Source organism: Eubacterium sp. BL-380-WT-2B, assembly GCF_009696115.1.
Taxonomy (GTDB): Bacteria; Bacillota; Clostridia; order Eubacteriales; family Eubacteriaceae; genus Eubacterium; species Eubacterium callanderi.
The window spans coordinates 1-45,791 of sequence record NZ_VUMP01000013.1 but is presented as its reverse complement, the minus strand read 5'-3'; the positions used below and the strand labels follow the sequence as shown (position 1 = coordinate 45,791).

The window sequence follows — 45,791 nt, the reverse complement described above, 5'->3', positions numbered from 1 at the left end:
CCTTGACTACTACAATAACCGTCGTATCAAAGCCAAGCTAAAGGGCTTACCTCCTGCTGTTCACAGGAAGCAAGCCCTCGAAGCTGCTTGATTTAATTCTTTTGTCTAACTTTTGGGGTTCAGATCAAAAAGCCGGCTTTTTAAATACGAAAATAATAGTATAAATAAATATTTAAGAGCTTAAAGAAAGGGATTCCGGATCCAGAAGCGTAATTTCTCCTCGGGAGAGGAGAACGAGCCCTTCGGATTGAAACTGGTTGAGCAGACGAGTTACAACCTCACGGGCCGTCCCTAAATCCCGCGCCAAGGCATCATGCGTTAAATGGAGCGTCCTGCTTTTTTCCAGACGGTAGTGCTCTAAAAGAGCGTTGGATAAGCGGTTTCGCATGCTGGAGAAGGCAAACTGATTAAAGCGATCCATAATGATGGAAAAGTTGTTGGCGACCATACCGAGGGTAAAATCCTTCACACTCGGGTTTGTATCGCTGACGGCTTTAAAGACATCCTTTGGGATGATACAGCTTTCAGTGTCTTCCTCATAGGCGATATCAATATCAAAATTTAGATTATGGATCATGCAGGCAGCGCTGAGGATGCAGACCTCGCCTTCGAGCAGGCGGCATAAAGTAATTTCATCCCCTTCGGGCGAGGTAATGAAAATGCGCGCGCGTCCCTTTTGAAGAATATTGAGACCGATACAATTGCCGCTGTATTGATGGATTACAGTTCCTTTTTCATATTTCTGGATAAAAACGCTATGATTGATGGCGGCCTTTTCTGAATCGGTCAGGGCATCCCAAAATGGGAGAAAGGAAATAGATTCAGACATGATGAACCTCCGATTGTTAATTTTATTAAATTCATTATAACAGTTTATTCTAAATTTAGCCATAAAGCGCTTCAGTGACTTTGTCACCGACACGCAGCCTTTAGTAGGATATAATAGAAAAAAATGAGGAGGTTTGCAATGAATACAATATTTAAGGCAACAGCAAAAAAGTTACCAGAAGGTTTGCAGGTTGAGACAACCGCACGGAATTTCAAAATTTTATTGGACGAACCAGAAGATCTGGGTGGGACCAACAAAGGATTAAATCCTGTGGAAGCAGTATTGAGCGCTCTGGGAGCCTGCCAGACCATCTGCGCATATGCTTTTGCGGGAGCCATGCACATTGATTTAAAGGACTTTTACGTCGAGCTGGAGGGTGACCTCGATCCAGATGGTTTTATGGGGCTGAACAAAGAGGTGCGAAATGGGTTTTCTGAAGTTCGTTTTACCATGCATATGACAACCGACGCATCACAGAAAAAAGCGGAAAAACTGGCGGATTTCATTGAATCGCGCTGCCCGGTAGGCGATTGTCTGGAAAATCCGGTAAAATTAATAAGGACTGGTGTGGTAATACATCAGGAATAATGGAAGGCCAGTGAAAGCTGGCTTTTTTATTTTGGTAAAAAAACGTTTGATTTGGTAAAAAGATCGATAATGACAATGGTTTGTTTTATAATAAGAATTGCGTGTTTTCTATTTGCCAAGAGTTTTTTTGAAAAATGTATTTGCATTTTAATTTCTTTATAGTATAATAGACCAGTAGCAAATGCGCCCGTAGCTCAGGTGGATAGAGCAATGGTCTCCGAAGCCATGTGCCGTTGGTTCGAATCCAATCGGGCGCACCATATAATATGTGTTTTTCAAAGTCTGGTCTCTCACAAAAAGAAACCAGGCTTTTTTTATTATACTATGAATTTTATTAATAGCTTAACTTTATTTTAAGCTGGCTAATTTGTCTGTTATGGTATATAATCATTATAATATACTTAAATGAAAAGGGGGAAGAGTATGAAAAAGAAAATTGGCATTTTATCATTTGCCGTTCTGCTTGTTTTATCGGTTACATTGACGGGGTGCAGTTCCTCGCCGGCGACTAAGGTTAAGCTGAGTCCTGATGATCCGGTATCGCTAGAAGTATGGCATTATTACAACGGTCCACAGAAAGAGTCCTTTGACGAAATGGTAGCAGAGTTTAATGATACCGTCGGTATGGAAAAGGGTATTACCGTCGAAGCTTTTAATAAAGGAAACGTTAACGAGCTGACCGACGCGGTGCTGGCTTCAGCCAACAAAAAGGTTGGTGCGGATGAGGTGCCGGATATTTTTGCCGGTTATGCCGATACGGCCTATCAGGTTGACAAGCTTGGAATGGTTGCTTCTCTGGACAACTATCTGACTAAAAAGGAAATTGAGGAGTACATTCCGAGCTATATCGAAGAGGGCCGTTTTGACAGTGAAGAAAATTTAAAAATTTTCCCATTTGCCAAGTCAATGGAAGTCATGATGATCAACAAGACTGACTGGGATAAATTTGCTTCTGCCACTGGAGCATCACTGGACAGCTTAAATACCATTGAGGGATTGACAGAAACAGCCAAAAAGTATTATGACTGGTCTGGTGGTAAAGCCTTCTTTAACCGTGACGCCATGGCAAATTATATGATCATCGGTTCTAAGCAGCTGGGTGTTGAAATTTTTGAGGTTAAAAACGGAGAGGTAACCTTTAACCTGGATAAGAATGTTATGCGTAAGCTTTGGGACAACTATTATGTACCTTTTATTAACGGGTATTTTGCCTCTTACGGACGTTTTGCTTCTGATGATGCCAAGACCGGCGATATTGTTGCGCTGGTTGGCTCATCCTCAGGCGCAACCTATTATCCTTCCAAGGTAACAGTCAGCGATACGGATAGCTACCCGATCGAAACAGTAGTAATGCAGGCGCCGGAATTTAAAGACGGCGAAAAGGTAGCGGTACAGCAAGGAGCCGGTATGGTCGTCGTTAAATCGGATGAACGCAAAGAATATGCATCGACTGTTTTCCTGAAATGGCTGACCGAGGCGAAAAGAAACATTGACTTTTCAATTACTTCTGGCTATCTGCCTGTAAAGAAAGAGGCGAATACCCGTGAAATGCTGGAGACCGCAATGAAAGAAGCGGGCGGCAATGCCATTTCTGATAATCTTGCTAAAACCCTTCCGGTGGCTGTGGACATCACTAACAATAATGAGCTTTACACCAATAAGGCCTTTGAAGGCGGCACGAATGCCCGTAATATTCTCGAGGCTTCAATGAAAAAGAAAGCCATAGCTGATGCAGAAGCTGTAAAAGCCGCCGTTGCTTCCGGCACTGCTAAGGAAGCCGCTGTTGCAGCCTATAATACCGATGAAAACTTCAATCAATGGTATGAAAAACTGAAAAAAGAACTGGAAGAAACTCAAAAATAATGCTCAACGAGGTGTTCAATGGCAAAGCATAAATTTTTGGATTGGGGTAACCGGTCCATTATCCGAAAAATTTTCACTCCAATGATTATTGTCATGGTGATACAGGCAATCCTGTTTTCCTTTGTCATCCTGTGGGGTGGAACAATTGAACAATTAAATAACAACGCTTTGGACATCCTCAACGAAAGAGTCATTAACCGGAAAAATTACCTTGAGAACGAAATGATTCAACGCTGGTCCAATGTGGATGAGTCGGTTAAGAGCATCAACAGCACTGTCGAAAGTGTGCTGAAGGAAAAAAATGCTTCGGTGCAGGATATCGCTACAAACCCGGCACTGCCCGAAGCCATCATTTCTTCAAATACCCGAAATCTGATTTATCTGCTCCGAAAAAATTTTGTGACAGGTGCTTTTATTGTTTTGACAGGCAATGACACAAATTATGAGCTAGAGCCGGGGCAGTCTGTACAGAAGACCTCCCTGTACATCCGGGATTCAGACCCGGGGAATGACGTTGTGGACAATTCAGACCTTTCACTGGAGCGGGCACCAGTCGATGTCACAAAGGCCACGAATGTGACCATGGCAACTGGCTGGGCGCCGCTGCTGAACTTCTCGGGAGATGACCCTGACGCGTCGGCTTTTTATTACAAGCCGCTTAAGGCCGCTGCGGAGAACCCTGATCTCGCCTATTCGGACCTTGCCTACTGGAGCCGTCCTTTTAAACTGAATTCAGACGAAAGCGATGTGATTACCTATTCGGTGCCGCTGAGAACAGATAACGGGACGATCTACGGTGTGCTGGGTGTTGAAGTCTCAACAGACTATCTCCAGAAGATCCTCCCAAACACCGAGCTGGATTCCAATAAGAACGCCTCCTACCTGCTGGCGGTGGATGCTAATCAGGATGGAAGCTTCCAAAATGTGGTAACTACGGGGACAGCCTATAAACGCCTTGCCGGAAATGCCGACCACACAACCTTTGAAGATGATCCCTATTATAAAAATATCTATGGGATAAAAAAGAATGAGCGAATCACAGAGGACGCGCTCGGCGCGGTTCAATACCTGAACCTGTACAACAGCAATACGCCTTTTTCGGGAGATAAGTGGGCCCTTGTCGGTGTGACCACCAATAAAAACCTGTTTGCCTTTTCGGATATGGTTATGCGGATGGTTATGATCGCATTGGTTATTTCACTTGCCATTGGGCTGATTGGCATTCTGCTCGCTGGTATCCATTTTACCAAGCCCATTACAACTTTGGTGCAGCAGGTTAAAAAGAGTAATCCCAGAATGCCGGTAAACCTCGATAAAACAAATATTACAGAGATTGATGAGCTGGCCGGCGCCATTGAGACCCTGAGTCAGGATGTGGCCAGCTCCGCCTCCAAGCTCTCGCGCATCATCGCCATTGCAGGCATACCGATCGCCGCTTTTGAAATTAATAAGGTGACAGATGAGGTCTACTGCACGGACAGCTTCTTTAAGATGCTGAATTTAAGCCATGTGAAAGAAGTGGCTGACGGTTTGAATAAAGAAAATTTTGAAACCATCATGCTTAGCCTTAAGATACTGAGCCAGGATTTTGATTCTCAGACAAATGTGACGGTTATTGAAATTATGGATCAGAACAAGCAGAGCAAATGGATTGAAATTAAGCTGGTAGAGGACGATATGAACATTCTCGGCGTTATCCGGGATGTGACCATTGAGACCCTGGAACGGCTGAAAATAGAGCATGAACGCGACTATGACATTCTGACCAACCTGCTGAACCGGAGAGCTTTCTACGCCGCGCTGAACGAGCGTTTTGGGGCGCCTGAGACGCTTAAAACGGCAGCGGTTCTCATGCTTGACCTGGATAACCTGAAGTACATTAATGATACCTATGGTCATGATTTTGGGGATGAGTATATACGCAGCACAGCGAATATACTTAAGCAGTTTGCTTCTCCCAACGCGATTTTTGCAAGAATATCCGGCGATGAGTTTTATGCTCTGATTTATGGCTATGACAGCAAGGATCAGATACGTCCCATTATATCGGAGATACGGCAGAGGCTTTTGAACACGGCCTTCCCGCTGTTAAATGACCCTGAGCTTAAAATACGGGCCTCCGGTGGTGTGGCCTGGTATCCGGATGATTCATGCTCTTATGAGGCGCTTTTAAAATACGCTGATTTTGCCATGTATCAGATTAAGAATTCTGTGAAGGGTGAGTTCTGCGAGTTTGATTCCAAGAGCTACAGCGAAAACGCCTATCTTCTCGAAAACAAAGAGGAACTGAATAAATTTATTGACGGAAATCTGGTCGATTACCACTTCCAGCCCATTGTTGATATACGTGATGGGCAGATCATCGGCTATGAGGCGCTTATGCGCTCCAGGCTTTCGACGCTGAAGACCCCGATGGAAATTCTGGCGCTTGCCAAGTCACAGTCTAAGCTTCATCAGATTGAGTGGCTGACCTGGTTTAACAGCCTCAAGGCACTCAAAGAAAATCAGGAAGCCTTTGGCGGTGCTCGGATGTTCATCAACTCCATTTCAAATCAGCTGCTCTCCAGCGATGAGATGGAAGAGCTGGAACAGCTTTACCAGCCCATTCTGGGGCAGGTTGTTGTCGAGCTGACAGAGGAGGAGCGGACAAACGAAAGCTTTACACGTAAAAAACAGCGTTACATCCGGAACTGGGGAGCGGGCTTAGCCCTGGATGACTTTGGAACAGGCTACAACAGTGACGCAAACCTGCTTTTTATGACGCCGGATTATGTAAAAATTGATATGTCGATTGTTCAGAATATTGATGAGGATGTTAACCGGCAAAAGCTGCTGCAAAATCTGGTGACCTATTTCAAGGAAAGAAAAATCAAGATTATTGCCGAAGGGGTGGAAACCATCAGTGAGCTGAGCGCGCTGATCCGCTTTGGCGTGGACTATGTCCAGGGCTTCTATCTGGGCAGGCCAAATCTGCATCCACAGAAGCTGACAGATGAACAGGTTGCAGAAATCTTACAGTTAAATGAAGAAGCCAGAAACGAAGTATAAAAAGAAAACCCGGAATGGATATCCGGGTTTTCTTAATGGTTGCAGTAGTTATAGACCGAACCGACGCTCAGACCAAAATTTTCCGCAATTTCTGCGTAGGTACAGCCCTTTGCGCGGTAGTTCTTAATCAATTCAATATCCTTGCTGTTCAGCTTGCGCTTTCTTCCGGCGCCGCGGCTGTTCTGCGCCTCAAGCTGAGCCTCGAGTTTGGAGATATAATCTTTTTTTGTCTGGAGCTGATCCTCCAGTAGCCGAATCTGTTCATATGGGTCCATGAGAATGACTCCTTTCAAAAATTAATTTATGAACATATTATAACGGATATTTCTTAAAAATTCAATAATTAATTTTTGAAAAACACAGATATTTGTGAAAAGCGTTTCTTTTCGCTTTAAAAAATGTCTGGAATAGTATAGAATAGAGGAAATAAAAAATGAAAGAGAGAAAATGTTGTGAAAAAAATTCTGAGCGGCAGCATCGAAGAATTATTCAGCAGACTTGAGGAAAACCGCATACTGACCGCTGTACGTGACGGAATGATCCTGGCAATACCGTGGATTATGGCCGGGTCCTTTGCGCTGCTGCTTAAAAGCCTGCCGATACCGGCTTACAAGGCTTTTTTAGAAACCTTTTTGAATGGCTTTTTCTTAAATATGCTGCTGCTGATTAACGACGCGACCCTTGGTATTATCTCACTGATTCTGCTGCTGACGATCAGCCTCAGTTTTGAAAAGCAGACAAGTACCGAAAATTTAGGGCTTCTTCCCCTCATCAGCCTCTGCGCTTATATCGCCTTTGCCTATAATATTGAGAGTGGATTTACCTTTGAGATCTTTCAGAGCACCTGGCTTTTTAACGCGGTGGTGGTCTCGATTGTGACCTGTCTGCTCTACGATAAATTATCCATGCTTTTTTTAAACACCTTTAAATCTTATTCTGAGGGGGCGGACAATCATTTTAACCAGGCTCTGGCAGCGCTGGTGCCGGGTGGGATGATTATTTTCCTGTTTGCCCTTTTAAATAATCTGATGGTGATGGTTTTTGGCATCCCCAATTTCCAGATGCTGGTATCCAATTATCTTTTTGGGCTTTTTCAGCATTTGGGGAGGGGGCTGGGCAGCGCGCTTTTCTTTGTGTTTATTATGCACTTTTTGTGGTTCTTTGGCGTGCACGGGGCCAATATGCTGGATGACGTCGCCAAAACCTTTTTCAGCCAAGGCCCGTGGATTGCGACCAAGACCTTTTTTGACACGTTTATCTTTTTTGGCGGCTGCGGGGCGTTGCTGTGCCTAGTGGTTGCCATCTTTATCGGAGAACGGCGTAAAAGCGTGCGTGAGCTCTCGGCCATAGCGACCTTTCCGGTTCTGTTTAATATGAATGAGCTGATCCTTTTTGGCATCCCTGTGGTCTTTAATCCTGTTTATTTTATTCCCTTTATCATTACGCCGCTGGTACTGACGCTTATCAGCTATGGTGCTTTTTATTTTGATCTGGTACCGATGATCACAAGCACAGTAGAGTGGACAAGCCCGATTTTTCTGAGCGGCTACGCGGCCACTGGCTCCATTGCCGGGAGTCTGCTCCAGCTTTTGAACCTGACGGTGGGCACTTTGATATACCTGCCTTTTGTGTACCTGTCCCAGAAGCAGCAGCTCAAAACCCTGACCCGACAGATTGAGGAGCTCAGCGATGTGGTCAGAAGGGCAGAGGAGAGCGGTGAAAAGCCGGTTTTACTGAGACGCACAGGCAGACTGTCGACAGTGGCCAAGGGCCTTGTCAGTGAACTGCGGCGGGATATCCGAAGCCGCAGCATCAACCTTTATTATCAGCCCCAGGTTAACGCGGAGGGCAGGGTGATCGGTGCGGAGGCGCTGCTCAGGTGGAAGCATCCTGTGGCAGGATTTCTTTACCCGCCGCTGGTCATTGCCCTGGCTGAGGAAGCAGGCTTGCTTGAAGAGCTTGGCCGGATTATTACAGAGACGGCCTGTGACGATTTGGAAGGGCTCCGGCCCCTGGTCGATGACCGGTTTATGATTTCCGTCAACCTGACCGCAAGCCAGCTTGATAATCCCCAAATTTACGAGCAGATGAAAGCCCTGCTGGATCGTTACAGCTTTGGGCCCTGGCAGCTGGGCCTTGAACTGACAGAGCAGATGGCGCTGTCCAGCTCACAGGCGATGACAGACCGGCTGATGGCGCTTCACGAGATGGGCATGCCATTGATTATGGATGACTTCGGAATGGGGCACAGCTCACTGATGTATCTGCAGAATAACCAGTTTGATATTGTCAAGCTTGATGGCTCGCTTGTAAAGCAGCTGATGAGCAATAAGCGCAGCAGTGATATTATCTCCTCGATCATCTACCTGTCGCACTCGCTTAAATTTGAGGTGCTGGCTGAGTTCGTGGAGACCGCCGGGCAGCGAGACGCGCTGCTGGCGCTGGGGTGCAGAAATTATCAGGGCTACCTGTACAGCCCGGCCATCCCCATTGACGCGCTGAGGCTTTTTATACAGAAAACCGATTGAAATGCCGCCGGCAGTTGAGACGTTACCAGTCTTTTAAAATGGGTACAATTGTTGTAACAGCAAGGAGAAATAATCAATGAAACTGAGCAGTATTAAAGCACCAGATTACAGACAATTGAAAAACTGGGCGGCTTCTCCCCATAAGCCCTCTCCCAGTGACCTTGTCCCCTCGTTTTTATCCGAGGAAGACTTTAATAAAACAGCGGATGTTTTTTTTATCCATCCGACCACTTATCTATGCCAGCGGCATGGGCGCTGCAGCATTATGCTGGACCGAACCGAGGTGAACCGGATGAGGGCCCGGGCCAATGATGAGCCCTGGAACAGTGACACTGACGATACGGCCCTTAACGCTTTTACGGATCAGGGGACGATCCGGATGCAGGCCAGTGCGTTTAACCGCTGCGCCAGAGTTTTTGCGCCGAGGTACCGGCAGGCCCATGTAAAGACTTTTTTTCTAAAGCCCTCAGACGCGGTTCAGGCCGCCTTTGATATGGCCTATTCCGATATTCGCAATGCCTTCAGCTATTATCTTGAGCATGAAAACAACGGCCGGCCAGTGATCATCGCAGGACACAGTCAGGGAAGCTTTCACGGGCTTCGGCTGCTGAGAGAATTTTTTGACGGCACCAGCCTCCAGAGGCAGCTGGTGTGCGCTTATCTGCCGGGCTTTCAGATCCCTCATAACCATTTCAGGCAGCTTCCCTTTGCCAATACACCGGAGATGACCGGCGGCTATCTGGGCTGGAGAAGCTATCAGCGCGGCACTGTGCCGGAGGACCTGCCTGCCGAGAGAGGGGACTCCCTGTGTGTTAATCCCTTTATCTGGAACGATACCATCTTTAAAATATCACTGGGGAAAAAGGAATATGGGATTGAAGACTGTACTCATTTGATGCCTCAGGGCATGGCAGCCACCATTGAGCCCAGAACCGGGGTGCTGCTGGTGGATTTGCCGGATACAGTGCCGGAGAAAATGAAAAGGCATCAAAACCTCCATTTATATGATTATAGTCTTTTTTGGCTCTGTATTCGGGAGAATGCCGCGTTAAGAATCCAGAGCTTTATTGATAAACAATAAAAAGGTCTTGCCTCTCAATAAAAAATATGGTATCTTAAGGATAAAGAGGAGGTTCTGCTATGTGGAATGAAACAAAGAGCCTGACTTTATCCAAGCTGTGCGTAAAGCTTTTTATGGCTTTGCTTATAGGCCTTGGCGTCAGCGCGCCCTTTTGGTTAAAAAGCCTTCTGGCCTTTTACTCAGAGCTGGGGCTGGAGGCTTTTTATGCCTATTTTTTAATGACAATTTACGCCTGCTGCGTACCGGCGGCGCTGCTTTTGTACCATTTGTACCGGCTTTTGAACAACATTGGCAGGGATCAGATTTTTAACGCTGAAAATGTCCGTCACCTCCGGGTGATTTCCTGGTGCTGTATTGCGGCTGGATTGGTTTGTCTGATTTCCGGGCTTTACTATCTTCCATGGCTTTTACTCGCTGTGGCGGCAGCCTTTATCGGGTTAATCCTGCGGGTGGTAAAAAACGTGGTTCGGCTGGCAGTGGTCTTAAAAGATGAGAATGACTACACGATTTAGGGGGGACAGAGATGCCCATTGTTGTTAATATTGATGTCATGATGGCAAAGCGTAAAATATCAGCTGGTACACTGGCAGAAAAAATTGGAATTACCCCTGCTAACCTGTCGATTCTTAAAAACAATAAAGCCAAGGCTGTACGCTTTACAACGCTTTATGCCCTGTGCAGGGCGCTGGACTGTCAGCCGGGTGATCTTCTGGAATATATACCGGATGAAGACCCGGATAGCAGTGCATAAAAAGGACGACCGTCCGAAATAGACGGTCGTCCTTTTTGGCGTTTATCAATTGATAATTATCGAAAAACAATAAAAATAACTTGAAAAACAGAAAATAACGTGTTATACTGTCCTCAATGTAAGAAGTGTTTTGAGAAATTAAGAGCTCAAAACGTGCATGCAGCTTCTGCACAGGAGGACTTACAGTGAAAGAAAATACAATTTATCTGAAAAGCCAGGAAACTCAGCAGGTGTCTGTCGAAGAAAAACTTTTGGCGGCAATGTCGCTGTTCATGGCCTATGTTTTTGTGCGCTGCTTTATTCCCGGTTACTACGGATTTCTGGGAATGACTGTAACACTGTTCACAGCGGTGTTTGCCTTGGGAGGCGGCTTTTATTTTCATAAAAAGGGCTTCGCCTTTACAGGGGAAAGCCTTTATTGGCTTGTAATGGCACTGGCACTGGGAGGGAGCTATACGCTTTTTGTGAACCAGCGCCTGAACGTGCTGATGCTCCCTGTCCTTTTCGCCGCGCTGGCCTATTGGGTGCTGTGCGCCGCGGGTGTAAGAATCGGCAGGGGAAGCTTTTTCCTTTCGGATCTTTTTAATGGGTTTCTGGCATTGCCGCTCTTTAACTATACAAGGGAATGGCATACCTTTAAAAAAATGGGTAGCGGAAGCAGCACAGGCCACGCCCTGAAGGCTGTTTTGCTGGGGCTTGTCCTTGGCATGCCGATTTTCCTGGTGGTGCTTTATCTGCTGGTTGAGGCCGACGCGGCCTTCCAGGCGATGATTGGGCGTTTGTTTTTTAATGTGCCCCAAATGTTTTTGGAGATTTTGAGGATTGCGTTGGCGTTTGTTCTTTCAGCTTATTTCTTTGGTTTATTTTATGGCGCGTGCAAAAAAGAAAAGACAGTGTTTGACGCTGTGAGTCTGGAAGCGCAGAAGCAAAAGCTGAAAAAGCTGCCAGCGGTTACGGGCTGTACGGTTTTTGGCCTTTTATGCCTGGTCTATTTTATGTTCTATGCCGCCCAGGGCGGCTACTACTTTTCGGCTTTTTGGGGAAGCCTGCCGGGCGGCGGCATCACCGCAGCCGAGTATGCCAGACGCGGTTTCTTTGAGCTGTGCCAGGTTTCAGTCATCAACCTCTTTGTAATGGGGGCAGGACAGCTCTTTTTGCGAGAAGCTCAAAAAACGATCCGCATACTGCTCAAGTGCCTGAATGTGACGCTTTCAGTCCTCACCCTGTTGCTCATCGCGACTGCGCTCAGCAAAATGTTTTTGTACATTGGGCGCTTTGGCATGACACAGCTCCGGGTTTTTACCAGCTGGTTCATGCTCCTGCTGGCCCTGTTCTTTATCCTGCTGATCATCCGCCAGTTCAGGGCCTTTGCGGTTATGAAGACCTGCGCGGCGGTGGCGGTGGCCATGGTGGTGGTGCTCAGCTATGCGAATATGGACCGGATGACCGCTGTTTACAATCTTTCGGCTTACGGTAAGGGTCAGCTGGAGGAGCTGGACATGGATACTCTGGCGGCCTGCGGCCCCGCGGCGGTTGAGCCGATGAAGGCCTTCTATGAGCAGACAGAGGATGCCGGAGCCAGAGAACGCATTGAGGCCTATCATCACGCTCAGTACGCCTCCTATCTGGCTGAAACGCGTTTTTACGGCTATAACCTGGAGTATGACAGGGCATCTGCGCTTTGGAAAATGGATTGGAAAGCCGCGGAATAAAGGACTGATTGAAAAGATTATTGACATATGCCCATAATAACGGTATAATAAGGACAGATGAACCACTGAGGGAGGAATAGATATGCCAAGGCCAACGAAACGCAGGCGGATATGCGGAATGCCTGAGGGAAAAATATTTGTCTGTGCAGACGCGTGCGAAAAGCAGTCTGAGCCGGTGGTGATGACGCTGGAGGAATACGAGACTGTCCGGCTCATTGACCATGTTGGCCTTAACCAGGAAGCGTGCGCAGAACAGATGGCAGTGGCCCGCACAACGGCCCAGCGCATTTATAACAGCGCCCGGTCAAAGCTGGCAGAGCACCTGATTACGGGCGCGACGCTCAAAATTGAGGGCGGAAGCTATGATATCTGTACCGACCGGGAATGTGGCTGCAGAATGCGGCAATGCGGCAAAAGACAATGTGGCTGTCATCAGGAAAAGGGACCCTGTCCTAAAAAAACCGAAAAAGAGGAATGAGGTATAACAATTGAGAATTGCAGTTACTTACGAAGATGGACATGTATTTCAGCATTTTGGGCATACCAGCCAGTTTAAGATTTATGATATTAACGCAGACCAGATTCTGGCCTCGCAGGTCGTGGACACCAATGGCGTTGGACACGGGAGCCTGGCAGGCTTTTTAAAGGATGAATCCGTTGACCTGTTAATCTGTGGCGGTATTGGCGGCGGAGCTCAGAATGCCCTGATGGACGCGGGCATCCTGTTTAAGGGCGGCGTAGCCGGCAGCGCAGATCAGGCTGTTCTGGCTTATATGAACGGCACCCTGGACTACAACCCCAATGTCCACTGCGATCACCATGACCACGCCCACGGCGAGAGCTGTGGCCACCATCATGAAAACGGCGGCTGCGGCCAGCATGGCCATAGCTGCGGACATCATCACTAATCAAATAAAAAAGGCGGTGGACATTAATCCATCGTCTTTTTATTTTGGCCGAAGGCCAGGATGCCGCCCTCAATAAACTGGTTCAGAGCCTGATTGACAGTTTCGGGTGAATAGAATTCCCGGTGCTGCATACAGTTTTGGAGGACACCGGCGCAGCCGTAGGTGATAAAAGTGGTGCAGATCTCCTGGGACAGGGGATCGCCCTCAAATATTTTTGTATAGCCTTCATTGGATAAAAGCTTTTCCTTAAAGACTTTGTGAAGCTTTTTAAAGAACATCTCAGATTCTCTGGAGTTGAGAAGCCTCTGGCTGAGCTTGATGTCTTTGTTCAGATAGCAGTCGATGGGGTGCATCATATCTCCGATGTTTTCAACCGAATTGTTGAGATTGTCGAGGAAATGACTGAGGTTCTCGATGGCCTCGTCTTCAATCTGCTCGAGGACATCGTAAACGTCGCGGTAATGGGCGTAAAAGGTGCCCCGGTTGATGTCGGCCCTGTCGGCAATGTCCTTTACTGTAATTTTTGAAATTTCTTTTTCAGCAGCCAGCTCCATAAAAGCTGTTTTTATGAGCTTGCGCGAACGAATGGCGCTGCGGTATTCCGCTTTACTTCCCATGGATTAAGCTCCTTTTAAGTTGAATTTTATAAAATCAAACAAATTTACGTAATATGTTCAATTTTGTACAAAAGTCGATGTATTGTTTATTGAAAGAAGTGGTTTCCTTTATTATAATACAACCAACGTACAAAAATCAACATTTGTTTAATTTTATTGGAGTGTTTAAAAATAATTAAAGGAGAAAAAATGGAACAGAAAAACCCCCCTAGAAAACCCCTCATATTTTATTATCTGATCGGACTGGTGATCATCATGCTTCTCAACGTGCTGGTATTCCCGTCGCTGATGAAGGAGCAGGTAACCGAGGTTGATTACGGAACCTTTTTATCCGCCATCGACAGTGGAACCATTGATGCGGTTGAAATAAATAACGATGAAATTGTGTATAAGACAAAGGACGGCAGCGGTAAAGAGACGATTTACAGCACCGGTAAAATGGACGATCCCGACCTGGTCAACCGTTTGTCTGCCGCCAAGGGCAGCAATGACCAGGGCAAAATTTCCTTTACCCAGATTGCACAGCAGAGGACATCCCCCATTATCAGCTTCCTGCTCACCTGGATTCTTCCCTTCCTGCTGATCTTTGGAATCGGGCAGCTCATGGGCAACAGGCTTCAGAAGAAAATGGGCGGCAATGCCATGACCTTTGGCAAGAGCAACGCGAAAATATACGTGGAGGCGGAAACCGGCAAAACCTTTAAGGATGTGGCTGGCCAGGATGAGGCCAAGGAGGCCCTGACAGAGATTGTCGATTTTCTGCATAATCCTAAAAAATATGCCGACATCGGCGCGAACCTGCCAAAGGGCGCTCTGCTTGTGGGCCCTCCGGGAACCGGTAAAACCCTTCTGGCAAGAGCCGTGGCGGGTGAGGCGAAGGTCCCGTTCTTTTCGATCTCGGGCTCTGAATTTGTGGAGATGTTTGTTGGTATGGGCGCGGCCAAGGTTCGGGACCTGTTTAAGCAGGCCACCGACAAGGCGCCGTGTATTGTCTTTATTGACGAGATTGACACCATAGGCAAGAAGCGTGACAGCAAGGGCTTTACCGGAAACGACGAGCGTGAGCAGACCCTTAACCAGCTGTTGTCAGAGATGGATGGCTTTGATGGCAAAAAAGGCGTTGTTATCCTGGCTGCGACGAACCGTCCGGAAACCCTTGACCAGGCGTTGCTGCGCCCGGGCCGTTTTGACCGGCGTATCCCGGTTGAGCTGCCTGATCTCAATGGCCGTGAAGCGATTCTGAAGGTTCATTCTCAGGATGTCAAGATGGATGGGAACATTGACTATAACGCCATTGCCCGGGCCACTGCCGGTGCCTCTGGCGCGGATCTGGCCAATATCATCAACGAGGCCGCCCTGCGTGCTGTGCGCTGTGGCCGCAATAGGGTTAAGCAGAACGACCTCGAGGAAAGTGTTGAGGTTGTCATTGCGGGCTACCAGCGCAAGAATGCAGCCATATCCCCCAAAGAAAAGGAAATCGTGGCTTACCACGAGGTGGGGCATGCCCTGGTGGCGGCAAAGCAGACCGATTCGGCGCCGGTACACAAGATTACCATTATCCCGCGTACTTCTGGAGCCCTGGGCTACACCATGCAGGTGGATGAGGGTGAACACAACCTGATGAGCCGGGATGAGATCTACAATAAAATTACGACCTTTACTGGCGGCAGAGCCGCTGAGGAAATTATCTTTAACTCGGTGACCTCCGGTGCGTCCAATGATATTGAGCAGGCTACGCGGCTGGCCAGGGCCATGGTTACCCGCTTTGGTATGAGTAAGGATTTTGGAATGGTGGCCCTGGAAACAGTGGACAACCCTTATCTCGGCGGCGATACCTCGCTGGCCTGCTCTGCCGAGACGGCCGCCCGGGTAGACCGGGAGGTCATGGATATTATCGGCAGTGCCCATGAGAAGGCCATTGGTATCCTGAAGGATAATCAGGAAAAGCTCCACGAGCTGGCCCGTTATCTGCTCGAAAAAGAAACCATCACAGGAGAGGAATTTATGGAGATTCTGAACCGTTAAGACAAAAGAGGACGGCCGCCCGTTTCGGACGGTCGTCCTTTTGTCATTTTTTGAAATAGTAAAAGGGCCCCTGTCAGACGCTTGTGGGATTTTACCGAAAAGACCTCTTTAATACGGTTATTGTAATCGAAGATTACACGGTATTGTGATATAGTAGAATAAAGAAGAATAATTAAGTTTTCAGGAGGAATCAGATGAGTATTCAGGAAAAATTCAGCGATGCGATGGAACGCATTAAGTCAGATCCGGATCTGGCTAACGAGTTTAAGGAAGATCCCGTTAAAACAGCCGAATCCGTTTTGGGTGTAGATCTGCCGGATGAACAGATTGCAGGCTTCATCAACCATATCAAGGATAATGTGGATCTGGGTGAAATTAAAAGCCCGTCAGACCTTTTTAACTCTATCAAACATTTATTCTAAACTAAAAAACCAACGGCGTACAGCGCCGTTGGTTTTGTTTTTTATCAGCGTTTAAGGACGTCGAAGAGCCCGCGTACCAGGCTTTTTCCAACCTCGCGCCCAATGGTGGACAGCGCGCTGTCAGCGGCCTTTTCAAAAGAGGACTTCTGGTGTCTTTGCGCGGCTTCTCTGGCCGGCTTTTTTTCTGCCTCGGCCGGGGCGGCCTCCTGGGCGGCTGCGGCCGAGGCCTGCTGCTGGAGGTCCTCATAGGCGGATTCGCGGTCGATGGTGTCCCTGTATTTGGCATTAAAGGGGCTCTGCTCAATCAGGCTGTTCCGGGTATCCTGGGCGGCGGGGCCCATGTGGCTCTGCGGCGGAAGGATAAAGCAGCGCTCAACCACGGCGGGACGGCCCTCCTCATCCAGACAGGAGATCAGGGCTTCGCCGGTGCCCAGGTCGGTGATGGCCTCCTCGGTTTTAAAAGCCGGGTTGGGCCTGAAGGTTTCGGCCGCGGTTTTGATGGCTTTTTGCTCGGAAGGGGAGTAGGCCCGGAGTGCGTGCTGGATGCGGTTGCCAAGCTGTGAGAGGATGCTGTCCGGCATGTCTGTGGGGCTTTGTGAGATGAAGTAGATGCCAACGCCCTTTGAGCGGATCAGGCGGACGACCTGTTCGATTTTCTCGAGGAGTACCTTGGGCGCGCCGTTGAAAAGCAGATGGGCTTCATCAAAGAAAAAGACCATCTTAGGCGCATCCAGGTCGCCTGCTTCGGGCAGCACCTCAAAGAGGTCGGACATGAGCCAGAGCAGGAAGGTGGAGTAGAGGGCAGGGGTCTGGATGAGCTCGACGCAGTCCAGGATATTGATGGTACCCCGGCCGTTTTCGTCGGTTTGAATCCAGTCCATGATGTCAAGGGCCGGCTCGCCGAAAAACTGGTCGGCGCCCTGGTCCTCCAGTGACAGGATAGCGCGCAGAATGGCGCCGACACTCTGGGATGAGATGTTGCCGTATTCCATTTTTAGATCTTTGGCGTTGTTGCCCACATACTGCAGCATGGCCTTGAGATCCTTAATGTCAATGAGCAGCAGGTTTTTTGCGTCGGCTACCCGGAACACAATGTTCAGAATGCCGGACTGGGTATCGTTAAGGCTGAGGAGACGCGAGAGCAGCAGAGGGCCCATCTGGGAAATGGTGGTGCGGATGGGGTGTCCCTGTTTGCCGAGCAGGTCCCAGAAACGGACCGGGTACGGCTTATAGCCAAACTGCTCCCCCAGCCCAAATTTTTCAATGCGTTTTTGCATATCCTCACTGTCGGTTCCGGGCTCGCAGGTGCCGGAGAGGTCGCCCTTTACGTCTGCCAGAAAGACCGGGACACCGAGATCGCTGAAGGATTCGGCCAGCACCTTCAGGGTAATGGTTTTGCCAGTACCGGTGGCGCCGGCCACCAGGCCGTGCCGGTTGGCCATTTTGGGCAGGAGATAAACAGGCTGTTCGCCCTTTGCAATCCAGATTTTATTGTCAGTATACATGTGCTTTCCTCCGTAAATAATCTATCTTAATTATACTAGAGACAGAAAGTACAGCGGTGTTGAAAGTGGTAAAAACAGGACGAATTTGGAAAAAAATAAAAAAACAGCCCCGTAGGGCTGTTAAAAGGCCAGAAGCATATCATACCAGACAGCGCCGCCATGAGTCGAGGCTGAAACGCCGAGATTCTGATACCCGAAGCTTTCGTAAAAGGGGATCAGCCTTTCCTTGCAGGTTAGGATCAGGCCCTCTCTGCCGGAATCCATGGCTTTATGAATTAAATAGGTCATTAAGATGGTCGCGATGCCCTTGTGCTGCCAGCCGGGCAGGACGTCAAGGCCAAAAATGCTCTGGTAACGGCCATGAGGATTGTGGCGGGAGCTGTCCTCGAAAAGGATGTCTGAAATGGTTTCGTCATCGGTGACGCAGCCGTTAATCATGCCGATGATCTGTCCTTCGACCTCCGCAACAAAAAAGCTTTCGGGAAAGGTTTTGATGCGTTGTTCAAAGGCGGCGGAGTCCGCTGCTTCGGCAGCCGGAAAACAGGCCGCTTCCAGGGCAGCGATTGAGGACAGATCCTCAGGCCTGGCTTGCCGGATACGTATGTTCATACAAAATTTACCTCACTTAATCAATGCTGAGATAAGTATACACCTTTGTTAATAAGAGAGCAAGGGGCTGGGCCAAAGTAGATTTATTTGTTATAATTTATCATAGCAAATAAAGATATGGTGAGGAAATGATGACCGAAAAAGAAAAAATGCTGTCCGGTCAGCTCTACTGCGCCGAGACGCCAGAGCTGACCGCAGAGCGGACGAGGGCCCACGAGCTCTGCCGCCAATTTAATTTAACCACAGAATACGAACCGCTGCACCGCCAGATGATTATTGAGCAGCTCTTTGGCCGCCTTGGCAAAAACGCCTTGATTGAGCCAAGTTTTAAGTGTGATTACGGCTATAACATCACCGCCGGGGATAACCTGTACGTGAATTTTGACGCTGTTTTCCTGGATGTCTGCCCGATCACCATTGGAGATAACTGTTTTATGGCGCCCCGCGTCTGTATCTTTACGGCCTGGCATCCGTTGGTCAGTGATGAGCGCAATACCCTTCAGGAGGGCGGAAGCCCTGTGGCCATCGGGGACAATGTGTGGATTGGCGGCAATACCACCATCAACCCGGGAGTAACCATTGGCAGCAATGTCGTGATTGGCTCCGGCTCTGTGGTGACAAGGGATATACCGGATAATGTGGTGGCAGCCGGCAACCCGGCAAGAGTGCTCCGTGAGATAACCGATGCGGACAGGATGATGGCAGAACGCTAAAAAAAGCGCGCTCCTGTATGGAACGCGCTTTTTTAATGCCTGCATTACGACGTTTTGGGCGCCAGCTTCTGTATCTTTCTGACCAGGGGCAGTAAAAGCCGTTTGCCTGGCAGCAGCTCCAGCTCATCCTCGCTGAGGATACCGAAGAAAATGATCAAAAAGAAATAGATGACCGCGGCCGCAGCAATGGCGGCCAGAACCGAGACGGTATTGCCAGTATGGGGCAGCAGAAAATTGTAGCAGCCAAGAGCCGACATGCCCATGATGGCCGAGGCGATAAAAGGCTTGACCAGGGTGTTTATATAGCTCAGGCGAACACGGGTGTAGCGGCGGATAAACAGAAAATTGACAACCATTAAAAAGATAAAGGTCAGCATTGTGCTCAGGACAACCCCGTAGATATTGAGCGCGGGGATGGCCATGAACACATAGCTGCATCCAATGCGCACCACAGAGGCTCCCAACAGTGCAATGAGCGGGATGATAAAGCGGTCAATGGACTGTAAAATACTCTGGAAGGTATTGGACAGCATGATAAAAATGGTCGCGAAGGCATAGACCTCCATGATGGCCGCGCCGTGCTCAGAGCCGGGGAAGATCAGCGTGAAGATACCGTCTGAGAGCACAGACAGGCCGATACAGCAGGGCAGGGCCACCAGCACAACCAGGCGGATAGCAGTGTTGATGCGCTCGTTGATCCCGGCCTGGTCTTTGAGGGCAAAGGATTCCGAGATGGCGGGGATCATGGCCGCGGCGAAGGTGGCGCTGATGCTTAAAGGAATGTTGACAAAGGTATCGGCATAGGAGAAATCCCCCATGAGGGCAGTGGCTGCGTAGGAATCAAACCCGGCCAGCGCCAGCCGGCCGACATACATCATGGCGTCGGCAAAGGAGAAAAAGGTGATCATGGCAGAGGTCAGGGTAACCGGAACAGCGATGAGCACCAGGCGTTTCAGAATCCTTTTGCGGGACAGGGGAGTCCTGCGGCTGGTTTTGAGCAGCAGTGCTTTGTGCTTTCGGGTAAAATAAAAATGCCAGACGATTAAAAGCAGGCAGGCCGCCAGACTGCTGATGGTGGTTCCAAGGTAAGCACCGCCAACGCCAAGGCTGACGTTTTGCAGCATGACCACACAGTACCAGCATAAAAAGACCCCCAGCACAATGCGGACAACCTGCTCGATTACCTGGGAGATGGCTGTGGGCAGCATATTCTGAAAGCCCTGAAAGTAGCCCCGGTAGACAGAACAGACCGCCACGATCAGCGGGGAGAAGGCAATGCCCTGAATGGCATAGATACTTTCAGGCGGCCAGTTGGTTACCCTGATGAGCCAGCTGGCCCCCAAAAAAAGGAAAAGGCTGGAAAGCCCGCCCAGCACAAAGAGGGTGAGCAGAGAGACCTTGAAAACATTGGTGACAGCCCTGAAGTCTCCGATGGCCACATTTTCTGAAATCATTTTGGAGACAGCCACCGGAAAGCCGACTGTGGATACCATCAGCAGGAGGCTGTAAATACTGAAGACATTTGAGAAAATGCCATTGCCGTAGCTGCCCACCAGGTTGCTGATGGGAATACGGAAAAGGATGCCGATCAGTCTTACAAAGATACCGGCAGCGGCGAGAATGGCCGCACCCTTAACCCAGCTTTTTTCTGTTTTACGCATATATTATATTCTCCTTGGTTAGTGTGTGTCACGACCGTACGAAACGGACGGTCGTCTAAAACGAGAGCAGCATTCCATAAAGCATTTCCAGCGCTGGGCCAAAGATGCCCTCGTTAAAGTCAAACCTGGGGTGGTGGATAGGATAATTGGGCGCAGTGTCCTGGGCGGCAAAAAAAACAATGCGCAGGCCCGGAATATCCTTAAAATACCAGCCCGCATTGTCGCCGACCAGAAAAGGTGAGCTGGAGAGGACACAGCGGCTGCCAAAGACCGCTCTGCCCGCAGCACAGCCCTTTTGGATAAGCCGGGGATCGTTGATGACAGCAGGTGTCCTGTGGGACAGGCTGACACGGATCTGGGTGCCGGTCCGCTTTTCGGTGCGTTCAGCCATGCGCCGGATGGCTGAGAAAAGGAGATCGAAGTCCGATTCTGTAAAAGCGCGCAAGGTCCCCTCCATGGCGCAGGTGTCAGGAATAACGTTGGATTTGACGCCGCCGCTGATGGTTCCAAAGCCGATAATGAAAGGTTTCTGAGTGACGGCTGTGGTGTTGAGCCCCTCAATATCACATAACAATGAGGCAGCCGCGCTGACAGCGCTGTTGCCCAGAGAGGATTCTGCCCAGTGGCCTGAGGAGCCTGTAACCTCAATTTTGAGGCCCGCGACCGTGGCCGTCGAAGCCTCCTGCTGTATTTCCATGCCAAAGGGCTCAGAGTTGGCGAAATGAAAGATGATGAGCTGGTCAGGCTTTGGCGATTCCAGCGCCCCGCCATCAATCAGCAGTCTGGCGCCGCGGCCGGTTTCCTCGGCTGGCTCAAAAAGAAAACGGATATTGGTGGACAGCGCGTCCCTGTGCGCGCTTAAAAGCCGGGCCAGCCCCAGGGTAAGGGCAGTGATCCCGTCATGGCCGCAGGCGTGGGATACACCTGGCGTCCGGGAGGCGTAAGGCACTGCCTTTTCATCAGCGATGGGCAGCGCATCGATTTCGGCCCGGATGGCAGTGGTGGGATAATCTGGATTGACGATGAGGTCAGCGACCACACCGGTGGGCGCGACACGGCGGTGTGGGATGGACAGGGCGTCCAGGTGGGCCTCGATGCAGTCCGCGGTCTGGTATTCCTCAAGGCTCAGCTCAGGGTTCTGGTGGAGCTGCCGCCTCAGCAGGATGATTTCCGGCAGCAGCGCGTGGATTTCAGTTTTAATTTGAGTCATCAAAATCCTCCGGTGATGGGTTAAAAAGATGTTTTTTCAATTATACCATAAAATTTTCAAAATCCTTATAAAATCCTGAAAATTGCATTATATACTAGAGCCATCAAAAGAAGTAAGGAGCGATAACATGACTGAATATTTGTTGGAAACACGGGCTCTGAGCAAGAGCTTTAAGAAAACAGAGGCTGTCAGAAAGCTAAACCTCAGGGTAAGAAAAAATACGATTTACGGCCTTCTGGGCCCCAATGGGGCGGGCAAGTCCACCACACTTAAAATGATGACCGGTATGCTGCGCCCCACTGCTGGAGAGATCATTTTTAACGGGCACAGCTGGTCCAGAAAGGATCTTGAAAACATGGGTGTCCTGATCGAGTTGCCGCCTCTTTATGACAATCTGACGGCTGAGGAGAACCTGAAAGTCCGCACAACTCTGCTGGGTCTTCCTGAAAAGCGGATCGGGCAGGTGCTGAAAATTGTCGACCTTAAGAACACTGGCAGCAAGCGCGCCGGGCAGTTTTCCATGGGGATGAAACAGCGGCTGGGGATCGCCCTGGCGCTGCTGGGAAACCCGAAGCTGCTGATTCTGGATGAGCCGACTAATGGCCTGGACCCTATCGGAATCCAGGAGCTGCGTGAGCTGATCCGTTCCTTTCCAAAGCATGGGATCACGGTGATACTGTCGAGCCATATCCTTTCAGAGGTTGAGCTCATGGCTGATGATATCGGCATTATCAGCGACGGCGTGCTGGGCTACCAGTCAAAAATTCATAAAGGCGAGAACCTGGAGGCTCTGTTTATGCAGGTCGTTAAAAACAGCCGCGCGCAGGAGGGGGGAGACATATCATGCTAAATCTGATGAAGGCAGAAAATTTGAAATTCAAACGCACTTTTAGCCGCAAGCTGATTTTTCTGGGGCCCCTGGGGCTCATACTTTTGAGTTTTACCTTTGGTTTTGGCTACTATCAGATCAATGCCTTTAACTGGTGGTATACGCTGATCTACCCGGGTTGTATTGCGCTGTTCGCGGCGCTCTCCAACCAGAAGGACGGGAATAAAAAGCTTAAATACCAGAACCTGTACACCGTACCTGTTGATCTCAGGGCTTCCTGGCTGGCTAAAATGGGCGTCGCCGCTTTTTATGCTCTGATGTCCTGCGGCGTGGTGCTTCTGGGGATTATTTTGGGCACAGGCATCAAAGGTTTTGTCTGGCAGGGGACAACCCTGCCGCTTTCAGATACTATTTTACCCATGATATTGGGGATGGCGGTGGTCTTTCTGACCAGTGTGTGGGAAATTCCCCTTTGCTTTATACTCGCTAAAAAGCTTGGCTTTTTGGGGGCAGTGCTGCTCAATGTCGGTGTGGGGACCGTCGGCGGTGTCCTGCTGGCGGAGCAGGGCTTTTGGTTTATGATGCCATACTCCTGGACCTCCAGGGCGATGTGTCCGGTACTGGGCATCAGGCCGAATAACCTGCTGGTGGAGCCCGGAAGTCCTCTGCTTGACATGAGCGTGGTCCCAGTGGCGGTCGTGCTGTCTCTGGCGCTGTGCGCAGCCCTGACACTTCTCTGCGTGCGCTGGTTCAGCAAAAAGGAGGCTGCATAAATGAAAAGCTTTTTCAGGTCTCTAAAGGCCGAAACCCTTAAAATAAAACACACGCCCCTGTTGTGGCTGCACCTGATCATCCCCCTTGTGGGGGTAGGCCTGTTTCTTTTTTACAGCGCCCTGTCGGCATGGAGCACTGAGGTTTTGGTGACCTTCTATTTCGAGGCGCTGGCCCTGGCTTTTCCGATGCTTATCGGGATTGTCTGCGGCATGGCCGCCTCTCAGGAGGAGCAGGCCGGTGGTTTCCAGAACATGCTCGGCGTGCTGCCGTCCAGGCTGGTGCCGTTTTTGAGCAAGTTTGCTTTCCTCTCTGTTCTGGGACTTGGCGCGCTGGTGGCGTCTGTCGGCCTTTACGGAGCAGGCTTTGCCCTGCTGCCGGGCCAGCAGGCTGTGCCGGCACTGCTCTATCTGAAGCTGGCAGGCGCTCTGTTTGCTTCCAATTTATTTTTATATTTACTCCACCTCTGGATCAGCCTTCGCTTTGGCAAAGGCGCGTCGATTTCTGTGGGAGTTGCCGGTTCGCTGGCAGCGGCACTGATGCTGACAGGTCTCGGGGAAGGAATCTGGTATTTTATTCCCTGGGGCTGGGGCGTGCGCTTCTGCGACATGGCGGTTATAAAAGCCCTGACAGCCCCGGCGGTGGAAGGACTCGCGTTTATCCAGAACGAAACCACCTTGGGCTGGCGGGCTGCCGGCTGCGCCACATTGTTTCTTTTTGTGCTCTGCCTGCTCTGGTTTAAGCGTTGGGAGGGGAGAAGCGCCAGCGAATAATTAATCCTTGTGCGCCGGGGCACAAAAGGCTATACTGGTGGTAGAAATATGGAAAAAACAGGAGGGATACCATGGCAAGAATATTGGCAGTCGATGATGAAAAAGGCATTTTAAATCTGGTGAAGCGTGTGCTGGAAAAGGATGGTCATCAGGTGAGAACCCTGTCGGACCCGGCGGCGCTTTCCATGAACGGACTGGAAGCCTTTGATCTCATCCTTTTGGATGTGATGATGCCTGGAACCGATGGCTTTACCCTCTGCCGGAAGATTCGGGAAAATGTGGACTGCCCCATCCTTTTTCTGACAGCCAAAACCATGGAAAAGGATATTATGTACGGTCTGGGGATCGGCGGTGATGATTACATCACAAAGCCCTTTGGCAACGGCGAGCTGAGGGCCAGGGTGGCCGCCCATCTGCGGCGTGAAAAGCGTGAGAAGCGAAGCGTACTGAGCCTGGATGGCATAAGGTTTAACCTCGGCGCCCATGAGATGATAATCGGAGAGCAGAAGGTATCTCTGACCAAAAGCGAGTATGCCATCTGTGAATTTCTGGCCAGAAGCCATGGCCAGGTCTTTTCCAAGGAGCAGATTTACGAGGCGGTGTACGGCTATGAGGGCGAGGGAGACAGCTCTGCCATCGCGGAGCATGTCAAAAATATCCGGGCAAAGCTGAGTGTTTATGGCTGTGCCCCCATCGAGACCGTCTGGGGGATTGGGTATAAATGGCAATGAGAGAGCACCCTAAAAAGATCAGCCGGATTATTCTGACCTATGCCTGTCTGCTCGTCTTATCCTTTGTGGTGTTTTTTGTGCTGGCGGCCGGCGCTTTTGCCGAGATTATCACATCGGATCAGTTCGTCCCGGCCAATACTGTGGAGAACGCGATCAGGGATCAGAAGGAGGCCATCCAGGCCGCAGAGCCTTTTGATGCGTCTCTCGTCCCGGAGGGGAGCCGCTATGCGCTAATTGGACACGATGGTCAGGTGCTTGATACCGATATGGATCAGAAAATGCTGGCAGAGGCCCGGGAGTATGCCCAGAGAGGCCAGAACCTCTTTGGCGATCGGTTTTATTACCAGATTCCCCGAAATGATGGGGTTTGTGTCCTTCAGTACTATATCAAGGCCTCCTATAAGGACGAGGCCCTAAACCAGAAGCTTCCCTCCCCGGAGTGGCTGATGAATGCGGTTATCATCACAGCGGCGGCGCTCTATATTCTGGTGGTTTTTTTAGGTACCAGAGCATTCAGCAAACGCCTGAAGAACGAGCTGGCCCCGCTTATGGAGGCCACAAATGCCATTCGGAATCAGGATCTGGAATACAGGGCCGGCCCATCTGGTATATGGGAGTTTAACCAGGTGCTTAGCTCCATGGATGATATGCGCCTCGCACTGAAGGAATCCCTTCAGAAACAGTGGCGTGAGGAGCAGGAAAAGCAAGAGCAGATCAGTGCCCTGGCCCATGATATCAAGACGCCGCTGACCATTATAAAAGGAAACAGCGAGCTGCTCACAGAGGACAACCTGAATGGGGAGCAGGCCGAGTGTGTCCGCTATATCCACGATAACGCAGAGGTCATTGAGGAGTACACACGCCTTTTGATGGAGGTATCGCAGGACAGGGCAGCCTGGAACCTGAACCCAGAGGCCATTCCGGCCAGGGCCTTTATGGAGCAGATAAAAAAACAGGCCGAGGGCTACACTGCCGGGAGGCAGATTCGCCTGTGCTTTGACACTGAGCGCCTGCCGGAAGCCTTTACCGGCGACAGCGGACTGCTGAACCGGGCGGTGATGAACATCATCGCCAACGGCGCCGACTATACACCAGAGGGCGGCACTCTCAGCCTCAAGGCCGAGGGAAACGGCAGTGTGATCTCCATAACCATCACAGACGGCGGGCCAGGGTTCAGCGCAGATGCGCTCAAAAACGCAGCCCGTAAATTTTACATGGGCGACAAAAGCAGGAGCGCCCAAAAACACTATGGTATGGGGCTCTACATTACAGACAGCATTATCAGGCAGCATGGCGGCAGCCTGTGCCTGGAAAATGATCCCCGTACAGGGCATGGCCGGGTGGTGATCGAACTGGAAGGTACAGGCGAAGTCGAGTGAGAGGCGGTTTTAATGGAGAATGCAGAATGGAGAATGGAGAATTACAGGAACAAAATGCTTTCGCATTTTGAGTTGAACAGCGGCCACAGGCCGCTGCCCTAATCGCTTTTTCGCAGAAAAAGGGTTCCTGAATTTTCCATTCTCAATTTTCAATTTAACACGCCTCTCTTTAACACCTTATTGCTTCCTGTCAATATTTGTCACCCCCCTTTAATTTCGTCATCCTTTTGTCATACTTCTGGGGTATAATAGGCGTAAGGAAATTTATGCGAGGTAAAAAATATGGAAAAAATGCTGATCGCGGATGATAACAGGCAAATCACAGCAGTGCTCACAGCCTACGCGCGCAAGGAGGGCTTTGAGCCTGTCGTCGCCTATGACGGTGAGGAGGCCCTCGCCGCCTACAGGCGGGAAGCTCCGGCGGTTATTCTGCTGGATGTGATGATGCCAAAGCTTGACGGCTTTGAGGTTTGCAGACAAATACGGGAGGAATCAGCCGTTCCGATCATCATGATAACAGCCCGGGGCGAGGACTTTGAGAAGATCATGGGGCTGGACATCGGGGCGGATGACTACATTGTCAAGCCCTTTTCCGGCGGAGAGGTTATGGCGCGGGTGCGGGCCATTTTACGGCGACTGTCCCGGGACGGCGGGGCCAGACTCCAGTTTTTCAGCTACAGGGGCCTGACCATTGACCTGGACACCTATACGACGACTGTGGACGGTGAAGCGATACCACTGACTAAAAAGGAGACAGAGCTGCTCTGGACTCTTGCCGCCAACCGGCAGAAGGTCTTTTCCCGGGATAACCTGCTGGACGCTGTCTGGGGCTATGACTATTACGGTGATAACCGCACCGTCGATTCCCATATCCGGCGACTGCGGGCCAAGCTGGACAAGCGGGACCACCCCGGGTGGAGCATCGCGACGATCTGGGGTGTGGGTTACCGTTTCGAGGTGAACGATGAGGAAGCGTAGCATTGCTTTTAAGCTGGGGCTCTATTTCTCACTGGCCCTTCTGGCCTTTGCGCTGGTGGCAGGCTCGGTGTTTTTTCTGCTGTTTAAAAAGCAGAATATCACCCTGACCCAGAAGCAGCTGGAGGACCGGGCCGCGGCCATCGCGGATACCTTTGGCACCTTTATATCCGCCGAGGGCAGCGGATCCGGGAAGCATGGCGAGGCAAGCCACGGCAGCGGGGCAGGAAACGGGAGCGGCAACGGCATGGGCTACGCGGCCTACATCCGTTTTCTGGATGATATTGCCATGGCAGACGTGTGGGTCGTGGACGCCGACCACAACCTGGTAACCCCCACCACCCACGAAGGCCATCAGGCCCCGGCGCCTACCTATAACTACGCCGATCTGCCGGCCGACGCCGAAACCGTGGTGGATCAGGCCTTTGGCGGGCAGGTCACTGCGAGCGAGGGCTTCTCGGGCCTGTTAAACACCCCGACGCTGACAGTGGGCGCGCCGGTCCGGGACAGCTCAGGCAATGTACAGGCTGTGGTGCTGCTCCACTCGCCGGTGGAGGGCATTGAAAGCGCGGCCAACGAGGGCTTTAGAACCCTGGCCATCAGCCTGTGTGTGGCGCTGGTGATCGGGATTGGTTTTGCGGTGTTGCTGGCCCGCAGCTTCACAAAGCCCATGAAAGAAATGCAGGTGATAGCCGGGCGGCTGGCCGGGGGCGACTACACTGCCGCCAGCCATATTGAGCGCCAGGATGAGATCGGGCAGCTGGCCGGTTCGCTGGATACCCTGAGCCATCAGCTCAAGCTTTCCAGCGAGGAGCATGAGCGGTTCCAGAAAATGCAGCAGACCTTTTTCTCAAATATCTCCCATGAGCTTAAAACCCCGGTGACCGTGCTCTGCGGCTCCTTAGAGGCTCTGACCGGCGGCGTGGTGACAGACCCGGACCAGGTGGCCGCCTATCATCAGGAAATGTACGCGGAAAGTCTGGCCCTTAAACGGCTGGTCAATGACCTGCTGGACCTGTCCAGACTTCAGAATGCCGAGTTCCGGCTGAACATGGAGCGGGTGAATCTCTGTGATATCATCAGTGAGGTGCGGCGCAGCGCCCAGAATATGGCAAAGGAAAAGGAACTGACCGTCACCACAGAGATGGACACAGGCCTTTACTTTATGCAGGGTGATTACCTGCGGCTGAGACAGCTGCTGATGATTGCCATGAGCAACGCCATCAAATTTTCACCAAGGGGCGGGCAGATTGAAATGTGCCTGTCTGAGAATATCCTCACCATCTCAGACCACGGCTGCGGCATCAGCGCGGAGGAGCAGAAGCATATTTTTGAGCGCTTTTATAAAACCCTGTCCGAGGAAAATGCCGAGGGAACTGGTCTGGGACTGCCCATCGCCAAAGAGATTGCCGAGCGCCACGGCATTGGCCTGACGGTCACAAGCGAGGAAGGTCAGGGCACAACTGTGACCCTGGAGCTGCCCGGAAGAGAGACTGCGACCGTATGAAACGGACGGTCGTAGTGGAGAAGGAGGATGCAGTGCAGCGAGGAACCAGCAATGGATTTTCTTTGGGATGCCACAAATCGCGGCACTCTTACCTCACAGCTTCGATGGTCTGCGCAACTCTGTACAAATTTGTCTGGTCATGAGACCATAGGCTCAGTTCGGTAAAGTGCCGTGCTCTGCGGCAGAACAGGTAGAAAATCCATTGCTTCCTCAGAAAATTGACAAACTGGTGTGCAGTTCTGTGAAACTTGATAAGATTTATATTGCCCTCTCGCTCTTAGGCGCTGCACCGTAAAACCATCATTTGCAGAGCCGCCGAAGCTGAGAGGTAAGAGTACCCTGATTGTGCCACATACCTGAATATCCTTCGGCGGATTTTAGCTACATTCTGTTGCGGCCGTCCGTTTCGTACGGTCGTGAATGAAATACAGGTCGGGAGGGGTGGAAAGGATTAGCCTGCCAGGATAAATTTCTTTAGAGAATAAGAGAAATGACTGCGGCGTGTCCCAAATAGCAGAAACGGTGAGGGATGAACTGAAAATTCTTAAGAAAAGCTTTGATGTATTCTAAAAAAGTGCTGGCTGGAGGCTTCCAACCGGCACTTTTTATATTTATTATTAGGCGGAAGCGAGTAAATGGTGTGGAGCAGTTTTGGATACCAAGAGAGAAGTGCTTCCGCCTGATTTCACTGTGGGCAGAGAAAGGAACTGCCTCATAGATAGTGAACTTTATTGTTCATCAATTGACATTAACTAATTTTCTTCATAATACCTTTAATGATGATACTAATAATAACACTCATCGGGTAAAAAGTCAACTCAGGGTATATTAGTTTATTATTAGAATACAAGCAAATGGTATTGTTATTAAAAACGCGATGGAGAAAAGCAAATGGTATATTTCGGATCAAAGCTCAGACAACTCAGACAGGAAAAAGGATATACGCAGCAGCAGCTGGCAGATAAGCTGGGGATTACCAAGGGGAGTGTTTCGGCCTATGAGACCTCTGCAAAGTATCCGTCGGTCGATGTGCTGCGAAAAATAGCCGTGACTTTAAATACTTCGACCGATTTTCTTTTGGGTTTGTCCGATGAGCGCGTTTTTAATCTTGACTTTTTAACAGATGATCAGATTCATATCATTAACAGCCTGATCGCAGAATTCAATCATTTAAACAATAAAAACAATTAGGGGTAAGGCGATGGCTTTGCCTCTTTTAGATTGGAAAGGGCTTTACGGGCAATAGTAATTTTATGTAAAAGAGGGTATAATGTTAAAAAGGAGGCGCACTATGTTTCAGATTACCGATTCACGTTTAAAGGATGCTTTGGACTTTGCTTCAGATAAACATGCGGGCCAGCTGCGCTGGGGCGGTATCCCGTTTATCACCCACCCTGTGGCGGTGGCAGCTTATCTACAGGAGCGGGGCTACAATGATAATACGTTACTCACGGCTCTTTTTCATGACCTGCTGGAGGATACGGACACCACCCAGGAAGAGATTTTAAAGCGCAGTGACAGGGAGGTGCTGGACGCTGTGATCCTGCTGACCAAGCCCAAGCCTTATGACATGGCAGACTACCTTGGCGGGATTGACCGCAACGCCATGGCAAAGGATGTAAAGTGTGCGGACAGGATTCATAACCTGAGAACAACCGCGGATTCGAGCCAGGCCTTTCGCAAAAAGTACTACGACGAGAGTGTGCGCTGGTATGTTCCTTTTTTTAAAGATACTTGCTTTGAGGCTGACTTTCTGGAAGCGCTGGGACATCTGGAAAGAATGCTTAAATAGCGTCCATTTTTTTAAAGTAAAAATCTAAAAATCCATTGACAACGACCGTCAAATATGAGAAAATATTCACAAGTTAATACCTGTATATACAAAGTCATGAAGGCTTATTTTGCGGTTTGCAGACCGCTTTGGTTCTTCGTGGCTTTATTTTTTGTAATGAACAAGCAGTGTGATAATAATTAAAAGGGGACGTTAAAAATGGAGAATATTTTAGAGAGAGTCGAGAATTATTGGGAAGGCCGGGCAGACGGCTATTCTGAGGTAAACGAGGCTGAGCTGAACAGCTATAAAATGGATGTATGGAGAGACCTGATCAACAGCTATAAGCCAGACGTGATTGGCAGAAAACTGAAGGTGCTGGACATCGGCACCGGCCCGGGATTTTTTGCGATCACCATGGCCTCCTGCGGCTATGATGTTACCGCTGTGGATTACACCGACGCCATGCTGTATAAAGCTAAAAAGAACGCCGGCATTTATAAGAGCGCCATTGATTTCAGACGCATGGACGCCCACACGCTGGATTTTGAAGATAACACCTTTGATCTGATCGTAACCCGAAACCTGACCTGGAACCTGGAAAGACCAGATGAAGCCTATGGAGAGTGGCACCGCGTGCTGGCGCCAGGCGGCAGAATGTTAAATTTTGACGCGAACTGGTATCTGCATCTCTATGATGAGGACAAGCGCCGGGAATACTTTGAGGACCGCAATAACTCTCAGGCCCAGGGCTACAACGACCACTATGTATGCACAGACACCACTGCCATGGAAGAGATTGCCAGAAATTTACCGCTGAGCCGTACCATGCGCCCACAGTGGGACGCTGCGGTTCTGTTGAACATCGGCTTTAAAAAAGTTATGATCGAACAGGATATGGGAGACCGTGTCTGGGATGATGAGGAACAGGTAAACTATGCCTCTACCCCCATGTTCATGATCGCAGCGACCAAGTAAGGCCGCGCATAATATCAAATTGTTATGGATACGCCTTTACCATTTTACAGAGTCTGTGAAGTGGCAGAGGCGTGTTTGTTTAAAACACTGAAACCCATAAGGAGAAGAAAATGAAGCTTAAAAAAATCGCGGCGCTGTTCGTGGCAGCAGTCATGTGCACCGGCCTTCTGGCTGGCTGCGGCAGCACAGGCGGCACAGATGTGTCCGGGAAGGATGAGATCAACTACGCCTGCACCAAGGATATAAGGGACATCAACCCACACCTGTACTCAGGGGAGATGTCTGCCCAGAACATGGTGTTTGAAGGGCTGACAAAGAATGAAGGCGGCGAGGTAAAGCCTGCCCTGGCAGAAAGCTGGGATATCTCGGATGACGGGCTTACGTATACCTTTCATTTAAGAAAGGGCGTGACCTTTACGGACGGCGAGCCCTTTAACGCCCAGGCGGTCAAACAGAATTTTGATGCCATTATCAGCAACAAGGAGCGCCATGCCTGGCTGGATATGGTCAACGAAATCGCAGATACCGTGGTTGTGGACGACAACACCTTCAAGCTGGTGCTGGCTCATCCCTATTACCCGACACTGGTCGAGCTGGGCCTGACACGGCCCTTCCGTTTCATCTCTCCCAAATGCTTTGTGGATGGGAATACCAAGGACGGCGTCAGCGGTTATGCCGGAACTGGTCCGTGGGTTCTCGCAGAGCATGAGGATAACCAGTACGCCACCTTTACCCGCAACGATCACTACTGGGGTGACAAGGCCAAGGTATCCAAGATTAACTGGAAGGTAATGCCCGATCCTCAGACCATTCTGCTGGCCCTGCAAAACGGCGAGGTCGACCTGCTTTTCGGTGCCGACGGCGACCAGATTGATCTGGATTCCTTTAAAAAGCTGGAATCAGAGGGTGCATATGTGACCTACCTCAGTGAACCGGTAGCCTCGAGAGCGATTCTGATGAACAGCAAGGCGCCGGTCACCAGTGATCTGAAGGTGCGTGAGGCTTTTGAGATGGCCATTAACAAGCAGAACATCATCGAGGGCATCTTAAATGGCTCTGAGAACCAGGCCGATACACTGATGGCGAAGACCGTCCCTTACTGTGACATTGATCTAAAAACCTATTCCTACGACCCGGACAAAGCCGGAAAGCTTCTGGACGAGGCGGGATGGGCCATGGGCTCAGACGGGGTGCGTGAGAAGGACGGCAAAAAATGCGAGGTGACCTTTTCCTACAATTCTCAGAATGCCCAGGAGGGAACCATCGCAGAATCCATCCAGGCTGATCTGGTAGCTGTCGGGATTAAGATGAATATTCTGGCAGAGGAAAAGCAGGCCTTTTTAGACCGCCAGAAGTCCGGCGATTTTGATCTCCAGTACTCCCTGTCCTGGGGAACACCATACGATCCCCAGTCCTATGTCTCCTCCTGGAGAATTCCGGCACACGGCGATTACCAGGCGCAGACGGGTCTTGAGAGGAAGCAGTGGCTTGACGATACCATCACTAAGATTATGATCGAGGCAGATGACAATGCCCGGGCGGGTATGTACAAAGAAATACTGACCTACATCAATGACCAGTGTGTCTATGTGCCCATCTCCTACTCCAAGACTAAGGCTGTTGGGATTAAGGGCCTGCAGGGGGTAACGTTCAACGATTCTCAGTACGAGATTCCCTTTGAGAAAATGTACTGGAATTAATGGAGAATGTAGAATTGAGAATGGAGAATTAAAAGAACAAACCGGCAAAGCCGGTTTGATTTTAAATCAAAACCGCTTTGCGGTTTTGCACCTGTAATTCTCCATTTTCCATTCTCAATTCTCCATTGAAAAAGCTTCGGATCAAGATTACAATTCTAAAAAAGGTTTCCAATGAAAAACTACATTATCAAAAGAATCCTCTGGATGATCCCGATTCTTATCGGGATCTCCTTCTTTGCATTTATCCTCATTAACTTAAGCCCCAGTGACCCTGCCGAGGTGGCGCTTCGGGTCAATGAGGTGGTGCCAACGGAACAGAATATCGCGGATATGCGGGAAAAACTTGGCCTGGACGAGCCTTTTTTGACCCGCTATTTCCATTGGGTGGGGAATGCCCTTCAGGGTGACTTTGGCAACAGCTATGCGAATAACAAGCCTGTGGGCGCTGAGATCGCAAAGGCACTGCCGCCGACACTGTACCTGGCCTTTGTCTCCCTGGTCATCATACTGGTGGTCTCGGTAGGGGCCGGGGTGCTCTGCGCCCTTTACAGAGACAGCATCGGTGACCGGATGATCCGGGGGGTGATCTTTATCGGTACAGCCATGCCGGCCTTTTGGGCAGGTATCCTGCTCATGTGGCTCTTTGCCGTTAAGCTCAGACTGCTGCCCACCAGCGGTATGACCGCGCCGGGCTCGGTCATCCTGCCGGCAGTGACCCTGTCGCTTGGGTATATTGCCACCTATGCGAGGCTGCTGCGCAATAATATGATTAAAAACCAGGGTGAGAATTATGTGCTCTATCTGCGGGCCCGGGGCCTCAGCCAGGGCACCATCACCCGCCATGTGTTCAGGAACTCCCTGCACACTGCGCTCAACGCCCTGGGCATGTCCATCCCCAAGCTGATCGCGGGCACAGTGGTCATTGAGAATATTTTTGCCTGGCCGGGCATGGGCAGGCTCTGCGTGACCGCCATTTTCAACCGGGACTTCCCAGTGATTCAGGCCTATGTGCTGATCATGGCAGTGCTTTTTGTCCTCAACAATTTTGCTGTGGATATGATTACCACGCTCATGGACCCGCGAATGCGGCAGGAGGTATAATATGACCGGATTTTTCAAACGCTTTAAGGCCGACCGGCTGGCTGTGGCCAGCGCCCTGTTCCTGCTGCTGGTTATTCTGGCCGCAGCCCTGGCCCCGGTCATTGCGCCTTATGACCCGACAGCTCAGAATATCATCATGAAATTTCAGGGGCCGTCCCTGGCACACTGGTTCGGAACCGACCAGCTGGGCCGGGATACCCTCTCGCGTATCTTGTACGGCGGCCGGATTACCGTGCTTTTATCCATTGTCACCATGCTGTGCACCATTGGCATTGGGCTGGTGCTGGGTGTGATCGCAGGCTATTTCAGAGGGCTTGTGGACGAGGTGGTCATGCGTGTCTGCGACGTGATGCTATCCTTTCCCAGCGAGGTGATGATCCTGGCCATTGTGGGGGTTCTGGGCACAGGTATCTTTAACATTGTCATTGCCACCATCATTGCCAAGTGGGCCTGGTATGTGCGCATGATCCGGGGCATTGTGATCCGCTTTATGGATAAAAATGACATCCGGTTTGCCCGGGTGGCAGGGTGCAGCACGGGTTATATTATCAGAAAGCATCTGATTAAGGGTGCCTTCGGCGAGATCGCCGTGCTGGCAACGCTGGATACCGGGGCCATTATCTTAAACATATCCGCCCTGTCCTTTCTGGGCCTTGGGGTTCAGCCGCCCACCGCGGAATGGGGCATGATGCTGAACGAGGCCAAAAATGTCATGACCACCAATCCCGGCCAGATGCTGGCGCCGGGGATCGCCATTTTTCTGGTGGTGGCAGCCTTTAACTTTTTAGGCGACGGCATTGAGGAGGCCATGAATCCAAAGCTGGATAAAGGCTTTAAGCGTAAGCGCAGATCCATCTTCGCGCGCAAAAAGGCGGTGGTGTCATGAGTGATCTGCTGCGGGTAAAGGATCTGAGTGTCACCGATGTGCGTAACGGAGAGGTCATTGTGAACAAGCTGAGCTTTGCGCTGAGAGAGAACAGCTGCCTTGGCATTGTGGGCGAGAGCGGCAGCGGCAAATCCATGACTGCGAAGGCAGTGCTGAACCTTTTAAACCCCTGGCTTAAAACCACCGGATCCGCCCTGTTTACGCAAAACGGCTGTGAGACAGAGCTCATCGGGCTGGAGGAGAGCCGGCTGAGACACATCCGGGGACAGGCGGTCTGTATGATCCTCCAGGACGCCATGACTGCCTTTGATCCCCTGGCGCGTGTGGGCAGCCAGATGGCCGAGACCTTTGTGCAGAATCTGGGAATGGATAAAAAGGCCGCGAAGGCCATGGCGCCTGAGGTGCTGGCCGCGTTAAATATCCGGGAACCGGAGCAGGTGGTCAGGAAGTACCCGCACCAGTTATCCGGCGGTATGCTTCAGCGCTGTATGATCGCCATCGCCCTGGCCATGAAGCCAGCCATCATTATTGCCGATGAGCCGACCACAGCCCTGGATGCTGTGAACCAGCGGCAGGTGGTGGAGGCCTTTGAGCTGCTGCGGCAAGAGACCGGCACAGCCCTCATCTTTATCTCCCACGATCTGGGCGTGGTCCAGCGCCTGTGTGACGATCTGTTTGTCATGGAAAAGGGCTGCGGCGTGGAGGCTGGAAGGGCAGAGGAAGTGTTTAGGAACCCTCAGAACGCCTACACCCGGTATCTGATCGACACCCGGCTCATGATCACGGATTCCTTTAAAAAAGCCATGAAAAAGGAGGCGCACCATGAAGAACCTGGTAGAAATTAAAGAGGTGCACAAGAGCTATCTGAAGGTGGGCGAGGGCTTCAGCGGCGGCCGCCTCAAGGTGCTGGAGAGTGTGAGCTTTAACATCGAGGAGGGCCTGTGCGTGGGCCTGATCGGGGAGAGCGGCAGCGGCAAGAGCACGCTCTCCCGCCTGATACTGGGGCTCGAAAAGGCCGATAAAGGCAGTGGCGGCATTTTTATCGAGGGTAAGCCCGTTAAGACATGGCTTGCGCAGAACCGGGGCAAAATGAGCGTTGTCTTCCAGGACTATACCTCCTCGGTCAATGCGCAGTTTACTGTGCGAGAGGCCATTGCGGAGCCGCTGCTGGCCCTTGGTATCCGGCCGGAGGGGCATCAGATTGACACTTTACTTAAAAAAGTAGGCCTGCCCGCGGCCTTTAAAGACCGCTATCCTCACGAGCTGTCCGGCGGCCAGCTCCAGCGGGTGTGCATCGCCCGGGCCATTGCCACGAACCCGCGCTTCATCGTTCTGGACGAGGCCATCAGCTCACTGGACGTGTCGGTTCAGGCCCAGATTATGACCCTGCTGCACGCGCTGCGTGTTGAGATGAACATGACCTATCTGTTTGTGGCCCATGATCTGCAGGCAGTCGCCCACCTTTGTAATAAAATTGTCTTCCTATATAAAGGGCGCATTGTGGAGGAACGCATGAGCGGCGAGCTGGCCCAGGTACAGAACCCCTATGCCAGAAAACTGCTGGAATCCGTAATTCCCTTTGAAGTATAGGGAAATAGAAGGGGATTTTAACCTGCCAGCCATTGACGTTTTCATACAAAAGCGGTACAATATTAATCACATATTTAATTGATAGAACAAGTATGAAATCAGGAAAGCAGGAAGAACCAGTGAGCAGAGAATTTAATCAATGTATTACGCCGCTGACACAGGAAATGGTGGAGAGCTATCATGAGGATGACGCCTACACCACCTATACCTCCACAGCGCTGCCAAACAGAAACGAAATCATTGGCATTTTATGTGATATAAGAGAGCTGTTTTACCCAAGGCATTACGGCAGCCGGGAGCTCTTTAACTGTACCATCCAATACTATATCGGGGATATCTTAATGCGGATTGAGGAAAAACTGCACAAGCAGATCCGCCTCTGCCTCATGCGCAAGTATGAAAATTCTGAAAAATACCAGGTGCAGGCCGTGGCCGATGAGGCCGCGCAGATCAGCTGCGCCTTTATGAAGACCCTGCCAAAGATAAGAACCCACATGGCCCAGGACGTGCAGGCCGCCTATGACGGCGACCCCGCGGCAGCGGATAAGGATCAGATTATCTTCTCCTATCCCGGCGTGTTTGCCATGATGGTCTTCCGTGTCGCCCATGAGCTCTATCAGCTGGGCGTGCCGATTATACCGAGAATGATGACCGAATACGCCCACAGCCGCACCGGCATTGACATCAACCCGGGCGCCACCATCGGAAAATACTTTTTTATGGACCACGGCACCGGTATTGTCATCGGCGAGACCACCATTATCGGTGATTATGTCAAGCTGTACCAGGGCGTTACCCTGGGGGCCCTCTCAACCCGCGGCGGCCAGAATCTGCGGGGGCATAAGCGCCACCCAACCATTGAGGACAATGTGACCATCTATTCCAATGTGTCCATCCTGGGCGGCGAGACCGTCATCGGGCATGATTCCATCATCGGCGGGAACTGCTTTATCACCCAGTCTGTCCCGGCAGGCTCAAAGGTCAGCGTGAAAAACCCAGAGCTCCAGGTGGAGGGCGGCGAGCCCCAGGAGGTTGAGGAAAACTTTGACTGGGCAAATTAAGAGAAATTCAATGGAAAATTGAAAATGATAGCATTTGTTTACACTCTGAAACGGTGGATCGCTGATCCATCGTTTTTTTGTGGTAGAAGAACAAAGAATAAAAGGGTATAATGAAGCTATAGGATCAACCATCAGAAAAGAGGCGGAACCATGAGCGACATTAAAGTAAAAAATTTTGATTTTCAGAGAGAGCTGGAAAAGGTGGCGGCCGGAATCCGCAAGCCCAATATCCTGATCTGCGGGGCCACCGGAGCGGGTAAAAGCTCGGTGGTCAACTGGGTTTTTGGCAAAAATGTGGCCGCCACCGGCACAGGAAGACCGCTGACCAGAGGTATTACCGAATACAGCAGTGAGGACACCAGCGTCAATCTTTTTGACACCGAGGGCTATGAGATCGGCGAGGAAAAAATCTCTGCCTATCGGGACAATGTGGAAAAATGGATTGGGGAACGCCGGGAGGGCGCCCTGGCCGGGCAGATCCACGAGGCCTGGTACTGTATCTCCGCTGCCAATAAACGGGTGACCGATATGGATCTCTCTGTGGTGCAGACCCTGCAGGAAAAAAATATCCCTACCGCCGTAGTGCTGACCCAGCTGGACTGCGTTGATTATGACGAATACCAGGAGCTGCTGAGGGCTGTCTCCGAAGGCTGCGGCGCCCCCTGCTTTGCCACCAGCGCACACGCGGACAGAGCCGTACAGGAGGCGCTGGCGCCCTATGTGCAGTGGGACGCCCTGGTCGACTGGGCCGAGGCTGTGCTGGACGACTCTTTAAAGGAAGGCTTCATCGGCTCACTGGCCGGCTATGTGCAGAAAAAGCAGGCACTGGTCACAAAAAAGATCATCCCCATTTATACCACCGCGGCGGCAGGTGTGGCCGCGACGCCCATTCCGTTTTCAGACGCGGTGCTTTTAGAACCCATACAGGTATCCATGGCCATGCATATTTTAAGAACCTATGGACTGGATAAAATCTCCGAGGATCTCATCTCCTTTGTGGGCAGCCTGGTGGTGACCCAGGCAGGGCGCATGCTGGCCCAGAGCCTGACCGCCGGGGTGCTCAAGATGATCCCCGGCGTGGGTACCGCGGCCGGCATTGCCGTGAACACCGTTGTGGCCTCCACCTTTACCGCCGCTATCGGCGCGGGTTTGTCCCAGAGCTGCGCCAACTACTCAAAAGCCGTGTTTGAGGGCAGCAGGCCCCAGTCCTATCCGGAATTCTTTGACAGCGCCATCCTTTCCGGCTTTGTGGAAAGCTGGCTGAAGGAGCATAAAAATGGAAAAGACACTTGACGCCAATGTGCTCATCCTCGGTAAAACAGGGTCCGGGAAGACCTCCCTGTTCAACTATATTTTTGGCAGAAACGTCTACGCTACCGGAGCAGGGCGGCCCGTTACTGGTATGGGCATCTACGAGGAGGCTGTGACCCTGTCCCCGGACTTTACCCTGCACCTGTACGATTCCTGGGGGCTGGAGGCTGATAAGGCCAGAGACTGGAAGCAGCTCATAAACGATACCCTTAAAGCCCACGACGTGCCAGAGATCACCGAGTGGTTTCATACCATCATTTACTGCATTTCGGCCAAAGCCGCCCGGGTAGAGGACTTCGACCTCGAGATCATCGAGAGCCTCCGCCAGGGCGGCAACCAGGTCATCGTAGCCCTGACCCACGCCGATGTGGCCGGAGGTCCGGATAACCTCATGACCATGCTCCAGACCATCGCCCAGAGCGGCCATGTGCCCGAGGAGGATATCCTCCCAGTCAACAGCCAGTCCAAAACCCTGCTCACCGGGAAAAAGACCCAGGCCTATGGCCGGGAAGCCATCATCAGCCGGATCAAGGCCGGCCTGCTGAGCGCCATCAGCCAGAAGATCCCCCATATTTTTGAGGAAGAGGGCAGAGAGATCATCGAGACCTGGTATACCCGCTGCTGCTACCGCATTGACGCCGACCTCAGAAAGCCCGGCGGTATCAGCACCCGCAAGGAGAAGGAACGAAACCGCCTCTTTACCGCCTACGCCGAGGAAGCGCAGAGCGATATCGAACAGTCCTACGATATCCTGATCTCCGAAGCCTACCGCTATTACTGGAAGTTCTGCGGCCACCTCGAGCAAAATCCCGTCGGCTTTGTTAAAAAACCCGGAAAGCCTCTGGAAGTTCTGAGAATGAGGCTGCACCTCACCGATGCCCTCCAGGCCGCAGGGGAAAATATCGGCCAGTTTTTTGAAGGCCTCTTTAAAAAAGAAAAAAGAACCGCAAAACATGATGCCTTCGCCCAGTTCTACAGAAAAGGCCTGGCCAAATACAGGGAACAGCTGTACCAGATGCTAAAGGAAAATACGAGTAAAATGAAAACCGAACTGCGCGAGTATCATCAAATTGTGCAGAGCCCAGAATAGAGAGTCTGAATGACGACCGTACGTTTCGTACGGTCGTCAAAGATGGATGCCATACCCAAATTATTAGGAAACAACCATTATAAATCGAATTTAAATAAATTTTTTTAATTATTTCAAAATTTTACGTGCAATTCATAGGAGCAAATGTTATAATAGGTTTCGATATTGAAAAAGTCGATGTTTTGTAAGAAAAAGAAGAGCGTGAGGGCTCTGATTTTTTTAGATGTTGGATTTAGATGAGTTTTAATATAAAATATAAAAGGAATTGGAAAATGAAAATTTTAGTTTGCGGCGGTGCCGGTTATATCGGCAGCCATGCTGTTGTACAGCTTTTAGATCAGGGATATGAAGTCGTGGTCGTTGATAATTTATCCACCGGTCATTGCTGGGCCATTGATGAAAGAGCGCGGTTTGTAGAAGGCGATATCCGAGATCATCCCCTTATGGATGATCTCTTTCAGCAAGAAAAGATCAATGCCGTCATGCAATTTGCCGCTAATATTGTTGTGTCAGAGAGCGAAACTGATCCGCTTAAATATTATGACAACAATGTTTACGGTACCATTTCGCTACTGGAGTCCATGCTAAAAAACAATGTGAAAAACATCATCTTTTCATCCACAGCCGCGGTCTATGGCAATACCAAAGTAGTCCCTGTGACTGAGGATATTCCGATAGAGCCCATCAGTCCCTATGGCCGAACCAAAGCCTTTGTCGAGCAGATTTTAGAAGACTGTCATAAAACCTACGGCCTGAACTACTGCGTGTTCCGCTATTTCAACGTCTCCGGCGCTCATGAAAAATACCCCATCGGTCAGGCCGTCAAGCATAACACTGCATTGATCCCGATTATATTAGAGGTCGCCGCAGGCGAACGGAAAAGCATCCAAGTCTTTGGCGATGACTATGACACCAAAGACGGCACTGGCGTAAGAGATTTTATCCACGTGGTTGATCTGGTTGACGCCCATATCTTAGGCATAAATAAGCTCTTTGAAAATGAAAGTGCTGTTTACAATCTTGGTAATGGAAAAGGCTTCACCGTCATGGAAATGATCGAGGCGGCCAGAAAAGTCACCGGCCATCCTATACCCATTGACATCATCGAAAGACGCCCGGGCGATATCGCCATTTCCATTGCCAGCAGTGACAAAGCAAAACAAGAGCTTGGCTGGGAACCAAAATACCCAGAAGTTGAAAAGATCATTGAAACTGCATGGAAATTTAAGCAAGAAGGAAAAAGTATTTAAATATGGAAAAACCAGAGAAAGTATACCTCGCCTCGCCCCACATGGGCGGCAAGGAAATGAAATACATACAGGAAGCCTTTGACACGAACTGGATCGCTCCCCTAGGCAAAAATGTCAACCAGTTTGAAAAAGAAATGACAGCCTATGTAGGTGTTAAGGCAGGCGCCGCCCTGTCCGCTGGCACAGCCGCCCTGCATCTCGGCTTAAAAGCCCTGGGGGTAGGGGAAGGAGACGTGGTCTTCTGTTCCAGCCTGACCTTTTCAGCCAGCGCTAACCCCATTATCTACCTGGGCGCAAAGCCTGTTTTTATCGACAGCGAACCCGAAACCTGGAACATGAGCCCAGAAGCTCTTAAAAAAGCCTATGAGAAATATCCCAATCCCAAAGCTGTGATCATTGTGGATTTATACGGACAAGCCGCCGACTATGAAAAGTTGTCACCCCTATGTAAAGCCCACCACACGCCAATACTGGAAGATGCCGCCGAAGCCTTAGGCGCGACTTACCAAGGCCAGAAATGCGGCACTTTTGGCGATCTGTCCGTTCTATCCTTTAACGGCAACAAGATCATCACCACCTCCGGCGGCGGGATGCTCCTTGGAAACAATGAAGCCCTTATCCAGAAAGCCCGCTTCTGGTCCACCCAGTCCAGAGAGAATGAACGCCACTATGAGCATAAAGAGCTGGGCTACAACTACCGCATGAGCAACATTGTTGCCGGTATCGGAAGGGGACAGCTAAAAGTGCTGGAAGAAAGAGTCGCAAAGAAAAAGCAAATCTTTGAGGCCTATCGAGAAGCTTTTAAAGAAGTCAAAGCTATTGAGATGATGCCCATTTCCGATAAAGGCAAACCCAATTACTGGTTGAGCTGCATGACCTTAAAAAAGGATAGTAAGGTAAACCCAATAGATATCATGCATGCTTTGGAAAAAGAAAATATCGAATCCCGGCCTGTCTGGAAGCCCATGCACTTGCAGCCTTATTTTAGGGCTTATGATTTCTTCAGCCATTGTGATCCAGAGAATGAACAGAGCATCGCAGAAGACGTCTTTAATCGAGGTGTCTGTATGCCAAGCGATACTAAAATGACCGAGGCAGACCAGCAGCGCATCATCAACATTATCAAAGTATTGTTTTAGAAAGCCCAACTAAGAGGTTCAAAATGATTTATCAGAAATACATCAAACGAATACTCGATATCACCCTGTCCGGCGCGGCCATCATCGTGCTGTCACCCGTGATGGGTGTCACAGCTATCTTGGTTAAAAAGAAGCTGGGAAGTCCGGTCATCTTCAAACAGAAACGGCCCGGCAAAGATGAAAAAATCTTTACGATGTATAAATTCCGAACCATGACCGATGAGCGGGATGAAAAAGGCGAGCTGTTACCGGATAGTATTAGAGTGACCAAGTTTGGAAAGATGCTTAGGAGTACCAGTTTGGATGAACTGCCAGAGCTATTTAATATTTTTAAAGGAGATATGAGTGTTGTGGGGCCAAGGCCTTTATTGGTGCAGTATCTTCCCTTATATAATGAAAAACAAAAAAGACGGCATGAAGTAAGACCCGGCCTTTCCGGACTGGCACAGGTCAATGGCCGCAACGCCATTACCTGGGATGAGAAATTCAACTACGATGTCGAATATGTTGAAAAAGTCAGCTTTACCCTCGATGTCCGTATTGTTTTAAGAACCATCATCAAAGCCTTCAGGCAGGAAGATATCAACGCAGGAAGCGAAGTGACGATGGAAGCATTTACAGGAGAACCATCATGATCAAAGATCTGGCCATCATTGGTGCCGGAGGGTTTGGACGCGAAGTCGCCTGGCTGGTCGAGCGTATTAACAGAGAAGAAAAAACGTGGAATCTAAAAGGCTTCATTGATGATCAGCAGCCCATTGGGACAAAGGTCAATCAATACACCGTCATTGGCACCACAGAAAACATCAAACAATCTGAAAAAGATTTATATGTCGTCTGTGCTGTCGGCAATGCAAAAACCAGAAAAAGGATCATACAAAGTCTGGAAAACACCAAGACAATACACTTTGCCACCGTCACTGATCCTTCCGTTATCCATTCCGACGAAATTACCATAGGAGAAGGGAGCATCCTATGTGCAGGTACCATCCTGACAACCAATATCACCATCGGAAAACACGTCATCATCAATCTGGACTGTACCGTAGGCCATGACGCTATCATTGAGGATTATAGTACCCTGTATCCAAGCGTCAACGTTTCAGGCATGAGCACTATTGGTAGAGGAAGTGAGATCGGTACAGGTGTGAATATTATACAGGGAAAAACGATTGCTCAGGATGTCATTGTTGGTGCAGGGAGCGTTGTTGTGAAAGATTTATTAGAATCTGGAACCTATGTCGGAATACCGGCAAAGAAAAGAGTTTAACCTTGAATATATTATTTTTAACCTTGCTAGATTTTAGTTCATTAACAGAGTCCAATATATACACCGACTTACTACGTTGCTTTTCTGGTAAAGGCCCAAATATCTATGCCATTTCACCATCCGAAAAAAGAAAAGCGCGACAGACAGAAGTATTGATCGACCAAAACGTTCAGATATTAAAAGTCAAAATCGGCAACATCACCAAATGCGGCTTAATCGAAAAAGGCATCTCAACCCTCAGAATAGAAGCCCAGTATATTAAAGCCATCAAAAAGTATTACGGCGATGTTCGCTTTGACCTGATCCTGTACTCAACACCACCGATCACCTATGGAAAAGTTATTGAGTATGTAAAAAAAAGAGACAATGCGCGAACCTATCTTTTGCTAAAGGATATCTTTCCGCAAAACGCAGTGGATCTGGGCATGTTTTCCTCAAAAGGGTTGCTCCACACCTTTTTCAAACGCAAGGAGAAAAAGCTCTATGACCAGTCTGACTTTATCGGTTGCATGTCTCAAGCCAACGTGGATTACCTCTTAAAACACAACTCATGGATCGACCCGAAAAAAGTAGAGATCTGCCCCAACAGCATTGAACCGATAACCATTGAAAAAGATGAGACAATAATCCGGAAGGTCCGCGAAAAATACAGCATTCCCATGGATAAAACCATTTTTATCTACGGCGGCAATCTTGGAAAGCCCCAGGGTATGGAGCATATCATCGCATGTCTAAAAGCCTGCGCTGACCATCCGCATGCCTACTTTGTCATTGCCGGCTCAGGAACGGAGTATCCAAAACTAAAAGCTTTCTTGGATCAAACACCCTTATCCAACGTTCAGCTTTTATACCAATTGCCAAAAGAAGACTATGAGCTGCTTGCCAACACTTGTGACGTAGGCTTGATTTTTCTAGACCATCGCTTCACCATCCCCAACTTCCCGTCACGTCTCCTGTCTTACATGCAGGCATCTATGCCTGTATTAGCCTGTACCGATGTCCACACCGATATCGGGCTGATCATTGAACAAGGACAGTTTGGTTACTGGTGTGAAAGCCAGGAAGCAGAAAGTTTTAAAGAAAAAATTGATCAGATGTGTGCAGAAGAAGAAAAACTTTCCGAGATGGGCGAAAATGCAAGGGCTTATCTAGAAGCCCAATATACTGTTGATCAGACTTATAAAATTATTATGAAACATTTTGAACAGGAAGGACCAGAAAATGTTTGAAGGAGAAACCCTACTTATCACCGGAGGCACGGGCAGCTTCGGCCACGCCGTGCTCAACCGCTTTTTAAAAACCGACATCAAAGAAATCCGCATCTTTTCAAGAGATGAGAAGAAACAGGATGACATGCGGCATGAATATCAGGCCAAATGTCCAGAGCTCAGTGAGAAAATAAAATTCTATATTGGCGATGTGAGGAACCTGCAGAGTGTGAAGGACGCCGTACACAACGTGGATTATATCTTCCACGCCGCCGCCTTAAAACAGGTGCCCTCCTGCGAGTTTTTTCCTATTGAGGCCGTCAAGACCAACGTTATCGGCACTGACAACGTGCTGACCGCTGCCATCGAAGAAGGCGTCAAAAAAGTCATCTGTCTGTCCA

General features: G+C 50.0%; 45 protein-coding genes and 1 tRNA gene. 39 read left to right on the top strand and 7 right to left on the bottom strand.

The features are described 5' to 3' along the window. Nucleotides 1-91: IS3 family transposase (locus FYJ53_RS21955; protein WP_369522214.1), on the top strand; the 91-nt coding region annotated here is incomplete at its 5' end. Nucleotides 92-172: 81 nt separating this feature from the next. Here FYJ53_RS21955 and FYJ53_RS20465 read toward each other — a convergent pair. Continuing rightward, the gene (locus FYJ53_RS20465; RefSeq protein ID WP_148430359.1) at nt 173-829 is read right to left on the bottom strand and encodes a Crp/Fnr family transcriptional regulator; all 657 of its coding nucleotides are present in this window, start codon (nt 827-829) and stop codon (nt 173-175) included. A gap of 138 nt (nt 830-967) precedes the next feature. Here FYJ53_RS20465 and FYJ53_RS20460 point away from each other — a divergent pair, with 138 nt between their 5' ends. The 4 genes from FYJ53_RS20460 (at nt 968) to FYJ53_RS20445 (ending at nt 6,328) form a co-directional block, all read left to right on the top strand. Then, a complete protein-coding gene (locus tag FYJ53_RS20460) occupies nt 968-1,417 on the top strand; it encodes an OsmC family protein (RefSeq protein WP_013380918.1) in 450 nt (149 codons plus the stop codon). 183 nt (nt 1,418-1,600) lie between these two features. Further along, a tRNA-Arg gene (locus FYJ53_RS20455) sits at nt 1,601-1,677 on the top strand. 163 nt (nt 1,678-1,840) lie between these two features. Beyond that, on the top strand, nt 1,841-3,280 hold the full coding sequence (locus tag FYJ53_RS20450; RefSeq protein WP_013380916.1) for an extracellular solute-binding protein: 1,440 nt from the start codon (nt 1,841-1,843) through the stop codon (nt 3,278-3,280). A gap of 18 nt (nt 3,281-3,298) precedes the next feature. Beyond that, nucleotides 3,299-6,328 carry an EAL domain-containing protein gene (locus tag FYJ53_RS20445; protein ID WP_227930322.1) on the top strand — a complete coding sequence of 1,010 codons (3,030 nt, stop codon included), beginning with the start codon at nt 3,299-3,301 and terminating at the stop codon, nt 6,326-6,328. Nucleotides 6,329-6,360: 32 nt separating this feature from the next. Here FYJ53_RS20445 and FYJ53_RS20440 read toward each other — a convergent pair whose 3' ends face one another. Continuing rightward, a complete protein-coding gene (locus FYJ53_RS20440) occupies nt 6,361-6,603 on the bottom strand; it encodes a helix-turn-helix domain-containing protein (protein ID WP_090412961.1) in 243 nt (80 codons plus the stop codon). Nucleotides 6,604-6,780: 177 nt separating this feature from the next. On the opposite strand from FYJ53_RS20440, the gene FYJ53_RS20435 reads away from it, so the two are divergent. The 7 genes from FYJ53_RS20435 to FYJ53_RS20405 all read left to right on the top strand — a co-directional run bounded on the left by FYJ53_RS20435 (nt 6,781) and on the right by FYJ53_RS20405 (nt 13,308). Next, nucleotides 6,781-8,856 (top strand): PTS sugar transporter subunit IIC/EAL domain-containing protein, encoded by a 2,076-nt coding sequence (locus tag FYJ53_RS20435; RefSeq protein WP_148430361.1) that lies wholly within the window; start codon nt 6,781-6,783, stop codon nt 8,854-8,856. 76 nt (nt 8,857-8,932) lie between these two features. Beyond that, nucleotides 8,933-9,937, top strand: a complete 1,005-nt coding sequence (locus tag FYJ53_RS20430) for a DUF3089 domain-containing protein (RefSeq protein ID WP_148430363.1) — start codon at nt 8,933-8,935, stop codon at nt 9,935-9,937. Nucleotides 9,938-9,996: 59 nt separating this feature from the next. Continuing rightward, nucleotides 9,997-10,449, top strand: coding sequence for a DUF2975 domain-containing protein (locus FYJ53_RS20425; RefSeq protein ID WP_148430365.1), 453 nt, complete (start codon nt 9,997-9,999; stop codon nt 10,447-10,449). Nucleotides 10,450-10,460: 11 nt separating this feature from the next. After that, a complete protein-coding gene (locus FYJ53_RS20420; protein WP_090412950.1) occupies nt 10,461-10,688 on the top strand; it encodes a helix-turn-helix transcriptional regulator in 228 nt (75 codons plus the stop codon). Nucleotides 10,689-10,873: 185 nt separating this feature from the next. Further along, nucleotides 10,874-12,400: a DUF4153 domain-containing protein gene (locus tag FYJ53_RS21950; protein ID WP_148430367.1), complete on the top strand. Its 1,527-nt coding sequence runs from the start codon at nt 10,874-10,876 to the stop codon at nt 12,398-12,400. A gap of 82 nt (nt 12,401-12,482) precedes the next feature. Next, entirely contained in the window at nt 12,483-12,878 is a 396-nt protein-coding gene (locus FYJ53_RS20410; RefSeq protein WP_227930321.1) for a DUF134 domain-containing protein, read from the top strand. A 10-nt stretch (nt 12,879-12,888) separates the two neighbouring features. Continuing rightward, nucleotides 12,889-13,308 (top strand): NifB/NifX family molybdenum-iron cluster-binding protein, encoded by a 420-nt coding sequence (locus tag FYJ53_RS20405; RefSeq protein ID WP_090412945.1) that lies wholly within the window; start codon nt 12,889-12,891, stop codon nt 13,306-13,308. Nucleotides 13,309-13,331: 23 nt separating this feature from the next. Here the strand turns inward: FYJ53_RS20405 and FYJ53_RS20400 are convergent, their stop codons facing one another. After that, nucleotides 13,332-13,925, bottom strand: coding sequence for a TetR/AcrR family transcriptional regulator (locus FYJ53_RS20400; protein ID WP_090412942.1), 594 nt, complete (start codon nt 13,923-13,925; stop codon nt 13,332-13,334). Between the two features lie 189 nt (nt 13,926-14,114). On the opposite strand from FYJ53_RS20400, the gene ftsH reads away from it, so the two are divergent. Then, nucleotides 14,115-15,950, top strand: a complete 1,836-nt coding sequence (gene ftsH / locus FYJ53_RS20395; protein WP_154557722.1) for an ATP-dependent zinc metalloprotease FtsH — start codon at nt 14,115-14,117, stop codon at nt 15,948-15,950. Between the two features lie 194 nt (nt 15,951-16,144). Continuing rightward, nucleotides 16,145-16,372 carry a hypothetical protein gene (locus FYJ53_RS20390; protein ID WP_013380902.1) on the top strand — a complete coding sequence of 76 codons (228 nt, stop codon included), beginning with the start codon at nt 16,145-16,147 and terminating at the stop codon, nt 16,370-16,372. 44 nt (nt 16,373-16,416) lie between these two features. On the opposite strand, the gene FYJ53_RS20385 is transcribed toward FYJ53_RS20390, so the two are convergent. Next, a complete protein-coding gene (locus FYJ53_RS20385; protein WP_148430371.1) occupies nt 16,417-17,877 on the bottom strand; it encodes a helicase HerA-like domain-containing protein in 1,461 nt (486 codons plus the stop codon). A 120-nt stretch (nt 17,878-17,997) separates the two neighbouring features. Further along, nucleotides 17,998-18,486 (bottom strand): GNAT family N-acetyltransferase, encoded by a 489-nt coding sequence (locus FYJ53_RS20380; protein WP_090412935.1) that lies wholly within the window; start codon nt 18,484-18,486, stop codon nt 17,998-18,000. Nucleotides 18,487-18,617: 131 nt separating this feature from the next. On the opposite strand from FYJ53_RS20380, the gene FYJ53_RS20375 reads away from it, so the two are divergent. Continuing rightward, a complete protein-coding gene (locus FYJ53_RS20375; protein ID WP_273695681.1) occupies nt 18,618-19,199 on the top strand; it encodes a sugar O-acetyltransferase in 582 nt (193 codons plus the stop codon). Between the two features lie 44 nt (nt 19,200-19,243). Here FYJ53_RS20375 and FYJ53_RS20370 read toward each other — a convergent pair whose 3' ends face one another. Both FYJ53_RS20370 and FYJ53_RS20365 read right to left on the bottom strand, forming a co-directional pair. Further along, nucleotides 19,244-20,860, bottom strand: coding sequence for a polysaccharide biosynthesis protein (locus FYJ53_RS20370; RefSeq protein ID WP_090412928.1), 1,617 nt, complete (start codon nt 20,858-20,860; stop codon nt 19,244-19,246). A 55-nt stretch (nt 20,861-20,915) separates the two neighbouring features. Continuing rightward, nucleotides 20,916-22,070 carry a M20 family metallopeptidase gene (locus tag FYJ53_RS20365; protein ID WP_148430375.1) on the bottom strand — a complete coding sequence of 385 codons (1,155 nt, stop codon included), beginning with the start codon at nt 22,068-22,070 and terminating at the stop codon, nt 20,916-20,918. A 127-nt stretch (nt 22,071-22,197) separates the two neighbouring features. Here FYJ53_RS20365 and FYJ53_RS20360 point away from each other — a divergent pair, with 127 nt between their 5' ends. The 24 genes from FYJ53_RS20360 to FYJ53_RS20245 all read left to right on the top strand — a co-directional run. Further along, the gene (locus tag FYJ53_RS20360; protein WP_090412923.1) at nt 22,198-22,920 is read left to right on the top strand and encodes a lantibiotic protection ABC transporter ATP-binding protein; all 723 of its coding nucleotides are present in this window, start codon (nt 22,198-22,200) and stop codon (nt 22,918-22,920) included. After that, nucleotides 22,914-23,672 (top strand): lantibiotic immunity ABC transporter MutE/EpiE family permease subunit, encoded by a 759-nt coding sequence (locus tag FYJ53_RS20355; protein WP_013380895.1) that lies wholly within the window; start codon nt 22,914-22,916, stop codon nt 23,670-23,672. Before FYJ53_RS20360 ends, FYJ53_RS20355 begins: the two co-directional genes overlap by 7 nt. Then, on the top strand, nt 23,673-24,443 hold the full coding sequence (locus FYJ53_RS20350; RefSeq protein WP_148430377.1) for a lantibiotic immunity ABC transporter MutG family permease subunit: 771 nt from the start codon (nt 23,673-23,675) through the stop codon (nt 24,441-24,443). Between the two features lie 71 nt (nt 24,444-24,514). After that, a complete protein-coding gene (locus FYJ53_RS20345; protein WP_013380893.1) occupies nt 24,515-25,174 on the top strand; it encodes a response regulator transcription factor in 660 nt (219 codons plus the stop codon). After that, on the top strand, nt 25,165-26,553 hold the full coding sequence (locus FYJ53_RS20340; protein WP_148430378.1) for a sensor histidine kinase KdpD: 1,389 nt from the start codon (nt 25,165-25,167) through the stop codon (nt 26,551-26,553). The genes FYJ53_RS20345 and FYJ53_RS20340 overlap by 10 nt, the downstream gene beginning before the upstream one ends. Nucleotides 26,554-26,835: 282 nt before the next feature. Next, nucleotides 26,836-27,531, top strand: a complete 696-nt coding sequence (locus FYJ53_RS20335; RefSeq protein WP_090412914.1) for a response regulator transcription factor — start codon at nt 26,836-26,838, stop codon at nt 27,529-27,531. Then, on the top strand, nt 27,518-29,035 hold the full coding sequence (locus FYJ53_RS20330; RefSeq protein WP_148430380.1) for a HAMP domain-containing sensor histidine kinase: 1,518 nt from the start codon (nt 27,518-27,520) through the stop codon (nt 29,033-29,035). The genes FYJ53_RS20335 and FYJ53_RS20330 overlap by 14 nt, the downstream gene beginning before the upstream one ends. Nucleotides 29,036-29,926: 891 nt before the next feature. Next, complete coding sequence (locus FYJ53_RS20325) at nt 29,927-30,226, top strand: helix-turn-helix domain-containing protein (RefSeq protein WP_013380888.1); 300 nt, start codon at nt 29,927-29,929, stop codon at nt 30,224-30,226. A 100-nt stretch (nt 30,227-30,326) separates the two neighbouring features. Beyond that, nucleotides 30,327-30,827, top strand: a complete 501-nt coding sequence (locus FYJ53_RS20320) for an HD domain-containing protein (RefSeq protein ID WP_013380887.1) — start codon at nt 30,327-30,329, stop codon at nt 30,825-30,827. 198 nt (nt 30,828-31,025) lie between these two features. Beyond that, nucleotides 31,026-31,784, top strand: a complete 759-nt coding sequence (locus FYJ53_RS20315) for a class I SAM-dependent methyltransferase (protein ID WP_013380886.1) — start codon at nt 31,026-31,028, stop codon at nt 31,782-31,784. Nucleotides 31,785-31,894: 110 nt separating this feature from the next. Continuing rightward, nucleotides 31,895-33,484, top strand: a complete 1,590-nt coding sequence (nikA, locus tag FYJ53_RS20310; protein ID WP_148430382.1) for a nickel ABC transporter substrate-binding protein — start codon at nt 31,895-31,897, stop codon at nt 33,482-33,484. 171 nt (nt 33,485-33,655) lie between these two features. Then, nucleotides 33,656-34,585: a nickel/cobalt ABC transporter permease gene (opp1B, locus tag FYJ53_RS20305; protein WP_148430384.1), complete on the top strand. Its 930-nt coding sequence runs from the start codon at nt 33,656-33,658 to the stop codon at nt 34,583-34,585. Between the two features lies 1 nt (nt 34,586). Beyond that, on the top strand, nt 34,587-35,471 hold the full coding sequence (gene opp1C, locus FYJ53_RS20300) for a nickel/cobalt ABC transporter permease (RefSeq protein ID WP_090412906.1): 885 nt from the start codon (nt 34,587-34,589) through the stop codon (nt 35,469-35,471). Continuing rightward, nucleotides 35,468-36,316: an ABC transporter ATP-binding protein gene (locus FYJ53_RS20295; protein ID WP_148430386.1), complete on the top strand. Its 849-nt coding sequence runs from the start codon at nt 35,468-35,470 to the stop codon at nt 36,314-36,316. The genes opp1C and FYJ53_RS20295 overlap by 4 nt, the downstream gene beginning before the upstream one ends. Then, a complete protein-coding gene (locus tag FYJ53_RS20290; protein WP_148430388.1) occupies nt 36,294-37,061 on the top strand; it encodes an ABC transporter ATP-binding protein in 768 nt (255 codons plus the stop codon). Before FYJ53_RS20295 ends, FYJ53_RS20290 begins: the two co-directional genes overlap by 23 nt. A gap of 92 nt (nt 37,062-37,153) precedes the next feature. After that, the gene (locus FYJ53_RS20285) at nt 37,154-38,122 is read left to right on the top strand and encodes a serine O-acetyltransferase (protein WP_154557721.1); all 969 of its coding nucleotides are present in this window, start codon (nt 37,154-37,156) and stop codon (nt 38,120-38,122) included. A 150-nt stretch (nt 38,123-38,272) separates the two neighbouring features. Next, nucleotides 38,273-39,415 carry a YcjF family protein gene (locus tag FYJ53_RS20280; protein WP_148430390.1) on the top strand — a complete coding sequence of 381 codons (1,143 nt, stop codon included), beginning with the start codon at nt 38,273-38,275 and terminating at the stop codon, nt 39,413-39,415. Next, entirely contained in the window at nt 39,399-40,523 is a 1,125-nt protein-coding gene (locus tag FYJ53_RS20275) for a GTPase family protein (RefSeq protein WP_148430392.1), read from the top strand. Before FYJ53_RS20280 ends, FYJ53_RS20275 begins: the two co-directional genes overlap by 17 nt. 272 nt (nt 40,524-40,795) lie before the next feature. Then, nucleotides 40,796-41,773: a UDP-glucose 4-epimerase GalE gene (galE, locus tag FYJ53_RS20270; RefSeq protein WP_148430394.1), complete on the top strand. Its 978-nt coding sequence runs from the start codon at nt 40,796-40,798 to the stop codon at nt 41,771-41,773. A gap of 2 nt (nt 41,774-41,775) precedes the next feature. Then, on the top strand, nt 41,776-42,912 hold the full coding sequence (locus tag FYJ53_RS20265; RefSeq protein ID WP_148430396.1) for a DegT/DnrJ/EryC1/StrS aminotransferase family protein: 1,137 nt from the start codon (nt 41,776-41,778) through the stop codon (nt 42,910-42,912). 23 nt (nt 42,913-42,935) lie between these two features. Continuing rightward, nucleotides 42,936-43,547, top strand: coding sequence for a sugar transferase (locus tag FYJ53_RS20260; RefSeq protein ID WP_154557720.1), 612 nt, complete (start codon nt 42,936-42,938; stop codon nt 43,545-43,547). Further along, complete coding sequence (locus FYJ53_RS20255) at nt 43,544-44,182, top strand: acetyltransferase (protein ID WP_154557719.1); 639 nt, start codon at nt 43,544-43,546, stop codon at nt 44,180-44,182. Before FYJ53_RS20260 ends, FYJ53_RS20255 begins: the two co-directional genes overlap by 4 nt. Nucleotides 44,183-44,334: 152 nt before the next feature. Next, on the top strand, nt 44,335-45,411 hold the full coding sequence (locus tag FYJ53_RS20250) for a glycosyltransferase family 4 protein (RefSeq protein WP_227930319.1): 1,077 nt from the start codon (nt 44,335-44,337) through the stop codon (nt 45,409-45,411). Next, the coding region (locus FYJ53_RS20245; protein ID WP_154557718.1) for a polysaccharide biosynthesis protein at nt 45,404-45,791 on the top strand (388 nt) is incomplete at its 3' end. The genes FYJ53_RS20250 and FYJ53_RS20245, both read left to right, overlap by 8 nt.

Bases quoted from the DNA above. Each gene is read 5' to 3' on its own strand.
- FYJ53_RS20465 (WP_148430359.1), bottom strand. From the start codon at position 829: ATGTCTGAATCTATTTCCTTTCTCCCATTTTGGGATGCCCTGACCGAT.
- FYJ53_RS20460 (WP_013380918.1), top strand. From the start codon at position 968: ATGAATACAATATTTAAGGCAACAGCAAAAAAGTTACCAGAAGGTTTG.
- FYJ53_RS20450 (WP_013380916.1), top strand. From the start codon at position 1,841: ATGAAAAAGAAAATTGGCATTTTATCATTTGCCGTTCTGCTTGTTTTA.
- FYJ53_RS20445 (WP_227930322.1), top strand. From the start codon at position 3,299: ATGGCAAAGCATAAATTTTTGGATTGGGGTAACCGGTCCATTATCCGA.
- FYJ53_RS20440 (WP_090412961.1), bottom strand. From the start codon at position 6,603: ATGGACCCATATGAACAGATTCGGCTACTGGAGGATCAGCTCCAGACA.
- FYJ53_RS20430 (WP_148430363.1), top strand. From the start codon at position 8,933: ATGAAACTGAGCAGTATTAAAGCACCAGATTACAGACAATTGAAAAAC.
- FYJ53_RS20425 (WP_148430365.1), top strand. From the start codon at position 9,997: ATGTGGAATGAAACAAAGAGCCTGACTTTATCCAAGCTGTGCGTAAAG.
- FYJ53_RS20420 (WP_090412950.1), top strand. From the start codon at position 10,461: ATGCCCATTGTTGTTAATATTGATGTCATGATGGCAAAGCGTAAAATA.
- FYJ53_RS20410 (WP_227930321.1), top strand. From the start codon at position 12,483: ATGCCAAGGCCAACGAAACGCAGGCGGATATGCGGAATGCCTGAGGGA.
- FYJ53_RS20400 (WP_090412942.1), bottom strand. From the start codon at position 13,925: ATGGGAAGTAAAGCGGAATACCGCAGCGCCATTCGTTCGCGCAAGCTC.
- ftsH (WP_154557722.1), top strand. From the start codon at position 14,115: ATGGAACAGAAAAACCCCCCTAGAAAACCCCTCATATTTTATTATCTG.
- FYJ53_RS20390 (WP_013380902.1), top strand. From the start codon at position 16,145: ATGAGTATTCAGGAAAAATTCAGCGATGCGATGGAACGCATTAAGTCA.
- FYJ53_RS20385 (WP_148430371.1), bottom strand. From the start codon at position 17,877: ATGTATACTGACAATAAAATCTGGATTGCAAAGGGCGAACAGCCTGTT.
- FYJ53_RS20380 (WP_090412935.1), bottom strand. From the start codon at position 18,486: ATGAACATACGTATCCGGCAAGCCAGGCCTGAGGATCTGTCCTCAATC.
- FYJ53_RS20375 (WP_273695681.1), top strand. From the start codon at position 18,618: ATGACCGAAAAAGAAAAAATGCTGTCCGGTCAGCTCTACTGCGCCGAG.
- FYJ53_RS20370 (WP_090412928.1), bottom strand. From the start codon at position 20,860: ATGCGTAAAACAGAAAAAAGCTGGGTTAAGGGTGCGGCCATTCTCGCC.
- FYJ53_RS20365 (WP_148430375.1), bottom strand. From the start codon at position 22,070: ATGACTCAAATTAAAACTGAAATCCACGCGCTGCTGCCGGAAATCATC.
- FYJ53_RS20360 (WP_090412923.1), top strand. From the start codon at position 22,198: ATGACTGAATATTTGTTGGAAACACGGGCTCTGAGCAAGAGCTTTAAG.
- FYJ53_RS20355 (WP_013380895.1), top strand. From the start codon at position 22,914: ATGCTAAATCTGATGAAGGCAGAAAATTTGAAATTCAAACGCACTTTT.
- FYJ53_RS20350 (WP_148430377.1), top strand. From the start codon at position 23,673: ATGAAAAGCTTTTTCAGGTCTCTAAAGGCCGAAACCCTTAAAATAAAA.
- FYJ53_RS20345 (WP_013380893.1), top strand. From the start codon at position 24,515: ATGGCAAGAATATTGGCAGTCGATGATGAAAAAGGCATTTTAAATCTG.
- FYJ53_RS20340 (WP_148430378.1), top strand. From the start codon at position 25,165: ATGGCAATGAGAGAGCACCCTAAAAAGATCAGCCGGATTATTCTGACC.
- FYJ53_RS20335 (WP_090412914.1), top strand. From the start codon at position 26,836: ATGGAAAAAATGCTGATCGCGGATGATAACAGGCAAATCACAGCAGTG.
- FYJ53_RS20330 (WP_148430380.1), top strand. From the start codon at position 27,518: ATGAGGAAGCGTAGCATTGCTTTTAAGCTGGGGCTCTATTTCTCACTG.
- FYJ53_RS20325 (WP_013380888.1), top strand. From the start codon at position 29,927: ATGGTATATTTCGGATCAAAGCTCAGACAACTCAGACAGGAAAAAGGA.
- FYJ53_RS20320 (WP_013380887.1), top strand. From the start codon at position 30,327: ATGTTTCAGATTACCGATTCACGTTTAAAGGATGCTTTGGACTTTGCT.
- FYJ53_RS20315 (WP_013380886.1), top strand. From the start codon at position 31,026: ATGGAGAATATTTTAGAGAGAGTCGAGAATTATTGGGAAGGCCGGGCA.
- nikA (WP_148430382.1), top strand. From the start codon at position 31,895: ATGAAGCTTAAAAAAATCGCGGCGCTGTTCGTGGCAGCAGTCATGTGC.
- opp1B (WP_148430384.1), top strand. From the start codon at position 33,656: ATGAAAAACTACATTATCAAAAGAATCCTCTGGATGATCCCGATTCTT.
- opp1C (WP_090412906.1), top strand. From the start codon at position 34,587: ATGACCGGATTTTTCAAACGCTTTAAGGCCGACCGGCTGGCTGTGGCC.
- FYJ53_RS20295 (WP_148430386.1), top strand. From the start codon at position 35,468: ATGAGTGATCTGCTGCGGGTAAAGGATCTGAGTGTCACCGATGTGCGT.
- FYJ53_RS20290 (WP_148430388.1), top strand. From the start codon at position 36,294: ATGAAGAACCTGGTAGAAATTAAAGAGGTGCACAAGAGCTATCTGAAG.
- FYJ53_RS20285 (WP_154557721.1), top strand. From the start codon at position 37,154: ATGAAATCAGGAAAGCAGGAAGAACCAGTGAGCAGAGAATTTAATCAA.
- FYJ53_RS20280 (WP_148430390.1), top strand. From the start codon at position 38,273: ATGAGCGACATTAAAGTAAAAAATTTTGATTTTCAGAGAGAGCTGGAA.
- FYJ53_RS20275 (WP_148430392.1), top strand. From the start codon at position 39,399: ATGGAAAAGACACTTGACGCCAATGTGCTCATCCTCGGTAAAACAGGG.
- galE (WP_148430394.1), top strand. From the start codon at position 40,796: ATGAAAATTTTAGTTTGCGGCGGTGCCGGTTATATCGGCAGCCATGCT.
- FYJ53_RS20265 (WP_148430396.1), top strand. From the start codon at position 41,776: ATGGAAAAACCAGAGAAAGTATACCTCGCCTCGCCCCACATGGGCGGC.
- FYJ53_RS20260 (WP_154557720.1), top strand. From the start codon at position 42,936: ATGATTTATCAGAAATACATCAAACGAATACTCGATATCACCCTGTCC.
- FYJ53_RS20255 (WP_154557719.1), top strand. From the start codon at position 43,544: ATGATCAAAGATCTGGCCATCATTGGTGCCGGAGGGTTTGGACGCGAA.